This is a genomic window from Rhodohalobacter sp. 8-1, assembly GCF_038150125.1.
Taxonomy (GTDB): Bacteria; Bacteroidota; Rhodothermia; order Balneolales; family Balneolaceae; genus SW132.
This window is the reverse complement of sequence record NZ_JBBVMF010000024.1, coordinates 1-57,291: the sequence shown is the minus strand read 5'-3', so window position 1 is coordinate 57,291 and position 57,291 is coordinate 1. Positions and strand designations below refer to the sequence as shown.

56 protein-coding genes, 1 pseudogene and 1 riboswitch (1 of these 58 only partly in view) are annotated in these 57,291 nt (G+C 43.2%); of the genes and pseudogenes, 30 read left to right on the top strand and 27 right to left on the bottom strand.

All coding sequences use genetic code 11. The features are described 5' to 3' along the window. The 7 genes from AABW11_RS17655 to AABW11_RS17625 all read right to left on the bottom strand — a co-directional run. Window positions 1-234: the start of an NAD(P)H-dependent oxidoreductase gene (locus AABW11_RS17655; protein WP_340106513.1), read on the bottom strand. 357 nt of this gene lie to the left of the window's left edge; the window shows 234 of its 591 coding nt (coding positions 1-234); it begins with the start codon at window positions 232-234; its stop codon lies off the left edge, out of view. Further along, window positions 231-1,316 carry a dimethylsulfone monooxygenase SfnG gene (sfnG, locus tag AABW11_RS17650; protein WP_340106511.1) on the bottom strand — a complete coding sequence of 362 codons (1,086 nt, stop codon included), beginning with the start codon at window positions 1,314-1,316 and terminating at the stop codon, window positions 231-233. Before sfnG ends, AABW11_RS17655 begins: the two co-directional genes overlap by 4 nt. Window positions 1,317-1,728: 412 nt before the next feature. Beyond that, window positions 1,729-3,057: an O-acetylhomoserine aminocarboxypropyltransferase/cysteine synthase family protein gene (locus AABW11_RS17645; RefSeq protein WP_340106509.1), complete on the bottom strand. Its 1,329-nt coding sequence runs from the start codon at window positions 3,055-3,057 to the stop codon at window positions 1,729-1,731. Window positions 3,058-3,271: 214 nt separating this feature from the next. Further along, entirely contained in the window at window positions 3,272-3,754 is a 483-nt protein-coding gene (locus tag AABW11_RS17640) for a CoA-binding protein (RefSeq protein ID WP_340106507.1), read from the bottom strand. Window positions 3,755-4,053: 299 nt separating this feature from the next. Next, window positions 4,054-4,180, bottom strand: a riboswitch (SAM riboswitch). Window positions 4,181-4,551: 371 nt separating this feature from the next. After that, window positions 4,552-5,526, bottom strand: coding sequence for a metallophosphoesterase family protein (locus AABW11_RS17635; RefSeq protein ID WP_340106505.1), 975 nt, complete (start codon window positions 5,524-5,526; stop codon window positions 4,552-4,554). Between the two features lie 104 nt (window positions 5,527-5,630). Further along, entirely contained in the window at window positions 5,631-6,515 is an 885-nt protein-coding gene (gene era / locus AABW11_RS17630; protein ID WP_340106503.1) for a GTPase Era, read from the bottom strand. An 84-nt stretch (window positions 6,516-6,599) separates the two neighbouring features. Further along, a complete protein-coding gene (locus AABW11_RS17625; RefSeq protein WP_340106501.1) occupies window positions 6,600-7,322 on the bottom strand; it encodes a pyridoxine 5'-phosphate synthase in 723 nt (240 codons plus the stop codon). Between the two features lie 43 nt (window positions 7,323-7,365). Between AABW11_RS17625 and AABW11_RS17620 the strand changes: the two genes are divergently transcribed. Together AABW11_RS17620 and AABW11_RS17615 are read left to right on the top strand one after the other, a co-directional pair. Then, window positions 7,366-7,872, top strand: coding sequence for a C40 family peptidase (locus AABW11_RS17620; RefSeq protein ID WP_340106499.1), 507 nt, complete (start codon window positions 7,366-7,368; stop codon window positions 7,870-7,872). Between the two features lie 141 nt (window positions 7,873-8,013). After that, on the top strand, window positions 8,014-8,598 hold the full coding sequence (locus AABW11_RS17615; protein WP_340106497.1) for a hypothetical protein: 585 nt from the start codon (window positions 8,014-8,016) through the stop codon (window positions 8,596-8,598). Between the two features lie 51 nt (window positions 8,599-8,649). Here the strand turns inward: AABW11_RS17615 and AABW11_RS17610 are convergent, their stop codons facing one another. Next, on the bottom strand, window positions 8,650-9,333 hold the full coding sequence (locus AABW11_RS17610; protein WP_340106495.1) for an RluA family pseudouridine synthase: 684 nt from the start codon (window positions 9,331-9,333) through the stop codon (window positions 8,650-8,652). A gap of 261 nt (window positions 9,334-9,594) precedes the next feature. Between AABW11_RS17610 and uvrC the strand changes: the two genes are divergently transcribed. The 9 genes from uvrC to tkt all read left to right on the top strand — a co-directional run bounded on the left by uvrC (window position 9,595) and on the right by tkt (window position 19,478). Beyond that, complete coding sequence (gene uvrC / locus AABW11_RS17605; protein WP_340106493.1) at window positions 9,595-11,445, top strand: excinuclease ABC subunit UvrC; 1,851 nt, start codon at window positions 9,595-9,597, stop codon at window positions 11,443-11,445. Between the two features lie 342 nt (window positions 11,446-11,787). Next, entirely contained in the window at window positions 11,788-12,423 is a 636-nt protein-coding gene (locus AABW11_RS17600) for an RNA polymerase sigma factor (protein ID WP_340106491.1), read from the top strand. Further along, entirely contained in the window at window positions 12,420-12,998 is a 579-nt protein-coding gene (locus tag AABW11_RS17595) for an anti-sigma factor family protein (protein ID WP_340106489.1), read from the top strand. Before AABW11_RS17600 ends, AABW11_RS17595 begins: the two co-directional genes overlap by 4 nt. 134 nt (window positions 12,999-13,132) lie before the next feature. Next, window positions 13,133-13,930 (top strand): ParA family protein, encoded by a 798-nt coding sequence (locus AABW11_RS17590; protein WP_340106487.1) that lies wholly within the window; start codon window positions 13,133-13,135, stop codon window positions 13,928-13,930. Window positions 13,931-13,938: 8 nt separating this feature from the next. After that, window positions 13,939-14,856 (top strand): ParB/RepB/Spo0J family partition protein, encoded by a 918-nt coding sequence (locus AABW11_RS17585; RefSeq protein WP_340106485.1) that lies wholly within the window; start codon window positions 13,939-13,941, stop codon window positions 14,854-14,856. Between the two features lie 88 nt (window positions 14,857-14,944). Beyond that, the gene (locus AABW11_RS17580; protein ID WP_445263798.1) at window positions 14,945-15,469 is read left to right on the top strand and encodes a DUF5683 domain-containing protein; all 525 of its coding nucleotides are present in this window, start codon (window positions 14,945-14,947) and stop codon (window positions 15,467-15,469) included. 35 nt (window positions 15,470-15,504) lie between these two features. Further along, on the top strand, window positions 15,505-16,185 hold the full coding sequence (locus AABW11_RS17575) for an LOG family protein (RefSeq protein WP_445263797.1): 681 nt from the start codon (window positions 15,505-15,507) through the stop codon (window positions 16,183-16,185). Window positions 16,186-16,303: 118 nt separating this feature from the next. Continuing rightward, on the top strand, window positions 16,304-17,335 hold the full coding sequence (locus tag AABW11_RS17570; RefSeq protein WP_340106479.1) for a tetratricopeptide repeat protein: 1,032 nt from the start codon (window positions 16,304-16,306) through the stop codon (window positions 17,333-17,335). Window positions 17,336-17,474: 139 nt separating this feature from the next. Further along, window positions 17,475-19,478 (top strand): transketolase, encoded by a 2,004-nt coding sequence (tkt, locus tag AABW11_RS17565; protein WP_445263796.1) that lies wholly within the window; start codon window positions 17,475-17,477, stop codon window positions 19,476-19,478. A 15-nt stretch (window positions 19,479-19,493) separates the two neighbouring features. Here tkt and AABW11_RS17560 read toward each other — a convergent pair whose 3' ends face one another. The 3 genes from AABW11_RS17560 to AABW11_RS17550 all read right to left on the bottom strand — a co-directional run bounded on the left by AABW11_RS17560 (window position 19,494) and on the right by AABW11_RS17550 (window position 22,352). Continuing rightward, window positions 19,494-20,669, bottom strand: coding sequence for a PP2C family protein-serine/threonine phosphatase (locus tag AABW11_RS17560; RefSeq protein WP_340106475.1), 1,176 nt, complete (start codon window positions 20,667-20,669; stop codon window positions 19,494-19,496). Between the two features lie 92 nt (window positions 20,670-20,761). Continuing rightward, window positions 20,762-21,184 carry a PaaI family thioesterase gene (locus AABW11_RS17555; RefSeq protein ID WP_340106473.1) on the bottom strand — a complete coding sequence of 141 codons (423 nt, stop codon included), beginning with the start codon at window positions 21,182-21,184 and terminating at the stop codon, window positions 20,762-20,764. Further along, window positions 21,177-22,352, bottom strand: a complete 1,176-nt coding sequence (locus AABW11_RS17550) for a 3-hydroxyacyl-CoA dehydrogenase NAD-binding domain-containing protein (RefSeq protein WP_340106471.1) — start codon at window positions 22,350-22,352, stop codon at window positions 21,177-21,179. The genes AABW11_RS17555 and AABW11_RS17550 overlap by 8 nt, the downstream gene beginning before the upstream one ends. 124 nt (window positions 22,353-22,476) lie before the next feature. Here AABW11_RS17550 and AABW11_RS17545 point away from each other — a divergent pair, with 124 nt between their 5' ends. The 3 genes from AABW11_RS17545 (at window position 22,477) to AABW11_RS17535 (ending at window position 24,267) form a co-directional block, all read left to right on the top strand. Then, window positions 22,477-22,713, top strand: coding sequence for a FitA-like ribbon-helix-helix domain-containing protein (locus AABW11_RS17545; RefSeq protein ID WP_340106469.1), 237 nt, complete (start codon window positions 22,477-22,479; stop codon window positions 22,711-22,713). Then, on the top strand, window positions 22,710-23,120 hold the full coding sequence (locus AABW11_RS17540; protein ID WP_340106467.1) for a type II toxin-antitoxin system VapC family toxin: 411 nt from the start codon (window positions 22,710-22,712) through the stop codon (window positions 23,118-23,120). The genes AABW11_RS17545 and AABW11_RS17540 overlap by 4 nt, the downstream gene beginning before the upstream one ends. 106 nt (window positions 23,121-23,226) lie before the next feature. Continuing rightward, entirely contained in the window at window positions 23,227-24,267 is a 1,041-nt protein-coding gene (locus tag AABW11_RS17535) for an aldo/keto reductase (RefSeq protein WP_340106465.1), read from the top strand. A 55-nt stretch (window positions 24,268-24,322) separates the two neighbouring features. On the opposite strand, the gene AABW11_RS17530 is transcribed toward AABW11_RS17535, so the two are convergent. The 5 genes from AABW11_RS17530 to paaA all read right to left on the bottom strand — a co-directional run bounded on the left by AABW11_RS17530 (window position 24,323) and on the right by paaA (window position 27,909). Further along, the gene (locus AABW11_RS17530; RefSeq protein ID WP_340106463.1) at window positions 24,323-25,105 is read right to left on the bottom strand and encodes an enoyl-CoA hydratase-related protein; all 783 of its coding nucleotides are present in this window, start codon (window positions 25,103-25,105) and stop codon (window positions 24,323-24,325) included. A 39-nt stretch (window positions 25,106-25,144) separates the two neighbouring features. Next, window positions 25,145-25,654 (bottom strand): 1,2-phenylacetyl-CoA epoxidase subunit PaaD, encoded by a 510-nt coding sequence (paaD, locus tag AABW11_RS17525; protein ID WP_340106461.1) that lies wholly within the window; start codon window positions 25,652-25,654, stop codon window positions 25,145-25,147. Between the two features lie 73 nt (window positions 25,655-25,727). After that, the gene (gene paaC, locus AABW11_RS17520) at window positions 25,728-26,516 is read right to left on the bottom strand and encodes a 1,2-phenylacetyl-CoA epoxidase subunit PaaC (protein ID WP_340106459.1); all 789 of its coding nucleotides are present in this window, start codon (window positions 26,514-26,516) and stop codon (window positions 25,728-25,730) included. A gap of 79 nt (window positions 26,517-26,595) precedes the next feature. After that, window positions 26,596-26,898 (bottom strand): 1,2-phenylacetyl-CoA epoxidase subunit PaaB, encoded by a 303-nt coding sequence (paaB, locus tag AABW11_RS17515; RefSeq protein ID WP_340106457.1) that lies wholly within the window; start codon window positions 26,896-26,898, stop codon window positions 26,596-26,598. Window positions 26,899-26,964: 66 nt separating this feature from the next. Further along, window positions 26,965-27,909: a 1,2-phenylacetyl-CoA epoxidase subunit PaaA gene (gene paaA / locus AABW11_RS17510; protein WP_340106455.1), complete on the bottom strand. Its 945-nt coding sequence runs from the start codon at window positions 27,907-27,909 to the stop codon at window positions 26,965-26,967. 188 nt (window positions 27,910-28,097) lie between these two features. Between paaA and AABW11_RS17505 the strand changes: the two genes are divergently transcribed. Both AABW11_RS17505 and AABW11_RS17500 read left to right on the top strand, forming a co-directional pair. Then, window positions 28,098-29,090 carry a sugar phosphate isomerase/epimerase family protein gene (locus AABW11_RS17505; RefSeq protein WP_340106453.1) on the top strand — a complete coding sequence of 331 codons (993 nt, stop codon included), beginning with the start codon at window positions 28,098-28,100 and terminating at the stop codon, window positions 29,088-29,090. A 627-nt stretch (window positions 29,091-29,717) separates the two neighbouring features. Beyond that, complete coding sequence (locus tag AABW11_RS17500; protein ID WP_340106451.1) at window positions 29,718-31,166, top strand: BON domain-containing protein; 1,449 nt, start codon at window positions 29,718-29,720, stop codon at window positions 31,164-31,166. Between the two features lie 201 nt (window positions 31,167-31,367). Here AABW11_RS17500 and AABW11_RS17495 read toward each other — a convergent pair whose 3' ends face one another. After that, a complete protein-coding gene (locus AABW11_RS17495; RefSeq protein WP_340106539.1) occupies window positions 31,368-32,261 on the bottom strand; it encodes a DUF2207 family protein in 894 nt (297 codons plus the stop codon). Window positions 32,262-32,417: 156 nt separating this feature from the next. Further along, window positions 32,418-33,140 carry a DUF2207 domain-containing protein gene (locus tag AABW11_RS17490; RefSeq protein WP_340106449.1) on the bottom strand — a complete coding sequence of 241 codons (723 nt, stop codon included), beginning with the start codon at window positions 33,138-33,140 and terminating at the stop codon, window positions 32,418-32,420. A gap of 188 nt (window positions 33,141-33,328) precedes the next feature. Between AABW11_RS17490 and AABW11_RS17485 the strand changes: the two are divergent. The 5 genes and pseudogenes from AABW11_RS17485 to AABW11_RS17465 all read left to right on the top strand — a co-directional run bounded on the left by AABW11_RS17485 (window position 33,329) and on the right by AABW11_RS17465 (window position 39,014). Then, window positions 33,329-35,114, top strand: a pseudogene (locus AABW11_RS17485) (glycoside hydrolase family 9 protein). Between the two features lie 240 nt (window positions 35,115-35,354). Continuing rightward, window positions 35,355-37,175 carry a gamma-glutamyltransferase gene (gene ggt, locus AABW11_RS17480; protein WP_340106445.1) on the top strand — a complete coding sequence of 607 codons (1,821 nt, stop codon included), beginning with the start codon at window positions 35,355-35,357 and terminating at the stop codon, window positions 37,173-37,175. Between the two features lie 50 nt (window positions 37,176-37,225). After that, window positions 37,226-37,507 (top strand): GlsB/YeaQ/YmgE family stress response membrane protein, encoded by a 282-nt coding sequence (locus AABW11_RS17475; protein ID WP_340106443.1) that lies wholly within the window; start codon window positions 37,226-37,228, stop codon window positions 37,505-37,507. A 37-nt stretch (window positions 37,508-37,544) separates the two neighbouring features. Beyond that, a complete protein-coding gene (locus tag AABW11_RS17470; RefSeq protein ID WP_340106441.1) occupies window positions 37,545-37,799 on the top strand; it encodes a DUF3820 family protein in 255 nt (84 codons plus the stop codon). Window positions 37,800-37,826: 27 nt separating this feature from the next. Next, complete coding sequence (locus AABW11_RS17465) at window positions 37,827-39,014, top strand: AI-2E family transporter (RefSeq protein ID WP_340106439.1); 1,188 nt, start codon at window positions 37,827-37,829, stop codon at window positions 39,012-39,014. 68 nt (window positions 39,015-39,082) lie between these two features. Here AABW11_RS17465 and AABW11_RS17460 read toward each other — a convergent pair whose 3' ends face one another. The 3 genes from AABW11_RS17460 to AABW11_RS17450 all read right to left on the bottom strand — a co-directional run bounded on the left by AABW11_RS17460 (window position 39,083) and on the right by AABW11_RS17450 (window position 41,275). Then, a complete protein-coding gene (locus tag AABW11_RS17460) occupies window positions 39,083-39,349 on the bottom strand; it encodes a hypothetical protein (RefSeq protein ID WP_340106437.1) in 267 nt (88 codons plus the stop codon). 135 nt (window positions 39,350-39,484) lie between these two features. Then, a complete protein-coding gene (gene queG / locus AABW11_RS17455; RefSeq protein ID WP_340106436.1) occupies window positions 39,485-40,438 on the bottom strand; it encodes a tRNA epoxyqueuosine(34) reductase QueG in 954 nt (317 codons plus the stop codon). A gap of 120 nt (window positions 40,439-40,558) precedes the next feature. Beyond that, a complete protein-coding gene (locus tag AABW11_RS17450) occupies window positions 40,559-41,275 on the bottom strand; it encodes an FKBP-type peptidyl-prolyl cis-trans isomerase (protein WP_340106434.1) in 717 nt (238 codons plus the stop codon). A 386-nt stretch (window positions 41,276-41,661) separates the two neighbouring features. Here AABW11_RS17450 and AABW11_RS17445 point away from each other — a divergent pair, with 386 nt between their 5' ends. Continuing rightward, a complete protein-coding gene (locus AABW11_RS17445; protein WP_340106433.1) occupies window positions 41,662-43,233 on the top strand; it encodes a DEAD/DEAH box helicase in 1,572 nt (523 codons plus the stop codon). 9 nt (window positions 43,234-43,242) lie between these two features. Then, window positions 43,243-44,004: a lysophospholipid acyltransferase family protein gene (locus tag AABW11_RS17440; protein ID WP_340106432.1), complete on the top strand. Its 762-nt coding sequence runs from the start codon at window positions 43,243-43,245 to the stop codon at window positions 44,002-44,004. Here the strand turns inward: AABW11_RS17440 and AABW11_RS17435 are convergent. After that, on the bottom strand, window positions 43,994-44,464 hold the full coding sequence (locus tag AABW11_RS17435) for a hypothetical protein (RefSeq protein ID WP_340106431.1): 471 nt from the start codon (window positions 44,462-44,464) through the stop codon (window positions 43,994-43,996). The genes AABW11_RS17440 and AABW11_RS17435 overlap by 11 nt on opposite strands. Before the next feature lie 229 nt (window positions 44,465-44,693). Here AABW11_RS17435 and AABW11_RS17430 point away from each other — a divergent pair, with 229 nt between their 5' ends. Then, the gene (locus AABW11_RS17430) at window positions 44,694-45,188 is read left to right on the top strand and encodes a putative metallopeptidase (protein WP_340106430.1); all 495 of its coding nucleotides are present in this window, start codon (window positions 44,694-44,696) and stop codon (window positions 45,186-45,188) included. A 6-nt stretch (window positions 45,189-45,194) separates the two neighbouring features. Here AABW11_RS17430 and AABW11_RS17425 read toward each other — a convergent pair whose 3' ends face one another. After that, complete coding sequence (locus tag AABW11_RS17425; protein WP_340106429.1) at window positions 45,195-45,776, bottom strand: hypothetical protein; 582 nt, start codon at window positions 45,774-45,776, stop codon at window positions 45,195-45,197. A 223-nt stretch (window positions 45,777-45,999) separates the two neighbouring features. Here AABW11_RS17425 and AABW11_RS17420 point away from each other — a divergent pair, with 223 nt between their 5' ends. Then, entirely contained in the window at window positions 46,000-47,328 is a 1,329-nt protein-coding gene (locus tag AABW11_RS17420) for a type II secretion system F family protein (protein WP_340106427.1), read from the top strand. Window positions 47,329-47,469: 141 nt separating this feature from the next. Continuing rightward, window positions 47,470-47,826, top strand: coding sequence for a hypothetical protein (locus AABW11_RS17415; RefSeq protein ID WP_340106426.1), 357 nt, complete (start codon window positions 47,470-47,472; stop codon window positions 47,824-47,826). Here the strand turns inward: AABW11_RS17415 and AABW11_RS17410 are convergent. Together AABW11_RS17410 and pncA are read right to left on the bottom strand one after the other, a co-directional pair. Then, the gene (locus tag AABW11_RS17410; protein WP_340106425.1) at window positions 47,798-48,916 is read right to left on the bottom strand and encodes an NAD(P)/FAD-dependent oxidoreductase; all 1,119 of its coding nucleotides are present in this window, start codon (window positions 48,914-48,916) and stop codon (window positions 47,798-47,800) included. The genes AABW11_RS17415 and AABW11_RS17410 overlap by 29 nt on opposite strands. Beyond that, window positions 48,913-49,527 (bottom strand): bifunctional nicotinamidase/pyrazinamidase, encoded by a 615-nt coding sequence (gene pncA, locus AABW11_RS17405; RefSeq protein WP_340106424.1) that lies wholly within the window; start codon window positions 49,525-49,527, stop codon window positions 48,913-48,915. The genes AABW11_RS17410 and pncA overlap by 4 nt, the downstream gene beginning before the upstream one ends. A gap of 273 nt (window positions 49,528-49,800) precedes the next feature. Here pncA and AABW11_RS17400 point away from each other — a divergent pair, with 273 nt between their 5' ends. From AABW11_RS17400 to rho, 4 genes are all read left to right on the top strand, one after another. Beyond that, window positions 49,801-50,331, top strand: a complete 531-nt coding sequence (locus AABW11_RS17400; RefSeq protein WP_340106423.1) for a TlpA family protein disulfide reductase — start codon at window positions 49,801-49,803, stop codon at window positions 50,329-50,331. A gap of 6 nt (window positions 50,332-50,337) precedes the next feature. Next, entirely contained in the window at window positions 50,338-51,195 is an 858-nt protein-coding gene (locus tag AABW11_RS17395) for an aminotransferase class IV (protein WP_340106422.1), read from the top strand. Next, entirely contained in the window at window positions 51,195-52,454 is a 1,260-nt protein-coding gene (locus AABW11_RS17390; protein ID WP_340106421.1) for a bifunctional folylpolyglutamate synthase/dihydrofolate synthase, read from the top strand. The genes AABW11_RS17395 and AABW11_RS17390 overlap by 1 nt, the downstream gene beginning before the upstream one ends. A gap of 111 nt (window positions 52,455-52,565) precedes the next feature. Then, window positions 52,566-54,065: a transcription termination factor Rho gene (rho, locus tag AABW11_RS17385; protein ID WP_340106419.1), complete on the top strand. Its 1,500-nt coding sequence runs from the start codon at window positions 52,566-52,568 to the stop codon at window positions 54,063-54,065. 441 nt (window positions 54,066-54,506) lie between these two features. On the opposite strand, the gene AABW11_RS17380 is transcribed toward rho, so the two are convergent. After that, window positions 54,507-56,021 carry a S10 family peptidase gene (locus AABW11_RS17380; protein ID WP_340106418.1) on the bottom strand — a complete coding sequence of 505 codons (1,515 nt, stop codon included), beginning with the start codon at window positions 56,019-56,021 and terminating at the stop codon, window positions 54,507-54,509. Between the two features lie 157 nt (window positions 56,022-56,178). Further along, window positions 56,179-56,688 carry a DUF192 domain-containing protein gene (locus AABW11_RS17375; protein WP_340106417.1) on the bottom strand — a complete coding sequence of 170 codons (510 nt, stop codon included), beginning with the start codon at window positions 56,686-56,688 and terminating at the stop codon, window positions 56,179-56,181. Window positions 56,689-57,291: the final 603 nt, after the last annotated feature.

Here is a 57,291-nt window from a genome sequence, read left to right as displayed (position 1 = left end):
GGAACCTACGATAAGGGCATCTGCATCAGCGATTTTATCGAGAGCTGTTCGTGTGTCACCGGTGTAACTGTCAGGATTACGGCCATCACAAAACACAAGATCACTATTTGACAGCGTGATGAGGTCCGTGTGAATTGATTCATCCTGGCCTGATGCAAACTCAAGCGCTTTTTGAATGACCAATTCAGTTTTCGATTGCATGCTCAAACTTCCTGAAATTCCAAGTATGGTCATGCTGCTACTCCTTTTTCTTTCAGCTGTTCTTCTTTTTCACGAACCAGCGGAATGACTTCCTTGCCGAATCGTTCGAGTTCTTCATCATAGTGAAAGAATCCGGTTAGGATTAGATCAACGCCAAGTTGCTTGAGTTCGATTACGCGGTCGGCAACCTGCTCAGGTGTGCCAATGAGACCCGTCTTGAAACCATCGTTATACTGAACAAGGTCTTCAAAGGATGAATCGGCCCACATGCCTTCACCTTCTTTTGATGAGGCACCGGCTTGCTGTACGGCATCACGGAAATCGTTGACCGCATCTTCATTTGCATGACCAATGATTTGTTCAAGCTGGTCGATTGCTTCTTCCTCTGTATCGCGGACAATCACAAACCCGTTCAGGGCAAACTTCACGTCCCGGCCTTCCTTTTCGGCGAGCTGTTTAACGTCATCGATTTGCTCTTTGATGCCACTGTTGGTGTTTCCATTCATAAAGTACCAGTCGGACACCCGTGACGCCATTTTTCGTGCTGCTTTTGAATTTCCGCCCTGGAAGATCGGAATACCGTCTTTCCTGGGTTTGGGTTTGTGAGGAGCATCGCTGATTTGATAGAAATCACCACGATAGTTTGCATTCTCTTTCGTCCAAAGTTCTCTCAGAACTTCAATAAACTCTTCGGATCGTCTGTACCGTTCATCATGCTCCAGCCACGGTTCTCCGAATGAGGTGAATTCACCCTTAAACCAGCCGCTCACTACATTAACGGCTACACGTCCGTTGCTTATATTATCAATGGTAGACAGAATTTTTGCGTAAACAGCCGGATGCCAGAGCCCCGGATGTACAGCCGATATCAGGTTAATCTTATCTGTTACGGCTGCAAGCGCGGATCCGAGGGCAGCTGCTTCAAGCTGGTTATCAGCGCCATAACTGGCGATAAACCGTGTTTGCAGCAAGGCGTACTCAAAACCAACCCGCTCTGCAATTTGAGCGTATTTCTTGTTTGCTTCAAAATCCCAGCTTGTCTTTTGTGGCAGTTTAGACACCACAAGACCTCCGCTGACATTCGGTACCCAGTATGCGAATTTTACGTTACTCATTTGTATATTAGATTTAATCTTGATGCCGACATGTCCCAGCTAAAAGTCACTGTCGGCGTTATGGATGATGACCCGGTCTCGATTTTCGAGGTCGGGTTTTTTTATTAAAAGAATCCCCTCTTGAGAGGGGAAAAGTCCAACTGAACATGCAGAGCAAGATTCAGATGGCCGAGGGGTGTGTTTATAGAGTTGAGGAGTTTGGATGTTACTCCAAACCACATCAAAGCTGTAAAACCCACCTCTGATCAAACTCTGCACGAGCTGTTCTGTCACCTCCGTGGGAGGAGAGATATCTAAATCCCCCCTTGAGAGGGGACCGGATAATCGCGTTTAGCGATTCTCCAGGGGTGTGTAAATAGAGTTGAGAAGTTTGAATGTGACTCCAAACCCCATCAACGCCATTGTCCCCGCTCTAAGATTTTACCTTAATCTTCTTAAATGCCCCTTCGAAATCGGCAATGATATCATCGATATGCTCGATACCAACTGATACTCGTATCAAATCCTGCTTTACACCACCGGATGCCTGCTCTTTTTCAGTGAGCTGCTGATGGGTGGTGGATGCGGGATGAATGACCAGGGTTTTTGCATCGCCAACGTTGGCAAGATGACTCGCAAGCTCTACATTTTCGATAAACTGCAGGGCTGCATCATAACCACCTTTCACGCCAAAGGTTAGCACAGCGCCAAATCGGCCTTCACGCAGGTATTTTTTCCCGTTTTCGTGATGCGGATGATTAGGCAATCCGGTGTAGTTTACCCATGACGTGTGTTCGCTGTCATCGAGCCATTTTGCAAGTTTGAGTGCATTTTCAGCATGACGCTCTGCACGCAGTGACAGGGTTTCAAGTCCCTGAAGCAGCAGAAAACTGTTGAATGGTGATTGTGCAGGTCCCACATCACGCAAACCTTCTACGCGTGCACGGATTGCAAAGGCAATGTTTCCAAACGGTCCATCTTCCCCGAAGACTTCCCAGAAGTTCAGACCGTGATAGGCGGGGGAGGGGTCTGTAAAGAGTGGGTATCGGCCGTTGCCCCAGTCAAAATTACCGGCATCTACAATCACTCCGCCAATACTAGTCCCGTGACCACCGATCCATTTGGTAGCTGATTGTACCACAACGTTAGCACCGTGATCGATCGGCCGGGCAATAGATCCTGCGGCACCAAATGTATTATCTACGACCAGTGCGACTCCATGCTTCTTAGCTACGGCCGAGATGCCATCAAAGTCAGGTACGTTACCTTTAGGATTACCAATACTTTCCACATAGATTGCTTTTGTATCATCATCGATTAATGCTTCGAAACTCTCAGGAGAATCATCTTCTGTGAATTTTACATTGATGCCTAATCGTGGAAAAGTCACCTTAAATTGGTTATATGTTCCGCCATACAGATTTTGGGTTGAAACAATATTATCACCGCTTTGTGCGAGGGTGATAATCGTAAGAAACTGAGCGGACTGACCTGACGCAGTACCAACGGCCGCTGCTCCGCCTTCGAGTGCAGCAATGCGTTTCTCAAACACATCCGTGGTTGGATTCATGATCCGGGTATATATGTTACCAAACTCTTTTAGAGCAAAAAGTGTAGCGGCGTGCTCGGTATCATCAAACTCATACGACGTGGTTTGATAAATAGGTACGGCTCGCGACCCGGTTGTTGGATCTGGTTCCTGGCCAGCGTGGAGCTGCAGGGTTTCATATTTGTAGTTTTTTTCTTGTCCGTTTGTGCTCATGGTAGTTTTGTTTGTTTTTTTGGTATTGGTTCTTTAGAAAATTGTTTTGGCGAGGAGTGTGTTTGAGGAGTTGAGAAGCCTGGATATATATCTAAGCCTAATCAACGTCCCGAAAACCCACCTCAGATCAAAACTCTGAACGAGTTTTGATCTGTCTCCTCCACGGAGGAGAGGTTTAAAAACTCCTCCCCTCGAGAAGGGTTTTATTGGCCATTCACCTGGTCTTATCCCTGTCTCGAATTAGGAACTGGTGATCGACCTTCATACAGCGATTTTGTACCATTAAAACTCCGTTATTTTGTACTTTTTCTATTTCTTCAGGATGTTCACCGACGCCAAGCTGCAGCCAAATGACTTTTGGATTGACTTCAAGCGCCTGATCTACAACTTCAGAGACATATTCCGGCTTAATAAAAATATCTACTGCATCAATCTGTTCAGGGATTGATTTCAAATCCGGATAAGCCTTTTCACCGAGGATCTCATCAGCGCCGGGATTCACCGGAATAATATTATAACCGGCCTTTTGCAGGTAGCGGCCCACAAAATGGCTGTCTTTATGTCTGTTTCTGGATATTCCCACAATGGCAATTGTTTTAATGTTATCAAGCCAGTATTCAATGGTGTCGGTCTCCTCCGATAGTTCAGGAGTTGCCCGCATCTTCTTGTCGTACCAGCCGTTAAATGTGCTTCTCAAAGGTTCGTAATGATTTTACTGTTAATGATAAAATTAAACTTATAAACTTCCCTCTCGGGAGGGCACAGTCACGCCGTCGGCGTGACAGGGGTGGGTTCGTGAGGTTGAGAAGCTTGAATGTAACTCCAAACCCAATCAACGCCCGGTTAACCCACCTCTGCTCAAACTCTGCACGAGTTTTGATCTGTCTCCTCCGTAGAGGAGAGGTCTAACAAAAAAAAGCCTCTTCCAAAAGTCCTGGCCCAATTGTGGGAGAAGGATTTTCAGAAGAGGCTTTTGATTACACTAATGGCCTGATCATCTCATCTTTCCTCCCCCGACATTTGCCGGCGTTGGCAGGATTTAGCACCTAACATAACGACATCGCTGCCGGAACTGGTTGCTAAGGTTTCACAGGGCCTGTCCCTCCACCTTTCTGGATAAGAGTTCAAAAATATAAAAGAACGAATCTCAAAAATATGAACAACAAAAAAGCCCTGCCGGTTTCCCAGAGGGCTTAAAATTCTTTCGAAAAATAATTACACCCTCTGCATCATGTGCGACAACATATACACATCATACAGGGACAAATAATATTTTGGGCTTTTTTATTCACTCCCTAAACATAGGTTAGATTATATATAGAATGCAAGATTTATTTTTTAAAATATATAAACCTAAAAAGAAGGACTGAGATGTACTTGGAACCACTTTTGGTATAAATTCCGGGTATTTATATGATGAAGTCCTTTGTTTATAATGATTTTTTCAGAGAGAGAATTTAAACCAACGGTTATCTGATTAACTAAAATCAGGGATCAATCATCATAATTATATCTTTCAATCCGTCCGTTTATTCCCTCAATTGCAAGCGGGAGCTGGTCAGGAGTAATGACCTTCATATTATCATGCATGTCATAGGTACTAATACTGAAATCACCGGAACCATCATTTTGTTCAAGTAATGTAATAGTTCGTCTTGGAGGACGTTTTGACCCAATTAAAGCACGAGGTCCGCTGCCTTGTGCCCCTGAGTGAATCATTTTCAGGCCATCTTTTACTGCGGGATACCATGCGTGATGATGACCGCTAAAATAATAGTCAACTCCATAATCGGTCATCATTTCAAATAGCTGGTCTGCATCGTTGAGTACTTCACCCGGACGATTACGCCCTTCAGCAATGGCATAAAGCGGCAAGTGGCCAATAATGAGTCTGAGAGCTGCATTTTTGGCTTCCTCCTGCGTTAGTTGTTCTTTAATCCAGTTGATCTCTTCTTTACTGATAAGGTGACCCGACGCATCCCAGCTGATCACGAAAAGATCATCGAATGAAAAACTGTAGTAGAAAGGAAAATTTTCATTGTTGATGTATGTTAGATCAGGCATTCGGGTGCTCCAGTATTCCTTTGCCAATTCTCGCTCATGATCGAAATTCCCGCTTTTAGAACCGTCATGATTACCGAGCGTGAAGGCAAACGGTATGTTCAGATCTCTCAAAGGCCCCCCGATTGTCTCATCAAAACCAGACCACATAGCGCGAATCTCGGTTTCACTAAGCTTGAGGCTTTGACCGGCAATCATATCCCCGGCGAATAGTACAAGATCAGGCTGCCACTTTTCAACGTATGCCATAGTGCTGTCTACAAAACGGCCGTAGTGAGTTGATCCATAACTTTCATTTAAGTCCGACATTAACACAATTCGCAAATCCGGCTTATTGGTGTCAAGTTGAGCTATTAGGTTTGCCTGAAATAAATGAATAGTGAGAAGGCAAAAAAGCAGGACTTTCATGCTGATATACTTGAAATAGCAAGTTAAAATTTGATGATTGATGTAGTACCATTACTATACACAAATTCCGGTAATCTCAGTAATCGGAATCGGTTCCAAAAGTATCAGTAACCAAGATTTCTAACCCAGTTCTCTTTTTCACGCCATTTTTCTCGCACCTTTACGTGTAAATCCAGAAATACTTTTTTGCCAATAAACTCCTCAATAGAGGCGCGGGCAGCAATTCCAAGATTCTTGATTGCCTTGCCGCCTTTACCGATCAGCATGCCTTTTTGTGATTTCCGGTTTACAATTATCTCTGCGCTGATGCGGTCTATGTCAATGTCTTCAGCATAAGAAATAACGTCTACTGTACAAGAGTAAGGGATCTCTTCCTGGAACTGCAAATATACTTGTTCACGGATAAGCTCAGAAACGAAGAACCGTACGGGGTGTTCACTTAAATCTTCTTTTGGATAGTAGGGCGGTCCTGGCATAAACAATGAGCGGATATCATCGATAAGTTCAGAAATTCCTTCACCCTTTAACGCAGAAACATAATGAATGGATTTGAACCGAAGCTGATCTTTAAGTGCGGATACTTTTTTCTCTGCCTTCTCAGTATTGATGACATCAATTTTGTTGACAACCAGGATTATTGGTTTGTTAATTGAGCGAAGAAGCTCAATAACTTCATCCGTTGGATGTGAATCCGTCGGATCAAAAATAAAGAGAATGACATCTGCATCACTTCGGGCCCGCTCAACGGTTTTCATCATTGCCTTTTGAAGCTCATAGGTTGGAGAAATCACTCCGGGGGTGTCGAGGAATATAATCTGAGTATCTTCATCCGAATAAATACCCACCACCTGGTGGCGCGTCGTTTGAGCTTTATGCGTAGTGATGGAAATCTTGCTGCCGAGTATGCGATTCATCAGGGTGGATTTGCCGGCATTGGGCTTTCCTATGATGGCCGCGTAACCTGATTTATGTGGTTGTTTATCTGTCAAATTGCACTGGGTGAGAATGTTTATGATTAAGCTTTCAAAATATCCGGACCTGGCAGTCACTTGATATTCGAATCCTGTAACGAATTAATTTTTCATCAGACTTAAATACTCTTTCACTGTTTTTTCAAGACCCCAGTAAACAGCTTTGGAGATTAATGCATGACCGATACTAATATCTGTAAGGTGGGGCACATGTTCAATCAGCTGCGGAAGATTATCAAGATTTAGCCCGTGCCCGGCATTTACAGTCATGCCGGACTCGTGAATAAGCTGTGCTGCTTTTGCCAGACGCTCAAGTTCATTTTTACGGTCGTCATTGTTAACAGCATTGGCGAAAGTGCCTGTGTGAAGTTCAACGGCATATGCACCTAGTTCGTGGGCAAGTTCAATATCTTTTGGGTTGGGATCGAGAAACAGAGAAATATCAATTTCACTATCTTTTAAAGCGGGAAACACCCGGTTTTTAAAATCATTAAAAACGGTAGTCATGTTGAGGCCGCCTTCAGTTGTGAGTTCTTCGCGCCCCTCGGGTACAAGCGTCACCAGATCCGGCTCTGTCTCAAGACAAATACCAATCATTTCATTTGAAGCCGACATTTCAAAATCCAGGATGCCCGTAACAGATTCTTTAAGCCGCTGAACATCATCATCTTTGATGTGCCTGCGGTCTCCCCTTAGGTGAAATACGATTCCTGCAGCGCCGGCGTTCTCACAAACAATGGCAGCCTCAGCTGGGTCCGGATAACCTTCGCCACGGGCATTACGAAGTGTGGCAATGTGGTCGATATTTACAAGTAATCTCATCATATTTAATAAGTTATTTTTAACAAGATACAAACATCATTTGCCAATGTGCACCCAGGTTATTTTCGATTTTGTAACACCACGCAATGCTTTGCTGTTCGCGCTGTTTTTAATTCTATCATCCTGCGGCGTAGTAAATGAGCAACGTGTTCCGCAACAGGCAACGCGTACAGCGGCCCAAGAAAGTCATGTGTTGGATGCATTAAATCAAGCTCACAATAACTGGAGGGGTACGCCTTATGTATTGGGGGGAGCAGGAATGGGAGGGGTCGATTGCTCGTCATTTACTCAGATTGTTTTTAAGGATTATTTTGGAATTGAATTGCCCCGGAATACAAGACAGCAACTTCAGGAAGGTACCAGTGTGAGGCGGAACTATACCCGCCCCGGCGACCTCGTGTTTTTTAAGACTGGCCGGAATATGTTACATGTCGGGATTATTATGAAAGGTGACAGGTTTCTCCATGCATCGGTGTCCTCAGGAGTGATGATTTCAAATATTGGTCAGAGATATTGGGCAACAAAATACCTCGGAACCCGGCGAATTTTGTAACCGGGTGATCAAACATTAAAGTGCGTGCTGAATTAAATCGAAATATTTTCAATTGAGAATACAAACCTATTGAACTGTAATAACATAACGTTTGTTTAAAAGATAAGTTAGAAGTAAAAATCTAAAGTAATTAACCCCGTTATGAGTAATAAAGATAATAAAAATCTGTCGACGTACACATCTGACCTCCATGCACTTGAACGACATTTTATGAATGCCGTTAAGAAGCAGAAAACATCTGATAAAGTAACTGATGAGAGAGCAGTAGAGTTGCTTAATGAGCTCGATAAAATGGCGTCCTCTCATGTTCAAAAGCTTGAATCAGAGATTGAGCAAATGGGTGGTGAAATGAAGTCTGCAATCAAGTCTAAGATTGCATCTTTTGCTGGATCTATTGCAGGTATGATCGATTCTGTAAGAGATGATGCACTGTCAAAAATGCTGCGTGATGATTATGCGGCACTTTCAATGATAACAATTGGGTACACAATGCTTCACACTCATGCACTTTCTGATGAAAATCAGAAGCTGGCGGAACTCAGTAAGAGTCACCTGGAAGATTGTACAATACTGATTACCGAAATTAGCAAAGTGGTTCCAATTGTAACATCCTATGAAATAAATAGTGATACCGAAAGAGCTGAAGAGATTGGTTCGAAAGCACTTGAAAGTACACAAAGTGCATGGAAGCCCAAGCATGTGAATAGTAAACCTGAAATTGTATAAACTATAGTCACATATTAAGTTTGAGAAAGCCACGCCTGATGCGTGGCTTTTCTATTTAAATTCAGTCCATGGCTTACTATCTGGAAGATCAGCAGTAAAGGTCATTTTCTCATCTAATGTGGGATGCTTAAGTGTAAATCTGTAAGCGTGAAGAGCTATGGATCCGGATGATGTCTGCTTGCCATAACGCTTATCCCCCCAGATGGGTGAACCGATTTCTGCAAATTGTACACGGATTTGATGAGCCCTGCCTGTTTCAAGATTAACATCCACGAGCGAAAGAGAACCTTTTGTTAATAGTGTGTTAAACGAAAGTTTGGCAAGTTTACTTTTTCGGGTAGCCTTGTCTACGATGGTAACCATATTTTTAACGTCATTCTTGACCAGGTGATGTTCAAGTACTCCGTTTGGTGGTGGATTTCCAATGACCACTGTCCGGTACCGTTTGCGGACTTTACGAGCTCTGATCTGCTCACTGATTCGCGATGCAGCTTTTGATGTTTTTGCAAATACCATCACCCCACTAACCGGTCTGTCCAGACGGTGCAGCAATCCCAGGAAAACATTGCCAGGCTTGCTGTACCTTTTTTTAATGTATTCTTTACAAAGTGTAAGTGCATCGGGCCTACCTGTATGATCTTCTTGTGAGAGTAAGCCGGCTGGTTTTTGAATTACAAGCAGATGATTGTCTTCGTAAATGATTGGGATATCGGGTTGGGTTCCGGTGAACTGCATAATTTGTTTCTTTGAGTGGTAATAAAAAAATGTTGGCACTGGTGTGATAGAGACATGGGTTGTTATATAAAATAGTAGATGATGCCTGTATTAATTAACTCTATACAAATATTTTTTGCCGCTATCATCGCAAAGTATAAAAATCAGGTATAGATCTCCGGGATTTTGAATCTATTGGTTGGTTTCCATCAATAGGCTAATATAAATGTTTTTACCCAAGTCGTCTGTTTGCTATTTTTGTGAAAATTGAAAGTTGCTCTTATGTCCATTACTGTTAAGGAAAAAGTTGATCATTTACCCCTCAGTCCGGGCGTCTACCAGTTTAAAGACAGCCGGGGGAACCACCTCTATATAGGTAAAGCAAAAAAGCTGAGAAATCGTGTTCGCTCGTATTTCCAAGAATCTCGTCATCACGATGGCCGCCTGAAAGTGATGATTTCTAAAATTGAAGATGTTGAAGTGATTGTCACGGATTCGGAGTCTGAGGCCCTGATCCTTGAGAATAATTTGATCAAAAAGCATCAGCCCCGGTACAATATCATGTATCGTGATGATAAGTCATATCCATATATTTGCATCACTAACGATTCAAAGCCCCGGGTGTTCCCCACACGAACAGTGGTTCGGGATGGCAGTAAATATTTTGGTCCCTATGACCATGTTGGGCATATGCGCCGGATGCTTGAAACCATCAGAAAAACATTTAATCTCTGCACGTGTGCTGTGTCACCCAAAATGATCGATAAATCACGTGGGGCTCCTAAATGGCATTCCTGTTTTGATGACTACCTTGAGAATTGCTCCGGTGACTGGGATGATGATGAATACCGAGATGCTATGGAGAAGGTGGAGCGTCTGCTGACGGGTAAAACGGAAGACTTGATCAAAGACATCAAAGAAGAGATGCAGATCGCATCAGATGCGCTGGCATTTGAAGAGGCGGCAAAGCTGCGCGACAGTATGGAATCTCTTGAGAAGTATAATAAGAAGATGAAGATCGTGGATAATAAACAGGTCAACCGCGATATTTTTGCGATTGAAGTAGATGAGGAGCTTCAGGAAGCCTGTGGCGTTCTCTTTAAAGTACGCGAAGGGAAACTGATTGGGAAATTCCATCGGTTTTTGAAGAATATCACCGAAACCTCCCGCGATATTATGATTCAATCATTTGTGGAAGATTACTATACCGGACAGTTTGCGGGCGCCATTCCTGATGAAGTCTATATCAGTGAAGAGATGGAAGATTCAGAGCCATTGGCTGAATATCTATGGGAGATGCATCAGAAAAAAGTACCCATCAGAGTGCCAAAAATTGGTGAAAAGAAACACCTGATCAATATGGCGATATCTAATGCAAAACTGAACCTGGGGCAGCGTAAACTCGAGAAGCAAAAATTTGAAAAAGAACGAATTCCTCAGTCAGTCAAAGACCTGAAAGAGTATCTGCACCTTCAGCGGTTGCCTCGCCGAATTGAATGTTTTGATAATTCAAATATCCAAGGTACTGATCCGGTCGCCTCAATGGTTTGCTTTGTGGATTCAAAACCGAGAAAGAGTGAATATAAACGTTTCAAAATAAAAACGGTGACTGGCGCGGATGACTTTGCATCCATGAAAGAGGTTGTGATGCGCCGATACAAACGGGTGAAAAGGGAAAAACTACAGCCGCCTGATTTGATTCTGATTGACGGCGGTAAGGGGCAGTTAAATGCCGCGGTCCAGGGTTTACGCGAGATTGGTTTCGAAGGGGAGTGTGAAATTGCGGGAATCGCCAAGCGCCTTGAGGAGATATTCGTCCCCGGCAAGTCAGCGCCTTACATGATTCCAAAGACGTCGTCAGCATTAAAGTTGCTACAAAGGGCACGGGATGAAGCTCACCGCTTTGCGATTAATTATCACCGTGATAAACGCAGCAAGCGAACGGTAAAAACCGAGCTAACAGAAATTGACGGGATCGGGGAAAAGACAGCAGCTGACCTAATTCGAATATTTGGATCCGTGAAACAGGTGAAAGCCTCAGAAGAAGACCAGTTAAAAGAAGCGATTGGGGAAAAGAAAGGAGAAAGTGTATACAGCTATTTTAATAAGCCTGTTGATTCAGTTTCTGTGTAGAGCAATACTAAGAACTTGACATTTTCTTTGAATTTTCATGCGGATTAAAACTCTGACTATCATACTAAACGTAATGAAATAATAAAGTTAGAAAATGACTCAAGAAACATTTTTACCACTTACCTGTACAAATGATGGATAACGTGCCTGGTGCGTCTGATTTGTTATAATCAGTAACCCATCAAATAACATCAATATGTTATAGACTATTGATGCAGGTTGTCTTTTATTGTATTTGTAGCGGTTTTCGCCATCCGATATACAAATTATATCGTAATCGAATGTAAAAGCCCGGCTATTTGTTAGTTTATACAAGTGAAGGAATATTAAATCACCATTATTATGCGACTGAATAAATCAAAAAATATCCCCGAAAGTTACGATCAAATGAAAGATCGTGAACTTGTACATCTATATCGCGAAAATGAAGATCAGCTCGCTTTTAAAGAACTGATGAATCGCCACCAGGCTAAAGTCTATTCTTATATTTTCAGCATGGTCCATAATCGTGAAGTAACCAATGATATCTTCCAGGAGACCTTTACAAAGGTGATCACCAAAATGGATGACACTTATAACGAGCAAGGTAAATGGATTGCCTGGGTAATGAGAATTGCACATAATGCAACAATTGATCATATTCGAAAACAAAAACGATTTGTAGACGTTAAAGGATCGTATGATGACGATTCTAAAACTGATTTTTATGATCGTTTACCGGATGAAGATGCCGTTGCTCAGGATGAAAAGCTTGAGCTGGACGAGTCAACATCTGAACTCTTAGAACATATTTCGAATTTGCCGGAAGAACAGCGAACCGTTGTGATGCTCCGGCATTATTACGAAATGCCGTTTAAGGAGATCGCAGAATTGACTGATGTATCCATCAACACGGCTCTTGGACGCATGAGATATGCGCTTATTAACTTGAGAAAAATGTTTGATGAAGAGCTTGAGAAAGAACCGAATAGTGTATGAGTAAAGAAGATACAAACAGTATAAAATACATACTCGATGAAATGGATCCCGCTGAAAAAATTGAATTTGAGCGGAACATGGCCACAAATCCCGATCTCAGGATCGAGGTTGAGTCTATCAGGAGAATGAAAAAAAAGTTAAATTCATTGCCTGATTTGTCACCGCCGAAGCATATAACAGATTCTATATTATCATATGCAGCCGGGCAGTCCAACAAAAAATCAGGAATGAGAAGTGGTTATTTTTTATCAGCTGCGGTTGTAATTATAGGTCTCACAACGGGTTCGCTAATCCTAAATAATCCATTCGATGAGAGCCTTCCAGCGTCAAACGCTTCATCCGCTTTTCCATCCTATGGACATGAGTTAATTCAGCAGTCTGAAAACCGCCCTGCAGATTTGAAGCCCTGGATAGATAGGGAGAATGTACTTCATTTAAGCGGATTCGAGTCTGTTTCTAATGCAGCTTTAGGAAATGAATCGGAAAACAGATTCAATAAATTAAGGCCGATAGGTAGATATCCCGATCTTGCACCGTTTAGCCGATCAGTTCAGCTCACCGGCAGCAATCGCTAAAACCTTTTTAACAGGTGCACAAAGGGCAGTTGAATAAAGATATCAACATTCTGATGTGTATAACTTCTTTTGGTAAGGGCTTTATAGTGGCTTATATTCATTTGAATTAATCTTAACCTTGCCTCTATTATTGAATGGGAAAAGTAATTTCGATTGCAAATCAGAAAGGTGGTGTAGGTAAAACCACATCCGCCATAAATTTAGCAGCAAGTCTTGCTGCAATTGAGCACTCAACACTTATTATCGATATTGACCCACAGAATAACACTACAAGTGGCCTGGGTATTGAATCGAAGTCGGTTGAAAACTCAATTTATGAGGTTATGGTTGACGGCGTGAACATGTCTGAGACTATATGTAAAACGGAACTCGATTTTCTCGACCTGGTTCCATCACATATCAACCTTGTTGGAGCCGAAATAGAAATGGTCGACCGTAATCAACGTGAGAGAATTCTCGCTAAAGCTGTAGAAGAGGTCAAAGGTGATTACGATTTCATCATTATAGATTGTCCACCGTCGCTTGGGCTGTTAACCATTAATTCACTTACAGCTTCAGATTCCGTGCTAATCCCTGTTCAATGCGAATATTTTGCGCTTGAAGGACTTGGTCAGCTATTGAATACGATTAAAATTGTTCGACAGCACATGAACCCGGATCTCGATATAGAAGGTGTTTTGTTGACGATGTACGACTCCCGAACACGCCTATCCAATCAGGTAGCTGATGAGGTTAAACGGTATTTTGATGACCGCGTTTTTAAGTCAGTTATTTCACGAAATGTACGGCTTGCCGAGGCACCAAGCTTTGGAAAACCGGCAATACTATATGATGCGTCGAGTGTAGGGGCAAAAAACTATCTCTCTCTTGCACGAGAAATTATACAGCAAAATAAGAAGATGTTTAAAGACAGCCCCGTTGTGGCTGAATAGGAGATTTTATGACAAAAAAAGTGCTTGGACGAGGTCTTGGGGCTTTTTTCCCAGAATACAATGATGATGAGGGAGAAAATGCCAGCCGGGAAAAAATAAAAACTGCTGTCCCTCTCGAGCCATCCGAAAAGGTTAATGTTGTTCTCGATATTCCAGTTGACCATATAAGGGCAAACCCACATCAGCCACGAAAAGATTTCAATCAGGAATCGCTTGATGAACTTGCCGGGTCAATTAAGAAACACGGCCTTATTCAGCCAATTACGGTTCGCTACATTGGCGAAAAACGCTTTGAGCTGATAAGCGGCGAACGGCGACTTCGGGCATCGAAATTAGTTGGTGTTGATGAAATACCTGCCTATGTCCGTGAAGTAAATGATGAGCAAATGATCGCCTTTGCGCTGATCGAAAATATTCAGCGTGAAGAGCTTAATCCACTCGAGGTGGCAATGGGGTATCAGCGCCTGATGGAGGAGTGTAACTATACCCAGGGCGAAGTGGCCGAGCGTGTTGGTAAAAACAGGAGTACGGTCACTAATATGATGAGGCTTCTTCAGTTGCCGGATTTTCTGCAAGCGGCTTTACGTGATGAAAAAATTTCAACCGGACATGCCCGTGCCCTTATAAGTGTCGAAAATGAGTCTGATCAAAAGACAATCCTGAAAAAAATCCTGAAGAAATCATTATCTGTTCGTCAGACAGAAAAAGTGGTGAGATCACTTTCTAAAAAGGATGAGCAGGCCGATCGGGGGAAAACAAAAATAAAGGATTCTCCATTTTTAAATCAGATCGAAAAACGACTCAGAAACAATCTTAGCACGAAAGTAAATATCCGGCAAAAAGGTGATGGGGGAGAGATTCGTATTGAGTATTATTCAAACGATGACCTTGAACGACTTTTACAGATTCTTGATGAAGAGAGTTAGTCTGCTGATGTTTTTTTGCGCTTTCATCTCATCAATTTCAGCTCAGCCTTCTGTTGTCCAGAAAAATTTTTTCTTATTTGAGAACAGGATAGCCGACCGGCCTATAAAGCAAGATACTACTGAGGCGAATAGTGAGAGCCGTGAGTTTCCCAAACCGACATCTGTTATGTATAAATCGTTAATGGTACCCGGTTGGGGACAGATTGTTAACAAACAAGCTTGGAAGGTTCCAATAGTTTATGGATTATATGCCGGCATTGGCTATTACACATACACGGTTCACCAGGATTATAAAGACTACAGAGCAGCTTTTTATAACGCTCAGCGTGGCGAAGATACAGATCTTAAATTTGGACCTACACCTGAGCAGTTGCAGGGGGTTAATCAAAACCAGTTAAGAACCAACCGGAATTCTCTGAGAAACAGGCGTGATTTAATGTTTGTTGTATTGGTACTTGCACACGGGTTAAATGCTGTTGACGCATACGTATTTGCCCATATGAGAAGCTTTGATGTTTCTGATGACTTATCTGCGAGAGCAACAATCTCGCCTGAGCTTCTTGCTTTGTCTACACCCGGAATAAAATTATCATTTAAACTAAATAAAAAATAAGTATGTCAGTGCCTGAGTATTTTTCAAAAGAAAATATGCCGCCGGATCATTTTGAAATGCAGGGGAACGATGATCTTTGGAGTGTTTTCAAGATCATGGGTGAATTTGTAGATGGTTATGATAAGATGATGAAGGTCGGGCCATGTGTATCCGTTTTTGGATCTGCGCGGCTCAAAGAAAACAGTGAGTACTACCAAAAAGCTGTTAAAACGGCTGAATTAATCGCAGAAAATGGATTTGGAGTAATCACAGGAGGTGGCCCCGGTATTATGGAAGCGGGCAATAGAGGAGCCAAAAAAGCGGGAGGTAAGTCGGTTGGTTTAGGTATAGACCTTCCACATGAGCAGGGAACAAATGACTATGTTCATCCAATGTATGAAATCAGTTTTAAGTATTTCTTTGTTCGTAAAGTAATGTTTGTAAAATATGCTCAGGGCTTCATCGTTTTTCCCGGTGGTTTTGGTACTCTTGATGAACTATTTGAGACACTGACGCTTATTCAGACCAATAAAATTGAAAAAATACCTATTGTACTTGTCGGTACAGAGTATTGGGAAGGATTGCATTCCTGGATTGAGAAACAATTGGTTGAAGGGGGATATATTGGGGAAGATGACACATCACTGTTTCATATGACTGATGACCCGCAGGAAGCAGTGAAACATGTCTGCGATTTCTATCAGAAACGCCGGCCAAGACCCAATTTTTCATTTTAAGAAACTTTATGACTCAAAATTAGTTAATGTTATACAGTAGATTGACAAAATTTAATTTGAAAATTTATTAAGTTAAGCTCGTTTTATTCTAAAAATCACAACAAAACACGTATCTATTATGAAATCTTACAGCAAAATATTGCCCGCACTGCTATTATTTGCGATGATTTTGGGCTTCACCCAACAAGTTGCAGCCCAGGAAGAAGCAAGAGGTGAAGCTGTTACCTTGTACAACCAGGCGCAGGAGCTTGCCGGAGCTGGTGAACTTGAAGACGCTATAGCAACCTATCGTGACGCACTTGAAGTAGCGGAAAATAATGAGTTGCAGGATATTTCAGAAAGAATTAGGGCCAATATTGCAAGGGTTTATTATACCCGGGCATCCCGTTCCTTCCAGCAATTTCAGCAACAGAAAAGTTTAGATGCTGTAAATCAGGCCATTGAGTATTTTGAAGACGCTCAAGAAGCTGGCCGGGAGTTTAATGACGATCAGGTTGTTCAACAAACGTCCAGAGCACTCCCACAGCTACACTATTTGAAGTCGACGATACAATTCAGGAATGAAAGCTATGATGCAGCAATGGCGAGTTTGGACACTGCAATTGAATTAAATCCAAATTACCCAACTGCGCATTATCAAAGGGCTATCGTTTACAAGAAGCAAAATCCAAACGATAATGAGAAAACTTTTGAATATTACGACAGGGCAATAGAACTTGCTGAGCAGCTTGGCGACAACCGTACCCTCAATAACGCAAGGACAGGGGCCGCGGAAGAATTGATTTATCGAGCAAATAATCTAAAGGAAAACGATAACTACAGCGAAGCTATAGAACTTTTGAACCGGGTTTCTAAATATGATTCTGACAATTCAGACGCTCATTACAGACTTGCTGAAGTACATAATCTTATGGGAAATTATAATAATGCGATTCAGCATGCTAATCAGGCCCTTGAATATGAAACAGGCGGTGTAACTGCACGGGCAAAAATTTATTTCGAATTGGGTACTGCTTACAAAGGGCTCGACCAGACTGGAAATGCGTGCAGCGCTTTTGAAAATGCAAATTACGGAGAATTTTCCGATCCGGCTTCTCATGAACTCGAGTTTGTGCTGGAGTGTGAAGGCTACTCTTCAAATCGAAGATAACCGATTCTTTTATAGAACAAGATGGTTCAAAAAACCGCGCAAAATTTGCGCGGTTTTTTTATGCAATTTCATTTTTCTGTAGTTAACATCTTGTCTATATTTGTGACTTGACATAAAATTCATACTCTTAATGAAATCTATGAGCACTGCCGAAAATCTCGATCAACTCTGCGTAAATACAATAAGAACTCTTTCCATGGACGCGGTGCAAGCTGCTAATTCCGGCCATCCGGGAATGCCGATGGGAATGGCGGATGTTGCTTACGTACTTTGGACAAAATTTTTAAAACATAATCCAAAGAACCCTCAATGGTTCGACAGAGATCGGTTTGTGCTGTCAGCTGGTCACGGGTCGATGCTGCTTTATTCGCTTCTGCATCTTACCGGTTATGATTTACCTCTTGATGAGATAAAAAATTTCAGGCAGATGGGAAGCATCACACCCGGACACCCTGAATTTGGTATGACCCCCGGCGTTGAAACCACAACGGGCCCGCTGGGACAAGGATTTGGTACCGGTGTTGGTATGGCCATGGCAGAACGTTTTATGGCGTCTAAGTTTAATAAAGACGACAGTACACTTGTAGATCATTATACATACGCAATTGTGAGCGATGGCGATTTGATGGAGGGCATATCACACGAAAGTGCTTCCCTCGCAGGTCACCTAAAACTTCACAAGCTGATTTATCTTTACGACTCCAATAAGATATCTATTGACGGATCAACAGATTTAGCATTTACCGATGATACGAAAAAACGGTTTGAAGCTTACGGCTGGGATGTACAGCAAATTGACGGACACAGCCATGATGAGATTGAACAGGCGATAAAAAAAGCTCAGCAAACTGACACGCCATCTCTCATTGAATGCAAAACTACAATAGGGTTCGGAAGCCCGAATAAAGAGGGTACAGCTGCATCTCATGGCTCTCCGTTAGGTAGAGATGAAATTAAACTTACAAAAGACAGATTAGGCTGGCCGTATGATGAGCCCTTCGTTATACCCGAAGAGGTCAAAAATGAGTTTCGCAAAGCAGTTGAAAAAGGTGAAAAATCTGAAGCTATCTGGGAAGAAAGACTTGATGATTTTAAAGAAAAATACCCGGCCGATGGCGTGCTTTTCAATTCATTTCTAAACAGAGATCTGCCAGAAGATTGGACGGAAGTGATTCCTGAATTTGAAGCAGATGAGGCAGGACTTGCCACCAGGAATGCATCCGGTAAAGTTCTAGACCAGATTTCTGACCACATTTACAATCTTGTCGGCGGGTCAGCAGATTTGACCGGAAGCACAAAAACAGACATGGCCAATAAGGGAATCTACCAGGCTGATAATTACGTGGGCAGAAACTTGCATTACGGGGTTCGTGAGCACGGAATGGCTGCAGCAGTAAATGGATTAGCCTTCCACGGAGGAATTATTCCATTTGGAGCTACCTTCCTCGTGTTTTCTGACTATAATAAACCATCAATACGGATCGCGGCATTATCACACATTCCATCGATATTTGTATTTACGCACGACAGTATTGGCTTGGGAGAAGATGGCCCGACGCATCAGCCTATTGAACATCTCGCAGCACTTCGGGCGACTCCGAATGTAGCGGTTTTTCGCCCGGCTGATGCTAATGAAACCGCATGGTGCTGGAAAGCTGCTATACAGAAAGAGGATGGCCCATCTGTGATGGTACTTACCCGTCAAAATTTGCCAACGCTTGATCGATCTGTGTATGCTTCCGCTTCACATACCGAAAAAGGTGCATACATTTTGAAAGAGGCAGGCAGCGGAACTCCCGAATTGATCCTGATGGCAACCGGCTCAGAAGTTGAAATAATCGTGAAAGCAGCTGAACAACTTGAAGAAAAAGGTGTGGCGACTCGTGTGGTCAGCATGCCATGTATTGATTTGTTTGAAGAGCAGGATGAAGACTACAAAGAATCGGTTCTGCCTTCAGATGTAAGTGCAAGAATCTCTATAGAAGCGTCATCTCCATACGGCTGGCATAAATACACGGGCAGCAATGGTATTGTAATGGGCATTGACCGCTTCGGTGAATCTGCACCATTTGAAGAGGTTTACGAACAACTTGGACTCACAGTGGGAAAAGTTGTTGAAAACGGACTGACTCTCACAAAATAAAAGTAAGTAAACTATTTACTTACCGGCTGAAAGTTTGTCCGAAGGATTTCGATGCACAGTAGCAAATGTTATGTCATCCAAATTCTTTTCGTTACCGATGAACGACTCGAGGGAGGATTGAACCTTCTTCGAGATCGTCTTGGAATGGAGTGATCCGTATATTGACATAATACCGTCTATTCGCTCAATTCCGTATTCCTCTCCAAACTCATTTCGCGCTTCCGTAAGTCCGTCAGTGTAAAACAGTATACTATCCTGCTCGGCGAAACGAAATTTTTTCTCCACTACTCTTTTCTTCAATAACGGCGTGGAGGTCATTCCAAGGGCAAATCCTTCTGTTCTGAGTTTAAATGTTGAATCGTGGCTTTTACTGTAAAGAATTGGTGGGTTATGCCCGGCTCTGGCATATGTAAAAGAAAGATCATCATCAGGAAAGAAAGCGACACACCCTGTAACAAATGTCTTATCTGATTTATTTGATTTGATGTAGTCATTTAGTTCAAGCAGAAGCTGCTTGGGTGATGGATGATCTTTTTCAATTAAGAGATGAACAAGTGCCTGAATTCTCACCATGTAAAGTGCGGCCATCATACCTTTACCGGATACATCAGCTATTATAACGTACGTTCCTTTATCCGTTTTCATTACGTCAACATAATCGCCACCAACCTCTCGTGCGGTAGCTGCAAATGAATAGATTTCAAGCGAATCATTTTTAATAGTGGAGGGAGGGAGCAGGCTGAGTTGTATATCCCTTGCTACGTTAAGCTCTTGCTGCACATCAGATTTTTCGAGCAGTTCTATTAGAAGAATGACCAGAACTGATACGAATGAAAGAGGTAGCAAAATTGGCCGTAAGCTGCTTAATATAAATATGTTAACAAATTCAAAAATTGTCAGGACAAAATAGACCAGGAAGAATACCAGCGATACACCAAATACTAATCTTCGAACCGGATTCAGGCGTTTGGTGAGGGATGAAAGTAAACTAAGCAGGCGCTGAAAAAACGGAATTTTTTCCGGTTCAACATGTGGGTTATTTTCTTTTAGTGCATCTCGATAGAGTTTTTTCAGGCGTTCAGAATCAGACTGAAATTCTTTGCCAAGTTGCCGGGAATTCATCCCGGAAACGTATTCTCTATAAAAGGCCTTTGTATCGTAAATGGATTTCGCTTCGTTTTCTAATCCCATATTTCATTTTAAAATCTGATGTTCGGACTATTCTACGTGTATGTATAATAAAAGTTATGAGGTAAGGACACGCTTTTTGAATCTCAGTTCAATCATAAAACGTCTTTAGTTCTGTACACGGTTCCTTTCATAACTGCGATAATGTCGGAAGCCTGATTTGTGACTTTGATATCAAAAAGTCCTGTTCGATGTGTCATATTAATGGCTTCAGAACGGGCCGTAAGTGTGTCACCAAGCCGTGCCTTTTTTGTATATGAGATCGAATTATTTAGTGCGAGGGCTACGCGCCCGCCGGTGGCCGCTGAAAAAGCAAGAGCTGAATCAGCCAGTGAATAAATAATACCTCCGTGAGTCACCCCAAATCCATTGATCATGTCTTCCCTGACCCTACACCGTGCGGTACAGAACCCTTCATATACCTCAATGATTTCAATTTTCATCCAGTTGCTGAATGGATCCTGGCTGAGGAGTTTATCTACAATGTCTTTATATTGCGTTGAATGAGTATTATTCATAAAAGAACTCCCCGTTTCTTACTTTTCGCTTGAGTAAAGGATTTGGGCGATAACGGTCTTCGCGATATTCTACCTGTAGCGCGCTCATCCAGTCTAAAATGGTAGATGGCCCGATATCATCAGCCCACTTTAACAGGCCTTTAGGATAATTAACGCCGTGGGTCATCGCAAGGTCTACATCTTCAACTGTGGCTACATTCATGAAAACAGCATCACAAGCTTCGTTGATGAGCATGGCCAATATTCGATAAAGTATTTTTTGGCCCAGGTCTTGATTTTTTACCGGGTCTGGATTCTCTGCATTTTCTCCATATTCATAAAACCCGATACCAGATTTTCTCCCAAGGCGTCCGGCTTCCACTAAACGTTTTTGTGCAAACGAGGGTTTAAACCGTGGATCATAAAAAAATTCTTTAAACACAGTTTCGGTTACTTTATAGTTGATGTCATGTCCAATAAGATCCATCAGCTCAAAGGGTCCCATACGAAATTCACCCAGCTCCTTCATTGCCCAATCGATTGTGGCGGGTTCCGCAATACCTTCTTCATACATGCGCAGTGCTTCACCATAAAATGGACGTGCCACCCGGTTGACAATAAATCCGGGGGTATCTGTTGCCAGAACCGTAGTTTTTTCCCAACCGTCAATAAATGCTCGAACGTCATCAAGAACACGTTTGTCAGTAGAGATACCGGGAATAATTTCGACAAGTTTCATAAGCGGGGCGGGATTGAAAAAATGAACGCCCAACAATCTCTCAGGCTTCTCCAGACTTGATGAGATTGATGCAATTGACAGGGAAGAGGTGTTGGTTGCCAAAACACAGTCTCTTGACACAATGGCTTCCAAGCGGGCAAACTGATCTTTTTTGGCCTCTAAGTCTTCAACGATTGCCTCAAAAACAATACCGCATGTCTCAAAAGCATTCATGTGTTCTACAAAGTGAATTCGGGACAAAATACCATCGACTTCGTCCCGGCTCATCCGTTCTTTTTCAACCTGACGGCTCAGAATTTTAATAAGTCCTTCTTCAGCATCTTTCAATTGCTCCCCGAATGCATCAAAAAGAAAAACGTCATGACCGTGAGTGGCTGCAATTTGGGCAATTCCACTCCCCATCGTTCCGGCTCCAACAACTCCAACTGTGGTATTTTTATCTAAGCTCATAGTTAATTTTTATTCTATAATTACCTGTTGAAAATAAGCAATCAGCCGTCAAAACCAAGGTGTTGACAAACCGTTTAAAAAAATGATATCATAATGATAACAATAGAATGAAACGGGAAAACCTATGGCAGACGTACTTATCAGAAATATAGACAAGGAAACACTAAAACAGTTAAAAGAGAGGGCGAAGAGCAATAACAGGTCGCTTCAAGAAGAATTGAAGGAGCTTGTAGATAGTTATGCAAAACCTGATATTGATGAAACCCGGAAGAGGGTCAATGATATACTTACAAAATATAAAGCATCCGGTAAGTCCTTTCCTGATAGTGGCGAAGAACTCTCTGAAGACAGGAATCGATGAATATTCCGGTTATTGATGCTTGTGTTGCCATTAAATGGTTTTTACCAGAAAATAATTATCAAAAAGCGGTTGACATTCTTTCCAGCTACAACCGACTTTATGCACCTGATTTGTTTCAATTTGAAATGGATTCCATTATTACAAAAAAGGTCCGCCAGCACTTAATTGAACCGGATGATGCATATAATATCTATGAAGAAATCCGCAATATTCCGATCCAGATTATTCCTTATTCGCTGATAGGAAAACTGGCGTTTGATTTATCAGTTGCGCTTCCCATCACACAATACGAGGCTTGTTACCTTGCCGTGGCCATTGAGTATGGAGAGAAAGTGATCAGCGCGGATATGCGATTTGTAAGAGGCATGAGGGGAACGCCTTTTGCAAACTACGTGAATGCACTTTAATTGTTTGATGTAAAGGAATACAAACATGACTCATATCGGAACTGTCTCCTTTTAGTATTTATTTATATTTTTTTTGTAAACGTTAACCTAAAAACAATCTTTCCCAATGGACTACAAACTTTTAGGAAATACCGGACTATTTGTGTCAGAACTCAGTTTTGGAACCATGTCTTTTGGCGGCGAAGGGATGTGGAAATCGGTCGGTCAGCAGCAGCAAGATGAAGCTGACGAACTTATACAAATGGCAGTGGATGCCGGCATCAACTTTATTGACACGGCCAATGTGTACTCGTTTGGTCAGTCAGAGGAGATTCTCGGAAACAGCATAGATAATCTTGATCTCAACCTGAATGAGCTCGTTATTTCCACAAAAGTCCGCGGAGCCATGGGTGAGGGGCCGAACGATCAGGGGCTGTCGCGTTATCATATATTTAACTCCGCTGAGGATAGCCTGACCCGTTTAAATGTAGATCAGATTGATCTTTTATACGTGCATGGTGTGGATAGCGTGATGCCGATTGAGGAGATCATGCACAGCCTCAACGATCTTGTTGATACAGGCTATGTGCGATATCTGGGGGTTTCAAACTGGCCGACGTGGATGGTGGCCAAAGCAAATGAGATTGCCCGGTCAAAAGGCTGGCATCAATTTAAAGCAATGCAGTATTATTATTCGCTCTCAGGCCGGGATGCTGAGGATGCTCTGATACCGTATGCGGAATCCGAGAATCTTGCATTTGTACCATGGAGCCCACTTGCCGGTGGTTTTTTGACTGGCAAATATACCCGTGAAAAAGAAGAATCCGGAGAAAATGCTCGCCGCGACGAATTTGACTTTCCCCCAATCGACAAAGAAAAAGCGTACGCCATTGTGGATCTGCTCAGAGAAATTGCTGACAGCTATGATGTGTCAATCGCAGAAACAGCGCTTGCTTGGGTTCGCCATAAGCCCGGAGTGACTAGTACTCTTATCGGAGCAAAAAGCACTGATCAGCTTGAATCAAATCTGCGCTCAGCGGAGATTGAACTTACAGATGAGGATCTGCAGGCGCTGGATGAGATTTCTGCCATTCCTAAACGGTATCCCTTCTGGATGGCAGAATTTCAAAATCAAAACCGGTATCCGGGAGAAGAGAGGGAAATGTAAATTATTTGACACTCCCATAATTTAAAAGCAGGGCAGCCGCTATAGGAAGCTCTTTTTATTTACCTTTAAATCTTGGTTGTCTCTTTTCCAGAAAGGCATTGACCCCTTCACTGTAATCGTCAGTTTTTCCAGCCAGTGCCTGGTACTCGGCCTCGAGGTCAAGCTGTTGGCTCAACGTATTTTCAAATGATTGATTAACCGCCTTTTTATAGAGTCCAAACCCCTTAGTTGGCAAAGAGGCAAGTTTCTCTGATAAAGCTTTTGTCTCCTCCTTAAGGTTGTTATGATTAACCGACTTATAAATAAGCCCGGCGCTTACAGCATCTTCTGCCTTTAATGGTTCATCAAGCAGGTACATCGCATTTGTCCTGGCGGGTCCAATCAGGCGGGGCAGGAAAAAGGTGCCGCCACTGTCCGGAATGAGGCCGATTTTACTAAATGCCTGCACAAATTTGACTTCATGTGACGCTATCACAATATCGCAGGAAAATGCCAGGTTTGCTCCGGCGCCCGCAGCCATTCCCTGAACCGCGCAAACCACCGGTTTATTGAGATTTCGGATTGATCTTATAATAGGGTTGTAGGTGGTACGAACTGTATCGGCGAGCGTGTAATCATTATCGCGGGCTCTTTCAACAACTTCAGGCAAATCCTGGCCGGCACAAAACGCTTTTCCATTTGCATTAATAATAACACATCTGATCTCATCGGCTTCAGCATCTTTCAAAGCTTTCTGCATATCCAGAGCCATAGGTTCTGTGAAGCTATTGTACTTTTCAGGGCGGTTCAGGGTTATAGTTAGTATGCTGTTTTCTGTGGAAGAGAGTATTAGAGACATGATATTAAGATCCGTAGGAGGCTATAGATGTAGTATTATTCAAATACATTTAAAGTGTTCAAACGGCTGATTACAATTGTTGCAGTAATATTGCGATTTGCACGCCGTAGATCCAAATTCGCTTTGCAGAACTGTATCGAGTGAATCACAATAAGGGCACGGTACAACTTTTTGTGAGCCTTTCAATGTGGTTAAAAAGTCATCATTGGTTTCAGTATCCTCCGGAGGTGCGATACCGTAATCTTTTAGTTTTTTTCGGGCGTGATCTGTCATCCAGTCGGTCGTCCAGCTCTCTTTGAAATCTGTGCGTATCTCAAAATCCGAGATGCCCTCCTCTTGTAATTTTTTCCTAATCTCCATTTCTATGGCATTCATTGCCGGGCAGCCGGAGTAAGTTGGCGTGATGGATATGATCACCGACTCCCCATCAATCATGACATCCCTCACAATTCCCATTTCAACCACATTCAAAACAGGAATCTCCGGGTCGATGACTTCTTCAAGCAATTTCCAGATCTGGTCTTTTGATATGGGTTCTGTTATTTTCATTGAGTCATTAGAATTGAGTCGTGAGTCGTATGTCATGAATTTATCAAATATCATGACTCATGACCCAAATCTATTATTTCCATTCCGCATCCGGGTAAGATCGCCTCAGAAACTGCATTTGAGCCAGCAGCGGACCCAGATGTTCAGTGTGTCGTCCCTGCCTGGAGCCCGAGAACATATATTGCTCTTCATCCGGCACGGTGATCGTTGCCTCTTCAAGTGTTTCTGTAACCAGTTTTTTCCAATCCGGTTTTATTGAGGTAACGTCAACAAAGAGGTTATGTTTGATAGCAAAATCATCAGACTCATCCATTTCAAACAGCTCGCCGGTGTACATCCAGAGGTCGTTAAAGGCTTCCTGAATTCGCCTGTGGCTTTCTTCAGTGCCGTCACCAAGCCTCAATACCCACTCACGACTGTGGCGCAGGTGGTATTTAATCTCCTTGAAATGTTTCTGAAGCATCCCATTGAACTGCTCGTTATCCACCGTCTCAATCAAATCTTTGTAAAGAAAATAACTGAACGTACTGAACAGAAACTGACGAGCAATCGTAAATGCAAAATCGCCGCGCGGTAGTTCAACAAGAGCTACGTTTTTAAAATCAATATCATCGCGGAAGTAAGCGTAATAATCTTCGTCCTCTTTTTCTTCGAGCTCTGCGGCGTATTTATAAAGGGAAGCTGCGTGGCCAATCATATCGAGAGCAACATTTGCAAGTGCAAGGTCCTCTTCCAGCTCCGGGCCGTGACCGGTCCATTCAGATAATCGGTGTCCGTGAATCAGGCGGTCGTCGGCAAGCCGGAGAAGAGTTTCTACCAGTGCGTCTTGTTTCGTTTGTGGTATTGTATCGAATGTGCTCATATGTGTAGTCTTGAGTCTTGAGTCGTGAGTATTGAGTCTTGAGATCTCATATCTCAAGACTCAGGGCTCAAATCCAGGATTATTTTCTCTTTTTTACGACTCTTGGTACGCTGTAAAATTGTGGATGTCGATAGGGCTTGTCGTTTGCCGGATCAAAAAAAGGTCCCTGGTCTTCGGGAGTTGATGCCGTGATCTGATCTGATGGAACGACCCAGATGCTGATTCCTTCATTCCGTCTCGCGTATGTATCACGAGCATTTTGCAGGGCCATTTCTGCATCGGGAGCATGCACATTACCAGCATGTTCAAACGGTTTTCCATCTTTAGGTTGATAAAAAACTTCCCAAAGCGGCCACTCTGTATTGGATTGTTTATTACTCATAAATTCTTTCTGAATTCAGTATAGTCAGCTATTTTAATATGAAATTCTCTTTGAAAAATCAGCCAATCAGGATGCTTTTTCGTCTTTTAGCTTCTTTTTTCGGGCATATTCCATGGCGGCTTCCCGAACCCATTCGCCTTCTTCATAGGCTTTTTTTCGGGCTTTTATGCGCTCACGGTTCATCGGGCCGTCACCTTTTACCACGCTCCAGAACTCGTCCCATGGAATTTCCCCAAACTCCCAGTGACCGGTTTCTTCATTATAAGTAAGATCCGGATCCGGCAGTTTAAGGCCAATCGCTTCTGCTTCCATAACTGAGCGGTCTACAAAACTCTGGCGAAGTTCATCATTTGTCTTGGTTTTTACACCCCACTTGATCAATTCGGCACTGTTTGGGGAGTCGGTGTCGTGCGGGCCGAACATCATCAGCGTAGGCCACCACCATCGGTTGACAGCGTCCTGGGCCATTTTCCTTTGTTCTGCTGAACCGTCCGCCATTTTCGCCAGCATTTCGTACCCTTGTTTCTTGTGAAAACTTTCTTCTTTACAAATCCTCAGGTTTGCCCGGGCATAAGGTCCGTAAGAACTTTTAGCCAGCATGGTTTGATTGATAATTGCGGCGCCGTCCACCAGCCACCCGATCACACAAATATCAGCATAGGTAAGGGTAGGGTAATTGAAAATGCTTGAATATTTTGCATTTCCGTAGATGTAATCTTCAATTAACTCCTGCCGCTTAACTCCAAGTGTTTCCGTTCCACTGTAAAGGTAGAGCCCATGACCAGCTTCATCCTGTACTTTTGCTAAAAGAACCATTTTTCTTTTTAGGGAAGGGGCCCGTGTAATCCAGTTGCCCTCGGGAAGCATACCTACAATTTCGGAATGGCCGTGCTGGCTCATCATACGGATCAGCTGTTTTCGATACCGTTCAGGCATCCAGTCTTTCGGTTCAATCGTTTCACCATTATCGATACGTTGCTGAAATTTATCGAGCTTTTCCTGAGTTTCCATAAAAGCGCTTTTTTATTTAAATAACGTCAGTGTACACTGTTTAATATAACTTGAATATAACGATTTCAGTTCGGAAAAAATGTTACGATTTCAGGTGGTGATCATGAAGACATCAGCCTTCTGTTTCCCTTTACAATTATTCTCTTATTTTAATGTAATCCTTATCAACCCTTTAAAGACACAACATTATGAACCGTAAAACATTTCTTTCTCGAATGGGATATTCCGCACTGGGCGGTGCAGCCCTTTTTTCAGCTCCATTAGGATTTACCGGTTGTGCATCAAGCCAATCAAATGAACTTTTCTTTGATATCTCACTTGCCCAGTGGTCACTTCACAGAACATTTTTTGGAGATGCGCTGGAGCAGGGCTGGGAGTTTTTTGGCAATGCTTTACAAAACAACCCGGAAGATGTTCTTCGTGGTGATGCAGATCCGCTTAATTTTGCAAAAATGGCCCGTCAGCAATTTGATATAGGTGCGGTAGAATATGTGAACACCTTCTATTTTGATAAAGCCGAAAATGAATCCTATCTGAATGAACTCAAAAACGTGGCAGATAATGAAGGTGTTGAAAGCGTGCTGATTATGGTGGATGCAGAGGGAAATCTTGGTGATCCTGATGAAAGTGCCAGACAGCAGGCTGTTGAAAACCACTATAAATGGGTACATATGGCCAAGTTTTTGGGATGTCACACCATTCGTGTAAACGCCGCGAGTTCAGGAAGCTATGAAGAACAGATGCAGCGCAGTGCTGATGGACTTCGAAATCTGAGTGAGTATGCAGCAGGAGAGGAGATCAATGTGGTAGTTGAAAACCATGGTGGGCTTTCCAGCAATGGCGAATGGCTCGCAAATACTATTGAAATGGTGGATATGTCTAACTGTGGTACGCTTCCCGATTTCGGTAATTTTACAATAGGTAACGGTGAAACATATGACAATTATAAAGGTGTTGAAGAACTGATGCCGTATGCGAAAGGAGTGAGTGCCAAAACACACGCTTTCGATGATAGCGGACGCGAATCTAATCTCGACTATACTCGATTACTTCAAATTGTAAAGGATGCCGGATACACCGGCCATGTTGGGATTGAATATGAAGGGTCGGGGTTAAGCGAAACTGAAGGCATCATTGCCACCAAAGAGTTGCTGTTAAAAGTTGGTAGAGAGCTTACTTGATTTAGAGGATATCGTATTCAATTAATAGCGCAATGTTGCCGGAAGCTTTTTGTAAGAGCTAAGAAATCAGACAACTGCAGCTATTTATGAAAGTCTGTAAACAGAGCGTTGGGATTAATCGATTTCCTGACACCCTTCAATCTGTTCAAAAAAGCAGATGAGGCTTATCTGCATTGATCCGGGCAAAGTTTGGCGACTTAAAGAAGGCTTTGTTTCGAAGGCATGCCGTTGGCGAAAGCTGAAATGGCCTGCTCAAGGTCCGTCAGCCGCCGGACGTTTTTGCGGCCATGTTACTTTGCTTTCCGAAGAAAAAATTCCTTGGTGAAAAATTCAGGTTGGCTAACTTAGTTTTTCCAGATCCCTTGAACATTAATATAGATTGCTCAAAATGGATGAGCAATTAGACAAATCGAATCAAATAATCTCAATAATATTTGGTAGCTATATAGCACCAAACAGGAAGAGAGCTGATTTTTTAACTTTTTCAGCTATGAACTCTGAACGATCTTCTGTTGAGATTTATTTTTTTAGTGAGAGAGGATAGAGATAAGAATAATTCAGCACAGAATTTTCTTCAATATCCAATCAAGAAAAGGAGAATAGAATAACAATTCAAAAGAGGAACTTATGCCAACATCAAGAATTAATCCAACAGCAACAGCAGAAATCGAAACAAGAAGATCAACTCGGGCAGATGCTCTGATCAGGGAAGATATAGAAAACCAGCTAAGAGCAGATACCAGGGTTTCCAACTACGATGTTAACGTGATTGTGGATGATGGAGTTGTAACATTGACAGGAGATGTAACTTCATATCGCGCAAAAAACGCTGCAAGTGGTAATGCCTGGACAGTACCGGGAGTCGTTCATGTGATTAATAATCTATCCGTTCGCTATGAGCCTGTAGAAGAAATAGTGCCATCGGATGTGGATATCGCTGCAAATATTGAAAGTTCTCTGTCGTGGGATCCGGATGTGGATGCAGCAGACGTCAACGTAACAGTTGACAAGGGGAGCGTTACACTAGAGGGAACGGTAGATTCTCTTTGGAAAAAACAGATGGCTGAAGATAAGTCCTGGAGCCAGACGGGAGTCGTTGATGTGAAAAACAAGCTGGCGGTCACTCCAACAGAAGACATTTCCGATGAAGCCGCCGCCCGAAATATTGTTGAAAGCATAGATCGGAACAGAAATGTGGATATCGGTAATATTGACGTTGAAGTAACTAACGGAGTTGCGACACTAACCGGCAGTGTATTTGATGTTGACGCATGGCGTTTTGCGTATGATGCAGCTTTTTATACCAGTGGTATAAAGAGTATTGAAGACAATCTGTCAATTGAAACGGCTACAGAGGAATTAGAACCCGAAACAGGAGCTACAACCTCCACTATTCCTGAATCGGAAACAGAGACAAGAACAGATGCTCTTATCAGGGAAGATGTTGAAAATGAATTAATTTCCGATAGCCGAGTCTCCAGTTATGATATAAGCGTTGCGGTTAACGATGGAGTGGTAACCTTGACAGGGGAAGTACCTTCCCGGCGGGCAAAAAATGCCGCAAGTGACAATGCATGGAACGTACCGGGAGTTATGGATGTGGTTAACAGCCTCTCCATTCGCCATAAAACAGCGGAAGCAACGGTACCTTCTGACCTCGATATTACTTCTAATGTTGAAAACTCACTTTCTTGGGATCCGGACGTGGATGAGTCGGAAATTAACGTTTCCGTTGAAAATGGGGTCGTTAGCCTTGAAGGTACTGTAGACTCGCTATGGAAGAAACATATTGCTGAGGAAATTGCATGGAATCACCTGGGGGTAGTGGATGTGATTAGCAAACTTGCTGTTGCATCACCGGAAGACATTACTGATCAGGCAGTTGCACAAAACATTATTGACAGCATTGACCGGAATGTGAATGTAGATGTGAATGATGTAGATGTTGAAGTGCACGATGGGGAAGCCGTATTGAACGGTGTTGTAAGTAATATGAGAGCCTGGCGAGCTGCCTATGATGCCGCATTATACACAAGCGGGGTCATACGGGTAAAAGACAATCTCTCGATTGTTTAATAATACTTACCCTTAGAGGCACATTATTACGATTCTTAAAAAACCGTCGGTAAACCGGCGGTTTTTTTATTACTAAACTAAAATTCGGGTTAACAACAGTACTGTATTGCGGAAATCGGAATGTGACCGTTAAATGTTGAAGTGAGTTTAGTGACGAAGAGAACAGGATATTAAATTTACGCCCAGTCGCCGAGCTTTTCTTTAGCCTGCTCCACCGGAAGCGCCTCCGCCAGCAGTTCCTACCGTAGCCCCGGTGCCACCTGCCGTGGACCCTGTAAAAGAAGAGGTTCCACTTGCAGCAAGAGTTGAAATTGATGAAGCGACCGATGCAGCATTTGCGGTAGATCCATGCGTGAGAATAATCCACGGGATTACCATGTTGGCAGGCTCAGTGGTGGAATCGAGCAGCGTTTCGATCTGATTTTTACTAAGATGGAGTGCCGTGGCATAGATAAAATGCCTGTCGAGCATCTCCATTCTGATGGTGCGTTTGTCTGCATTCTTCAAGCCATCGGCATAAGCCTTCCATTTGGAATAAATTTCTTCACCTTCACGCGTCCGCCGGATGATGAATAATGAGCTGATGTTTGCAAGTACCGTGAAGGACAATGCAATGAGTGCTACGGGTGACCCATTCACCAGGAGTACAACGGATGCGATAAGGAGAATGCATTGGAATAAAAAGTTAATTATCACACCGGTATAGCTGCTCTTGTCGATCCAGTTCTTATCTTCAAACTCCTGTTTTACCTGTTTTACCCATTTTCTATACCACTTTGAAACGTCGCTATCAGTCCCTTTAAATAGCTCATCAAATGTATCGTTGCCTTCAGATATTCGCTGTTTTGAAAAATCAATTACCATCTCTTCATGTTTTTTCAAGGTGTCACCAGGTTCTTTTTCCCGATCCGGCATCTCCACTCTGTATTTGGTTTCTTCAGATGAAAACCAACCTTCCTTATCTGACTTTTCTTCTGTGATCGTGAACCATCCCCGGCGTGATAAGTTGAACAAAGTTGCTATCAGATGATTAGATGATGTTTGCCGGGCTGTCATCAGGCGGCCGATTATAGCCGGAGGCTGCTGACCCGGAATGACGAGGGTTTCCCTTGTAGAGAGTGAAGAGGTGGAATATCTCTTACCAAATTTTCGATATAAGGTTACAAAGACGAGCAGGCTAAGCAGGCATAAAATTATCGTGGCAGCCGGTGTGATGGATTCGGCATAGGCATCCCACTCTGCCTGTTTTCTTCAAGCTTCACGATAGGCTTCTTCATCTGCTAGAACCGATTCGAGCTGAAGATTAGGGTGGGTTATGCTAACGCTCTCTGCATCAAACAAAGAAGTGGGAAACAGAGTGCGTATACGGGCTGATTGACGTCTTGAAATGGACTCACCTGATATATCATACCCGTTTGAGATGTAGGTAAAGTCAAAATTGTCTGCCTCACTTCGGGTAAAAGTATATAGAGAGTCCTGTGAAAGAGTTCCTGGAAGGCGAAAGGCCAGGTTAAATGTGTCGGTTGATTTTTCCCTGCTCGCTGAAAGGTAATTCCAGAAAAACTCACTCCAATCCGGCCCTATCGCAACCGCCCCGTTTAATGTGTAAGAAAGAGTGAATGTGCGGGTTGTATCAGACGCGTCATAGTTCCATTTAATGATAAACGCATTATCACTTTCAGAAACCGAAAAGGTGCCGGTTTCGTCTGTATTTTGGTTGATGTAGGCAGTGCCATTTTCAGAAACTGATATCGATTCTATCTCTGTAAACCCATCTTTTGGAAGACTGTAATCTGCCCAGCTAAAGTCTCCGTTAAATACATATGTGCGATGCTCTGTGATCTGTACACGTCCGTCGTCAGTGACCCTGACGTCTACATCGATTGTGGGAATTGTGTACTCATTCGCAAACAGCAGGGAGGGCAGGGCAAATATAATGAGCAAGAATATGCCGGTTCGTATCGCAGATGTCATGTCTAAATATTTTAAGTTATTCATCCTGACACAGTACGTATAATATTGAAATATGTTAAGATAAAGCTTGCAGGCTGCAGGAATATTGGGAGTGATCAATGATTAATAAACCAAATTGAATAAATGATCCATCAGGCCTATACTATCTTAACTTTCATGGTAATGATTGAGTAACAACCGAATAACATATGAAATTAAAATTATTCAGGCAGAAAACGATGAGAACAGCCGCAGCTTTTTTAATTGTACTACTTGGCATTTCCAATGGACTCAGTCAGCATTTATCGGAATCCATTCATTTGAACCAGGTTGGTTATTATCCACACAGCCCGAAACAAGCTGTTGTGACGGAAGGAGAGCCGGATCTGTTTTATGTACTCACTCCCGATTTTTCAGACACGCTATACTCCGGCCAGCTGAGTCCGATTCGTGATTCTCCAAACTCAGGTGAGCGTGTTCGTATTGCCGATTTTTCAGATTTCAGTGAAACGGGAACATATATTGTCTGGATTACGAAACTGGGCTACTCTTATCAATTTACAGTTTCGCCAAATATTTACGAAGATGCTGCCAAAGCCGGGCTGAAGGGATATTATCATCAGCGTGCATCAACTGGGATTCCTTACGAGTTCGGTGGTAAGTGGGCGAGGCCGGCAGGTCATCCGGATAGGCTGGTTGTTGTTCATCCGTCTGCGGCTACATCAGAACGGCCAGCAAATTCTGTGATATCTGCTCCAAGAGGCTGGTATGATGCGGGCGACTATAATAAGTATTCGGTGAATTCGGGAATTTCTATGGCAACTCTTTTTTCCCTTTATGAAGATTATCCGGAATATATATCAGGGTTTAATGTCAATATCCCGGAATCGGGCAATGGGCTACCTGATGTGCTGAATGAAAACCTTTGGAATCTAAGGTGGTTTCTCAATATGCAGGATCCGGCTGACGGCGGTGTCTATCACAAACTGACAACGGCTAATTTCTCAGGCAAAATCATGCCGGTTGAGGCAAAAGAAACACGCTATGTTATTCAAAAAAGCGTAACAGCCACAGTGAATTTTGCGGCGGTCATGGCACAGGCATCCAGGATTTTATCTGAGTTTGATGATGTAGTACCCGGGCTAGCAGATTCCACACTGGTAGCATCAAAAATGGCGTGGCAATGGGCGCTTGAGAATCCTGATCAGCTATACGATCAAAACGCTATGAACGAGCGGTTCGATCCTGATATTCTAACGGGTGCCTATGGAGATGGCGATGCCTCCGATGAATTTATCTGGGCGGCGGCGGAGCTTTATGCCACCACAAAAGATCGTCAGTATTTGGATCAGGTAGATCTGTTTCCTTCGGACGAAACCTCCGTTCCAAACTGGGGAAATGTTCAAACCCTGGCTTACTATACACTGAGTCGTTTGGGGGAATCATTGCCGGAAGATGCGTCAGATAATGTAGAAAAGGCAAACCAGTTGATTTTAGATATGGCTGACAGATTGATAGAGAATGTTTCTGAGACGGGCTATGGAACCGTGATGGACCGCGATGCAGGCAACTATCACTGGGGAAGTTCGGGCCATGCAGGTAACCAGGCGATCGCGCTTTTGTACGCCTATCAATTGACCGGTGACACACAACACCTTCATTATGCACATACAAATCTCGATTATCTGCTGGGGCGCAATGCCACCGGCTATTCGTTTTTGACTGGTTACGGATCAAAACCACCGCTCAATATTCACCATCGGCCGTCGGAGGGGGGGACTTCGCGAACCTGTTCCCGGTTTGATTGCAGGTGGCCCGAACCGAGGGCAACAAGACGAGTGCATCTATCCATCAGACCAGCCGGCGCTTTCCTATATTGACGACTGGTGTTCCTACGCTTCAAATGAAATCACCATCAACTGGAATGCGCCGTTTGTGTACCTCGCGGCCGCGATGGAGGCACTGCAGGATGAGGCGGGTTATGTGGGTGAATAATTAGACCTAACGACGGATGATCACAGATATTAAGGCTGGCTTTGGAGTGCGCGTACGGGGTAGATGTGTAGTTTGATGAGAGTTAAAAAAGAATAAAAAATACTATGACAAACAGAGTCTGATCATGTATTTTCAGAGGAGTCATGAAAAGTCCTGGTGTATAAATAGCTTGAGATCAGTGATTTACTGTGAGTTAAATTCCGGGAAATATTTTAATTATTTACTCTTTCATTGCCAAAAATGCACAAAAAACATTTTCTCTTCTTAGCTGCCCTATTCATCGTACTGCTGATTTTATTTACAGGCTGCGAAGAACGCACGCCATCAGCAGTAGACTATGCCATTCCACAACAACCGGAACTTTCGACAGGCTATACCGAAAAGCCTGGATGGCAAACATCGGAATTCGCGGTGGCGGCCGCGAATCCGCTCGCCACAGATGCAGGGTATCAAATTATAAAAGCTGGTGGCTCAGCTGTTGATGCGGCTATTGCCGTGCAGATGGTCCTGACGCTGGTGGAGCCGCAGTCGAGCGGCATCGGTGGCGGCGCATTTTTACTCACATATGATGACGGTGAGAAATTTGCCTACAACGGTCGCGAGCAGGCACCAGCCGGAGCTGATGGAAAAATGTTTTTTAGAGAAGATGGTGAGCTTCTATCGTTCGCTGAATCTGTAAGAAGCGGAATGGCGGTGGGCATTCCGGGAACAATTGCCATGCTTGACGAGGCACATAAAAATCATGGACGCCTTGATTGGAGTGATCTTTTTACGCCGGCGATCACCCTGGCAGAGGAGGGTTTTAACATCAGCCCGAGACTTCACGGACTACTGGAGGCCGACCAATCGCTGCGTGACGACCCTATCGCACGAGATATTTATTATGATGAAAATGGCGACGCGCTTTCTGTCGGAACAACACTGCGAAACCCTGCTTTGGCTGAGATCCTTAGAAATGTTGCAGATCAGGGGGCGGATGGATTTTATAACAGTAATGTTGCTCAGGATATAGCCAATAGAGTACAATCTCATGAGCGTCCGGGAACGATGACTGTCGAAGATATCATGAACTACCCAGATCAATCTTTTACGGTTCAGATGATGTGTAATGATTGGAAATCGTACACAATTTGCGGAATGCCGCCGCCATCATCAGGCCATATCGCCGTGATGCAAATTCTGGGAATTATAGAGCAATATGAGGTCGACCATAACTTCATGGCTTTCAGCGATTCGCTGCCCACAACTGACTGGATGCACACCTATTTTGAGTCATCAAAACTGACCTTTGCCGACAGGGCACTCTACATCGGCGATCCTGAATTTGTGGATCCGCCCGCAAACAGCTGGCAAAGTCTGCTGGACTCAAGTTACCTTGCAAAACGGTCGGAGCTGATAACCGATATGAGTATGGGAGAAGCAACTGCCGGTGATCCGGGTGAAGGAACAGCTTTTTGGGGAATTCATCCCGAGCAGCCCGAAAAAGGAACATCGCATATTAGTATTGTTGATCCATACGGCCAGGCAGTTTCCATGACCACAACTATTGAACAGGGATTTGGCAGCCGGATCATGTCAGACGGGGGCACCGGGCTGCCAGGTGGTTTTCATTTAAACAATGAACTGACCGATTTCTCTCGTACACCGTTGGATGATGAAGGGCGCCCGATTGCCAACAGGGTAGAACCTAATAAACAACCACGATCAAGCATGAGTCCATCACTTATTTTTGATGCTGAAACCGGCGATTTTGTGGCCAGTGTTGGGTCTCCCGGTGGGGCGGCAATCATTCACTACACAGCCAAGGCAATTACAGGAATGCTGGACTGGAATTTAAATGCACAGGAGGCAATAAATTTACCCAATTTTGCTGCTTACAACGGCCCGGTGATTATTGAAGACAATCGTTTTCCGCAAGAGTTGATCGAAGCTCTCAAGGCAATGGGGCACGACATAACGGTTAGTGAACTTACAAGTGGTTTACAGGCCATCCAAAAAATCGAAAACGGCTACTTTGGCGGAGCAGATCCGCGAAGAGAAGGTGTGGTGATGGGAGATTAAATACGTAAGTGACTCAAAAATTAATTATTCACATATAAATTGTTAGAGATATGACATTACTTGAATTTCTTTTATTGCTTTTTATCGCTGGAATATGCGGCTCTATCGGACAATCAATTGCAGGATACAGTCGAGGCGGCTGTATTGTATCAATCGTTTTAGGATTTGTGGGTGCGATGTTTGGGTCATGGATTAGTGTACAGCTGAACATGCCGGAGCTGTTTAGCGTAGAGATTGGAGGAAGTGAATTTCCGGTCATCTGGTCGATCATTGGATCTGTAATTTTTGTCACGATTGTTGGACTGCTTACACCAAAAAGGAAAAATATCTGAAAAATTATTAAATATCATTTTATGATGGTGTACTTCAATGAATGATTATAAATCTCATGATGGATTTGACCGGAATTTTTTAATTCAGATGGTACAGTTCAAAATGCCGTTCGGACAGTACGTAGGACGGTATGTTACTGACCTTCCGGTGCACTACCTTGAGTGGTTTCAGCGGCAAGGCTTTCCATCCGGTAAACTGGGGCAGTATCTCGCAACAATGTACGAGATTAAAACAAATGGCCTGGACGATGTTTTGAAACCAATAAAATACAAATACCAGCGCCGTTTTTGATACTACCGGCGTTACCCCATTATAACTATGAATAAAAATCAATCGTGGGTTGCTACATACACCTATATTTTAGCAGCAATAATGTTGACGGTGTATGCAATGATCGTGGCAAAATCATTGATTCAGCCGCTGCTCTTTTCACTATTTTTCTCAATTCTTCTCTCGCCGTTTTGCGGCTTAATGGAGCGGTATAAAATCCCGCGATATTTATCGGTACCGATTGCTATCATCAGCGGCCTACTGGTTCTATTTGGGATCGGCTTCTTTTTCTACTCGCAGCTTACAGATTTTGCAGGTGACACAGACATTTTTCGAGAACGGTTTGAAGAGATTGCCGGCAATGTTCAGGCATTCCTTGAATCCTGGTTTGGTATAGAGCAAATCATAGATTTTCAAATGATTCTCGATTCTATTCAGAACATCATTAGAGAGAATACCTCAACGCTGACCAGCGGTTTAGCCGGTGCTGCTTCGGCGTTAACATCTATCTTTCTTGTACCCGTATTAATGTTTTTTATGCTACTTTACAGAGATTTTCTGAAGCAGTTTTTTATGAGATTATTTGGGAGCAGAGGTGAAGTTGAATCCGGTACAACAAAACTAATCATTGATAAAGTAAAAATAGTTGTTCAGGGATATCTGACCGGAATTATTGCCGTAATTTTTATTCTTGCCGTTCTAAACTCAACTATGCTTTTGATAATCGGTATTGAACATGCGGTCTTTTTTGGAACGTTTGCTGCAATGCTCAATGTCATCCCGTTTGTGGGCCCGCTGTTTGGAGCTGTTTTGCCAGTGCTGTACTCACTGTTTACGATGGATTCTCTGCTCATTCCGGTCATAATTATGGCAGGCTTTTATGTGATCCAAATGATGGAAGGGAATATCTTTACACCGATTATTGTAGGTAATAAGGTGAGTATCAATGCATTTATTGCACTATTGTTGCTATTTATAGGGGCTCAAATCTGGGGAATTATTGGTATGATTTTGATCATACCAATGGGGGCCATTTTAAAAGTGATTTTTGATGAGGTGGACTCATTGAAACCTATTGGCTTTCTGATGGGAACTGTACCAGATGAATATAAATCGAGGAAAAGCGTTCTTGCTGAAAAAATGAGTGATTTTTCCGAACGGGTGGGTAATGAGAAGGACGGTAAAAAGAAAAAAGCAGATGGTATTAACTCTGAAGATACTGGTGAAGATACATGACAAACATAAAAAAACCTTTGGCTGCACCGCAGCCAAAGGCTTATTGAGACAATAAAGTATATTTATGCTTATTTTTTACCTAACTCATTCATTTTTGTCTCAAGGCGTTTAATAATGCGCTCAACATCTTTGTCATGGCCCATTTCTTTGAGTTTAAAAAGAATGGTGGCAAGAGCGAAAAATGTCTGTGGCCAGAGACCGATAAAAATACCGGTTCTCTCAGCATGAGCATTTTCTTCCTCATCTTCAGTTTTTTCTGTATACCACGCAGCAATGCTGGCTGCAATTGATGTAAATCCAAGCCCTGCCGCTAAATAACCTAATTTGTCAAGCATCGTTATCCTCTTTATATTAATTGAAGTTCAGTTATACAACTGTTTTGCAGGTGGATGCGTTTCGACTGATACAGCTTGTTATTGCGACGAGTTTACGACCATAGAAATGAATAGTTTGCCTACATATCTGTAGGTTTAATCTTTTACACGAATATTTTTTTCAGCAATTTCGGCATTACGTGTAAACCATTTATGCGTGGCACGGCGAACCGCAGAACCTTCAAAGAGATCATCAAACAGATCCTGGTCAATATTACTCCATGATTTTTGATCTGGCGGTGAAATTATTTGAGGGCGTGGTTTAAAATCCTCAATTGAGCTATAGGCGGCTTTGCGGTTCCAAGGGCACACATCCTGGCATATATCACAGCCAAATGCCCACTCCCCGAGATCCTTTTTCAATTCGTCAGGTATTCTGTCTTTCAGCTCTATGGTAAGGTAGGAGATGCACTTTTCAGCGTCAATTTTATAGGGCTCGTAAATTGCATTCGTAGGGCATGCATCCAGGCAGCGCGTGCAGGACCCGCAATGATCACTCACCGGTGTATCGTATACAAACGGGATATCCACAATCATTTCGCCGATTAAGAACCACGAGCCAAGCTCCTTGTTCAGCATGTTTCCGTTCTTTCCCATCCAGCCCAAGCCCGACCGCTCCACCCAGGCTTTATCCATTACCGGTGCAGAGTCAACGAAAAACCGTCCGTTGATGCCGCCGTTGATCTCTTTCGTGAAGTTGAAAAGTTTTTTTAGCATCCCCTTAAACGTTTTATGGTAATCGCGTCCGCGGGCATACTTAGCAATTTTTGGATGATCAGCTTTTCTGTCTGCCAATTCGTTTTCTTCATAACGATAGCTTGCAATTACGCTAACCACACTTTTTGAACCGGGGACTAACTTGGTGGGATCGATTCGTTTGTCAAAATTTCTCTCCATCCAGCCCATAGTTCCGTGGCGCCCTTCATTCAGCCACTGCTCAAGCCGGCGCGCTTCAGCATCCAGCTGTTGGGCACGTGAAAAGCCACAGGCGTAAAACCCAAGTTCCCTGGCTTTCTGCCGAACTTTCATTGTGAGGGCAAGTGTATCCATATCGGTTTAACATAAAAAAATCGCCCGGCAATCTCTCGCAGGGCGATTTATAAATTTCAAAAGGTATAAATAAAATCAAAAATCACTCATCAAATATGTGATGCAGGTGACCTTGAGCTTTTACTCTTTAACGTCTATGAGTTCAACTTCAAAAATAAGCACAGCTCCGGGCTCAATAATACTTCCCGGTGGCGGGTTATTTCCATAAGCAAGATCCGCAGGAACATAAAATTCATATGTTGCCCCTTCGCTCATTAGCTGAAGACCTTCTGTCCAGCCCGGAATTACCCGATTCAGAGGAAACGTTGCTGTTTCGCCTCTGCTGTAAGAACTATCGAATTCCTCTCCGGATATAAGCGTGCCGCGATAGTGTACTTCAACTTCATCTTCTGCCGTTGGACTTTCGCCGGTGCCTTCTTCAATGACGCGATACTGCAGACCGGATTCTGTTACCATTACATCTTCCTTTTGAGCATTCTCTTCAAGAAACTCTTGACCTTCCGCAATATTCTCACTGGCTGCTTCTTGTTGACGTGCCTGTTGGCTTTGTCTGATATCCTGCTGAAATTGCTGCATCAGGGCCTGCATGGCTACTTGGTCAATGATAGAACTATCTTCTTCCAAAGCTTGGTTTAAACCGGCAATGAATTGACCATTCTGTAAAGAATCAACGCCTTCCGAAGCAAGGCTTTGGCCGTAGAAAAATCCGAGACTATAGCTAACAGAATCCATTCTGGATTCAAGCGATGCATCCGCGGTTCCCCGGGGAGATTCGCAGCCATTAATAATAAGAATAAAAAGTAGTGCAGTTAACACCGAATAAATTGATACTTTCATATTGGTAATAAGGGATTGATTTTTTTCGTATTTCAATTGAGCAAGTTATATAGCGAAACATGCCAGTCGCTTCATCTGTTTGCTAACGTTCGATTGGTTAAGAGCCCAAAGGGCTCAGAAACGCAGAGAACACAGCCTTAAAAGGTACCGTTTTTTGCCAGCGAACCAAAGAAGAGTGAACAGATTTCTAACTATTCATACTTTGCGGTTAAAATGATATATTTAGCGGTGTTGCAGAAACATATACGTGAATACTTGCCGTTGTGTATAATATCTGCGAATACCTTTCGGTTGATGGCACATAAAAGATTGCCGCCCGTTAAGTTTACTTTTACGAATATACCTGCAGTTTATTACCATTAAATTTTATTGAAAAAAGGAATCATTTGAAGTTTACCGATTTTAATTTATCCGACGAGATAATCGCCGGCCTAAACGACCTTCAGTTTAAAGAGCCAACTCCTGTACAAGAACAAGCCATTCCAATCGTAGCTGAAGGGAAAGACCTGATTGCTGCTGCCCAAACCGGTACTGGGAAGACCGGAGCGTTTGTTATTCCAATCATGGAGCGTGTTCTAAAGAGTGATAGAAAAGGAATTAAAGCTCTTATTCTTAGCCCCACGCGTGAGCTTGCAACGCAAATTGACGAACAGATTTTTGCAATAGGTTATCACGCCGGAATCACCTCTGCCACCGTTATTGGCGGCAGCGATTTTTCCCAGCAGGCGAAAGCGCTAAAAGCCGGTGTGGATATTATTGTAGCTACGCCCGGTCGATTAATCGATCAAACCAAAGTATTAGGGGTGGATTTTTCCTCTCTTGAATACTTTGTACTGGACGAGGCAGACAGAATGCTGGATATGGGATTCCTGCCGGATATGAAGAAAATAATATCATGGATTCCGGAGAAACGGCAAACTCTTCTGTTCTCAGCAACAATGCCGAACGAAATTAAAAAACTGGCCGGGTCTATCATGAATAATCCGGAGCTTGTGGAGATTGAGAGATCCAAACCGAGCCAGTCTGTTGAACAACGGGCGTACAAGCTTCGAAGTAAGCAAAAGGTAGATCTCGTCAAAAAGATTTTTGATGACATTAAATGGGACTCCTGCATTATATTTACCTCTACTAAGAAAGGGACTGATGAACTCCAGCGTCTATTAAAGCGAGAGGGGATAAAAGCTGTAAGTATTCATGGAGACAGGACACAGGATGAGCGAAATAAAGCTCTCCAAGCGTTTAAAAACGGCCAGGTACCGGTTATTGTGGCAACTGACGTCCTGGCCAGGGGGATCGATATTAAGGAAGTATCAATGATTATCAACTATGATGTACCCAATAACACCGATGATTATGTACACCGAATAGGCCGAACGGGACGGTACGACAAATCAGGAATTGCCGTTACGTTCGTGAGTAAGCGAGACAGCCGCACATTCTCACAGATTGAGCGAATAAAAGGAAACAAGATCAAGACATTAGAACTGCCTCAAAATTTCGGTGAATCTTCTGACTTTTCCTGGGACGACGACTTTAAAAAAAGCAAACAGAGCAAGAAAAGTAAAACCAGCAGTTCTGATCAATCAGATCAGAAAAGACAGCGCCCGTCATCAACCAATGGCCAGGAAGAGGCCACCAAACAGAGTGAAGATGACTCAGGTAAAAAGAGTAAAAAATCGACTGCAAAATCAAACGGTCAACCAACTACCTCTTCAGACAAAAAAGATCGGTCTGGGAAAGGAAAAGATAACCGGCATAAAAAAGATACTCCCAGTAAACCAGATAAAGCTCAAGAAGATCGGTTACGAAAAGAGCAGGCTCAAAAAGAGAAAATTGCCGAACTTGAAAAAGTTGCTATTCCACCTTCCATTTCAAAAGCAGCCGAACGGAATAAAAACAGCTTAAAGCCCGCGAAGGGAGTATGGGGAATCATCAAAAGTTTTATTCCGAAACTATAGTATTGCGTTATGCGTGAAAAACTTTTTTCCGTGCTTATATGGACGGGAATATCCCTGCTGGTGATCGTTTGGCTGCCGATGGTTGCGGCTGTTCGATTGTTTGACCGAGACCCGGCGCGCTACCGCACCGGACGTTTTTTTCGAAAACTTGGCAATGCTATTTCCCGCATCAACCCAAACTGGAAGATTACCATAGAAGGGTGGAAACAGATTGATGATCGTAATCCCTACATTATTGTTTGTAATCACCTGTCTAATGCGGACATACCGCTGATATCGAATTTGCCGTGGGAAATGAAATGGGTGGCAAAAAAAGAATTGTTCGATGTTCCGCTGCTGGGATGGATGATGAAAATGGCCCAGGACATTTCAGTTGACAGATCATCCAGTACGAAACGTATCGGTGTTTTTAAACAGTGTACATACTATTTGAAACATAATTGTTCAGTTATGTTCTTTCCTGAAGGCACAAGGTCTCGGGATGGCCGCATGAAAAAATTCTCACTGGGTGCGTTTGACCTGGCCATCAAGAAAAATATCCCGATTCTTCCCCTCGTCATTGACGGCACCCAGGACTGCCTTCCCAAAAAAACCTGGGTGTTCACATCGGAAGCTTATGTAAACTTGAAGGTCATGAAACCTATCCCCACTGATAATCTCAGCCAGGATGACAGCATTGAACTGATGAAACGGGTGCGCAGCGATATGTTGGCTCAGCTTTCTGAGTGGAGAAATCAGCCGGTAACTTCTATCGACGCCACTATTCGTTAGCGTTAGGTGAATGATGTTTTTTATGCTGAGAGTGAGGTTCTGTATCAGCTACGGGACCGGATGGTTCAGCTATGGGTGTAGTTTTCTTTTTTGACAGGAAGAATCGCCATACCAGGACAACTGCCAATAATGAAAATACCAGGGCAACTATTGGAAGCAGCAGCTCAACATCCATCGCGTAGTGAATTTGACCATAGCGAAGGGCCATCAGCCAGACGCCATACATTATCAGTGCCGGTCGTTTCTTTATGTCGGCATAGGTAACCGAAAAAAAGCCCCCAAGAAAGCTGGTGACCAGTGTGAGAGCGCATATAAGCAGACTCCAGGTAAATCCATAATTTTCATAAAGGAAAAGATCGACCGGTATGTTCAGACTTATGGAAACAATAACCCTGATAATTGTATCTGCCGCTACAACAATGGCAACTCCGATAAGACTACCTATAAAACCTTTTTTCATGATACAGTTGGTTTGAACTTTTATAAATCAAAAAAACTAGTGCAAAACAGGTAAACAAACAGATTTGATGCTCAAATAATTGAGCAACACCCATGTAGATAATATAAGAAATTTCCCCCTTCGTGCTACAGATTTAACTCTTCAAAAGATGCAAAGATTCTTTAATGCCGGGTTTAACTTTGTTATCTTAGACATCACAAATTTTTCATAATATTTGAATTGAGAAGGAATGCCAGAAAACGATTATTTGAAGCCGGAAGGCGAAATAAAATTATCTGATAAACAGCTGATGGAATCTCCGGAAATGGAGAAAATCGCGGCTGATGTCATCAAGCAAAATAAAATTGAGCTGGGGCCTGCTGAGGTAGGATACCTGCTCATTTACCCGAATATTTCCAAGCAGAGAGCCGCGAAATGCATGAAAGCTACTCGTGAAGTGAAACACTATTCAGGAAATGATTACCTGGTTGAAATATCCGGGGAGCTGTGGGATATGCTGGATACTGATACCAAGAAAATGCTGTTGTATCATCAGCTTCTGCATATCGACCCGGTGTTCAAAGCGAAAAACCAGGAGTGGAAAATGAAAATAAGAAAACCGGATTTTTCTGATTTCTACGAAATTAACGACAACTTCGGTAATGAATGGTACAAAACCATTCAGGCAACGGTATCGTCGCTCTATGATCTGGATCCCCGCCAGGAGAGTAAGGTTACCATGTAGCCACGTTTACAAATCGGTAGAAGATGGGGTTACGGCTTGACGGTTGCTTGAAAATGAGCTGCCGTTGAGTGTAATCTGTTTGAGCCTGCCTAAGAGTGACTCAGGGTAGTCGAAAGTAATGAGTGTTTGAGTATGACGGCGAAGGAAGTTCGTAACGGTGTGCCGGTCTTGCAGTGAAAGGAAATAAATTTTTTCTGTAGATGTGATATGCCTGATAAGGTATTTTTCCTGTGGTGTTGCGTATCGTCGCACAGATGACGAGAAACCTGTGTAAACACCATCCAGTTCATCTCCATGATTTATCCACACATACTTTTTCTCGCCAAGGTTGGCGATCATTTCGTCAATTTTTTTATAGCTTTCCTCTTCGACTGTGCTAACGACCGTGCGTAAATCAATGACCTTAAGCTGGTCGCCAAATTTCTGCTTCACTTTTTTGAAGAATGAGTCTTTGGCCGACTGGTTTTCTCCTGCCAGAACTGTTAAATAGTAGCTTGAATCTACATTCAGCTTTTCAACATTTTGTAAAAACGTATCGGTTTCTTTATCAGAATGCTTGAATGTTTGAGGAGATTCGTCGGAGGCCATGTGAGTTATTTATTTGAAATTAATACTATTCTTAAAGTTACACAGAGCTGATGAATTAAAACAGTTTTCTTTTACAGCTATTGGGCTGACTGGTTTTTGTTTGAAGCAGTTATCCCCGGGCATATGGGTGCTGGATTATTGCAATACTGCATTTATGTTTTGCAATAATTGGTACGATAATACAGGTTGAAGAATCCTCATTTCGTAAATAAACCGATGTGTTATGCCCAAATTTCGACTTAAAGCTACATCTAAGGCCGGTAAATCCATTAAAACCGAGTTTGAGGCGGGGACCAAAAAAGACGCTAAGTCTAAAGTTGATAAGCTCGTTCAGAAAAACGGGATCAGCGTTCAGGCACTTGAAAAAAAAGAAATTTACGAATACAAGGTCCAGAAACCCGGTAAAAAGAAGATTGTAGGGGAAAAGGAGGCCTATAACAAGGAAGAGCTCGAACGGGCACTTACAAAGCTTGGCTATAAAGTTCACCGCATCAATAAGAAGTGGTTTGATTTTAAAGGCGGTGTGCCCACTAATGAAATTGTAACTTTTGTCAGCCTGTCTGCCGATCTTCTGCGTCAGCAGCTGTCATACGACGAGATTCTTGACCTTCTGTATGAGGATACAGAAAACAAGAAAATGAAGGATGTCATCAAAGAGATTCAGAAGGATCTTAAGGATGGTAAAGAGGGCAGTGAGGTGTATGGCAAGCACGAAGACGTGTTTGGAAAGTTTGCCGCCTACATGCTTAGTGTGGCGTCTACCTCAGGTAACATGGCACTTGTATTTGAGAGTACTGCCAAATTTCTTGAACGGGATGCGGAATTTAAAAAGAACCTTCGGCGCTCACTGTTAATGCCAACCGTAACCGTGCTGGCAGTTGTTGCGACGGTCCTGTTCTATGTAGGATACATTTTTCCGGCAACGGCAGAACTGTTTCTCGAGTTTGATATTGCCCTGCCGCCCATGACCGCGGCTACACTTGAAATAAGTTACTGGCTTCAGGACAATTGGATATTGCTGACACTTGCGCACATTGTACCCATCTCTGTATTTATCTGGTGGGTGAAAACACCAAAAGGGAAGCTCATGCTGGATCAGTATATCATCAAAATACCGGTGATAGGGGATTTACTGCACAAAACAAGCATCGAAATATTTTCACGCGTATTCTATACGCTGTATAGCGGTTCGGGGCAAAATATTGATGTGATTCGAGTGGCAGCCGAGGCGTGCCGGAATACATACATGGAGAAGCGAATTAAAGAAGTTGCCATCAAAATGATGCTGAAAGATGGTGCCGGACTTGTAGAGTCGATGGAGGCCACCGGTGTGTTTTCCAATACGGCAATCAGCCGGTTCCGGCTTGGTGCCGAATCAGGAGCTCTCCGTGAAAATGCGAAACAGCTGGCTGAATACTACGAAATACAGACCACTTACAAGATGGAATCGGTCATTGATACGATAAACCTATTTATTAATCTCTTTATAATGATTGCCCTGATTGCAATAACGGTAGTTTCATCTGAGGCAGCTATTATTCAGCCTAACTAAAGCCAAGTAGCAGAATTTTATGAGTTGCCGGCATCTTGATAACATCATGATCACTATTCAAATAGAATAGTCGACAGGTGCAAACCATCTTGAGGGATGCATCTGGCCGAATGAACAAGGTTGGAAATAAGTTGTCGTAGTATGACTAACTACGCAATATTCGAACTTGTAGCGGTTATTTTGGCTGTACCATTCAGCTACTTGATGGCAAAGCTTGTAAAATATTACTCGCGTCCAAACTATCGTAATGAGGTTGATACCGATTTTCAAAAAGAATGGAACGGCAAACCTGAAGATGAGTATGAGGCGTGGCTTCGACTGCGGCGAAAGTATTTACGCCAGGATGTGCCGGGCAAATACCTGGACCATATCCGAATGAGAATGTCATCTTTGAATAAAAGAGAGCACCTGTCAAATTTGTCGGTCAGTGAAAATGGTGAGTTGTATACTGGCGGCGATAAAGACTCACCTAAGAGTTCTGAAACCGGTTTAAGTTAAATTCACTGTCAATTGGGCTCCCATTAAGAATTGAATTGGCGAGCTGTTTTGCCAGGTACCTTCCATGTATCATGCCTTTTGATCCCAGCGCACCAAACAAATGAAAATTCTTTTTTTCAGGGTGTTCACCTATAGCCGGTTTATGATCTTTCATACTGACTCGCTCACCGCTCCACATTACAAAAGTATGGGGTAAATCGGACAGGCCGGGTAATGTCCGGTCTAGTTTATCATACAGATACTCCCTGCCGGAGTCGTCGGTTTGCAGATTATCGTACGAATGTTCATAGGTACTTCCTACGACCAGGCGATTTGGAGTGGATGGTAAGAAAGCAAAATACCCCATACTTGAGATAGATTCACGCAGAGGGAGTGGCGATTTGAACGTTAAATCAAGAAGCTGGCCTTTTGTTGTTTTAAACGGCAGAAATTGCCAAGAGGGATTATGTTTGATAGATGACCCCGCAGCATGAATCACATGTTCAGTGTGGAATGAACCTCCATCGGCAAGATTAACGAAGTACCTGTTATCCTCGGTTTTGCTTATTGCTGCTTCCGTTTCAAACCGGGTATGCAATCCTTTTGATTTTAGATACCCTGTTAATAACTCTAAATAAAGCGGAGCGTTTACCGTGTAACCCGGCTCTAAGACCAGGCCGCCAAAGTTTTCACCGAAATAGTTGTAGGTTGATGAAAACTCTTCCTTATCCAGCCACTGAATCCACGAGGAATCCGGCCAGTCGTATTTTTTTGGTGAACGATGAAAATCTTTCGCGAGATCTTCATCAAGGGCAGGACGCAATACTCCATTCTGTTCATAAAATTGTTGCCCGCTAAATGCTTTAACCCTCGACAGTAGATCTGATATGGACTCAAGACTCTCTTTTGCCCGGTGAACCTTTTTTGCACGTCTGCCGGTGGCCGGATTGATGAGCACTAGCGGAGCTCCGGATGACCCGCTCCCGGGACGCGCTTTATCAATAATTGTAACGGATTTATTGCGCTGCAGAAGTTCATCTGCAACAGATAACCCCGCGATTCCGGCGCCCAATATCGTAAAGTCTATAGATTCGGGATCTTGTTGGCTCACTTCAGTATGGAATCTGATTGAAGGACATCGACTCCTTTTGACTTCATTTCATCCCAGGCGGCGTCGAGCGAACCTTCGAGATCAATACCTTTAACGGCATCTTCAATAATGTGCATTTTAAAGCCTTCGTCAATACCGTCAACGACCGACCACTTCACGCAAAAATCTGTTGCAAGGCCTACCGTGTAGAGATCGGTAATACCGCGGGTCTTTAGATAGCCGGTAAGCCCGGTTTTGGTTTGATGGTCGTTCTCATAAAAAGCTGAGTAGGAGTCGATTTCCGGACGAAACCCTTTACGAATAATAACCTGGCTCTTTTTTGTTCTCAGATCGGGATGGAATTCTGCTCCCTCAGATCCCTGAACGCAATGATCGGGCCAAAGAACTTGTGTTCCATAATCCATTTCAATCGTATCATTAGGTTCTTTATCATCATGTGAGGATGCAAACGAAGCATGCCCCGAGGGGTGCCAGTCTTGTGTTTGTATGATGGCGTCAAAAGAATCAATGAGCTTATTTACGACCGGAACGATTGAACTCCCATTCGGGACTTCAAGTGCTCCGCCTTCACAAAAGTCATTTTGGAGATCTACAATTAGCAGTGCTTTCATAATTGTCTGTCATTTAATGTTGTCTGCAATTTTATCACACGCTCTTTTAAAAATTATTGATCAAACATATCGCATGCGGTTACCGTCAAAACATTTATGCTTGTCGAAGAGTTTAATGAATCTCCGGCTGTGATACTCACAAAGATCAGTCGCGGCGTAAACAGTTTTACTTGCGTCGCTATCATCCAAAAGACAGCAAAGAAGGGCGATTAAGTTTTCGAATAACATTTGTATCTTGATTGACATATAGATTTGAGACGTTCAAACCGGCAAATGAGATTAGATCAAAAATATTTTATACCTTTTTTACTGATCTGTGCAGCTCTTACAGCTATTGTCATTTTTTTGAGCTCTCTGAACTACGCTTCAAACCAGCGGGAGACGTTCAGGGAGGAGATTGAAGAGGCGAGCATAAGCGAATGGAAGCTGTATCACTACGCATCCGGAGATTCACTGTCATTTTCACAGTTTAAAGGATCTACTGTAATTGTCCACTTTTGGTCTACCTGGTCTGATTTGTCACTTGAGCTTAACAGCGTCATGAGCCAGCTTCAGTCGGAGTTTTCGGGTATTGTAATTGTAGCTGCCGCTGCCAGAGATGCAGAAAATCTTGTTGAAGAACACATTCAAACCACAGATTTCGATTTTGTATACGTTGATGGTACGCCACTGTACCAGGAATTAATGGTACCGGGACTCCCCTCGCAGCTGTTCATTAATCGACAAGGAACCATTGTTGACCAGAATGTGGGTAAAGATGTTGAGGCGATACGACAAAAGGCAAGAGAATTGGTAAACCGGTGACATTCTATGAAAGTATCATTAAATGGTTCCATCATTGAAAATGAAGAAGCCGCAATTCGCGCAGAAACCGACGGACTATTTTATGGTGCCGGATGTTTTGAAACGTTCAAAAGTTACAGAGGCAAATTTCTTCATCTTGATCGCCATCTGCATCGTCTTAACGATGCGGTGAGTTATCTGACAGGCCAGAAAGCAGGCTTTTTCACTGAAGAGCAGGTAAGATTGGAGATAACTGAACTACTGAAAGCGAACCAGTTGTCAGAGGACCATGCCAGGATCCGTATCCAGGTATCGCTTGGTGAACGCGGTGGTTATTCACTGCCAGATGCTAATGAACCGTCATTTATTACGCTTATCACTTCTGATGAAGTAGCTCTGAAAGCAGCCGGACCGCTGCGCCTTGTTTCAGTTAATACAACGGTAGTTCCATCGTCCTGCCGGCCAACCCAACTGAAGCTAAGCAACATGATGCACTACCGGCAAGCCGCCATCGAGGCGAAAGCAAAAGGAGCCGATGACGCACTTATGCTAACTGTGCGCGATGAAGTGGCTGAAACGTCTATCGCTAATATATTTTGGGAGAAGAACGGAACAATATTTACACCCTCGGCTACTTGCGACATCCTGCCGGGCATCACCCGGTCCATACTTATACAGATGGGTAGCGAAAGCGGGAATAGAATCAAAGAAGGAGCATTTTCAGGATCTGACATTGAACAGGCATCTCAGATTTGGATCTGCAACAGTTTGAAAGAACTGGTTTGGGTGTCATCACTGAACGGCCGACCGTATCCTACAGATACTCCGCTAAGGCATGACCTATTGCAGAAGTTTGAGGGATATAAAAAGGAGAAAATGGCTTGATGACTCGTTATAAAACGATTGAGGCTGTTTATGAGACGCTGAACACCATTCCAATGTTTGGTGATAGAGGGCGGTCAGCCGCAAATTTTTCACTGGACACGATCCGTGAGTTTTGTGGTGAGATAGGTAATCCTCAGGCCGATTTTAGATCCATTCATGTCGCCGGAACAAATGGTAAAGGGACCACCTGCCGGATGCTTGCATCTGTGTATCAGTCGGCCGGCTATAAAACCGGCCTTTTTACGTCGCCGCACCTGATAGATTTCAGAGAACGGATAACAATTGACAGTGAATGGATAACCGAACAGCACCTTCTGACATTTTTTCAAAAATATGAGCGGTTAATTGAGAAATTCTCCCTTACCTATTTTGAATTGGCTACTGCTATAGGGTTTTGGTATTTCAGTGAAAAGAGTATAGACGTTGCAATTATTGAAACCGGTTTGGGGGGAAGGCTCGACGCAACGAACATCATTCTGCCGGAAGCTGCTGCCATCACGTCTGTCGGAATGGATCATACCGATATACTTGGAAATACAATTGAGGAGATTGCGCGCGAAAAAGCGGGAATTATCAAGCCAAATACACCGGTGGTGGTAGGTGATCTTCCAAATGCTGCTATGTCAGAAATAGAAAACCATGCAGATTCACTTAACGCACCCGTCATAAACTCGGCTGCCCCGGATTATTCTTTGGACCCGGTAATGGAAGATAATTCTGAAGCCAAACAGCTCACGCTGGCAGCCCGGTTAAACGCACAAATAGTACGTTGTATATTGGATTGTGTAACTGAGCAAATCCCCGTATCATCCTATGCTGTTGCTGACGGACTTTTAAAGTGGAGTGAACGATATCCTGCCGGGGCATCATTTCGGCGGATTCATCCGGACTATCAATGGTATTTTGATGGTGCACACAATCCTGAAGCAGTAAAACTGATGAAACGGCAGCTTACTGAATTATCACCCCTCAGCGACTGGAGACTGGTATTTAGCATAATGAGGGATAAATTAACTCCCGGACTAATTTCTGAACTATTGGAAATCGGTACCGTGTATTACCATCCGCTTAAGTTAGGCAGGGCGGCTACCGAAAAGGAAGTAAAAGAGCTGGTGCCTGATATTGAGATACTAAACGCTGATGATTCTCTGCCTGAATCGTGGGTTCAAAAGAATAAATCAGAATTAGTAATTTTTGGAGGAAGTTTTTACTTTTACAAAACATTGAAGCAATGGATGGGAAACATTGCTGATCACTAAGAGGTTACACTCTTTTCTATACCATTCAGAATAGTTCTTATCTCAAGCGCACTTCTGCATAAGGTTGCGCGCTTTTCTACATGAACATATTTCAAGAACAAAACAAACCATATGTCGGAGAATCACACCGATACACCATCATCTACTGATTTGGAATCACTACGCAAAAAATCCGTTAAAGAGTTAAAAGAGATCGCTAAATCCATTGGATTGAAAGGCGTCTCTGCATTACGTAAAGAGAGCCTTATTGAAAGGATTTCAAATCACAGGGGAAGCGGTCCGCGAGATACAGGCGTCCCTAATATTGAATACGGACAGGAATCCCACATACAATCATACGATTCTAAAAAAGAACGCGGCGGAAATGACCGCCAGAAAGATCGCGGCAAAAAACGCGGACAGTACAAGAAAAATAAAAAGCATGTAAGCAATGTACTGCCTGAATCTGATGCTCCAACTCTTGACGAACGACTTGAAGAAATAATTCCGAAGCTTGGAAAATTTCTGATTAACGAAGGTACGCTGGAGATTTTACCCGATGGCTACGGATTCCTTCGCTCTGTAAATTATAACTACAAGGCGAGCCCGGACGATATATACGTTTCTCCTTCCCAGATCAAACGGTTCAGGCTGCGACAGGGTGATTGCGTGATTGGAATCATTCGTCCGCCCAAAGTTGGCGAGCGATATTTTGCGCTTCTCAGGGTAGAGGGAGTCAACGGTCAGATTCCAACCGATATGGATAACCGGGGCGATTTTGAAGATCTGATGCCTGTATATCCAGATATGCGCTACAAGCTGGAAAACCATTTTTCTGAATATACGACTCGCTTGATTGACCTTTTCTCACCGATAGGAAAGGGGCAGCGCGGTTTGATAGTCGCTCAGCCAAAGACCGGCAAGACGACCATCATGCGTAACATTGCAAATGCCGTCAACAAAAATAACCCGGAAACCAAGGTTATTATTCTGCTTGTTGATGAGCGGCCTGAGGAGGTTACTGAGATGCAGCGATCAGTGAAAGATGCTGAAGTGGTGGCATCCACATTTGATGAGAAGCCCGAAAATCATATTGGGCTATCGGAAATAGTTTTTGAAAAAGCGAAACGCCTGGTTGAAAGCGGCCATGATGTATTATTGTTGATGGATTCTATTACCCGGCTTGGGCGCGCTTATAACGTCGCTGGCAGCAATTCAGGACGAACAATGTCAGGTGGTATTGACTCTGAGGCACTAAAAGCCCCACGACAACTGTTTAGCTCCGCCAGGAATATAGAAGATGGCGGCAGCCTCACTATCATTGCGACCGCACTGGTTGACACCGGCTCGCGAATGGATGATGTGATTTTTGAGGAATTTAAGGGCACCGGTAATATGGAGCTTGTGCTTGATCGCCGGCTGGCTGAACGACGAATATTCCCGGCAATTGACGTATTTAAGAGCGGCACACGTCGCGAAGAGCTCATTGTACCGGACGATGAAAGAGAGAAAGTTGTGCTATTGCGTCGCTATCTGAACCAGCATAATGCATTTGAAGCAATGGAATTCCTTCTTGAGAAGATGAAGGGAACACGATCCAATGAAGAGTTTCTTATCTCAATGAATAAGTAAGTTAGGTATCATTTAGGTGTCATGCCGCACCGCGATGCGGCATCTCCCATTCTCGTTCAGACTGTAAGTTCCCCCGCAACTCATGTTCTCATTTGCAAAGATGGGAGATCGCGGATCGAAGTCCGCGATGACTGTTGTAATAAGAACCTAAGTTTATAAAGAGCGTCATGCCGCACCGCGATGCGGCATCTCCCATTCTCGTTCAGACTGTAATTTCCCTGCAACCCATTTTCTCATTTGCAAAGATGGGAGATCGCGGATCAAGTCAGCGTTGATGATTTTTTATCATCATGAGTTTATTAAAAGCGTCATGCCGCACATCGATGCGGCATCTCAAAACCTCGTTCAGACGACAACTCTTCCTAAGCAGTTCACTTTCTCACTTGCAATGATGGGAGATCGCGGATCGCAGTCCGCGATGATTTAAGGAAATTTATATAATCAGTATCTAGCCGGTGTTTCTCCATCGGTGAGGGAGTTGCGAATAAATTCTCTGATATGTTCGTTGCTTGTGGCCAAATCTTCCTGCCGAAGATACATCATATGGCCGCTTTCATATCCTTCAAACCGAAGCCTGTCGCTTACCTTACCGCTTCTGTCCATGTTCCACATCACATATTTGGCAGAGAAATAATCTGTAGCACCATCATAATAGCCCGATTGTACCATCACATGCAGGAACGGATTTTCGCCCATGGCACGGCGCAAGTCCTCGGCCGTTGAGTTGCCACTGCGATCCCATGGATGAACGGGTCCGAAAATGTTGTACTTAAGATCGGTTTCAAAACCAAGATCTTCCCGCAGGTAGTGGTTGATGGCGGGTGTAAATGCATGATTCCATGCTGTAAGAGCCGGGTCATGGTCATAGCTGTCACCTGCATCCATTCGATCAATTCCCCGGTAGCGGGAGTCGAGCCGGCCGATTGTCATCCCTTGATCCCGCATCAGCTCTTTCCAGTAGAATGAGGTGGGGAATGTTAGATTGTAGTTGAGTACATGTTGCTTGTCAATTCCGGAATATTCAGAGACTTGAGTGGCAATCTCATCCCGCCGTGACTCGCTGATTGTGCTGCCCAGTGCAATGGCCGGCAAATACGATTCTATGGTAAACTCTTCCACTTCAGATAGCAGATCCTGAAGCTCCATCTGCTGAAGATCACTCCTAAGTGCGTCATGATACCATGCCGTGGCGGCATAATATGGAAGTTTCAGGATTTCAGACCGTGGTGTCATCGCCGGTGGTTCCAGGCCCATTCCTGTAGGAGATACTAAAATGACGCCGTTCAAAAATACCCAGTTCCTGTTTTGAAGGCTGCGGGCTAGACCGGCTACGCGGGTAGTGCCATAACTTTCTCCGATTAAATATTTTGGAGACGCCCACCGACCTGTTCGCGAAATAAATGTATTGATCCAATCAGAGAGGTAGGCGATGTCTTCATTCACTCCAAAAAAATTGGATCGTTCGACGTCTTCATTCAAAATCCGCGAAAAGCCGGTATTTACAGGGTCAATATAAACGATATCGGCTACATCCAGTATGGAATGATCATTTTCGATGACGCCATACGGCTGGACCGGATATCCCTCGTCATCAATTCGCAGGAAACGCGGGCCGGTGTATCCAATATGCATCCAGACAGATGCAGAGCCCGGGCCGCCGTTGAACGAAATAACGAGCGGACGAGTGGATTTGTCATCTACATCACTTCGTTCGTAATACACATAAAACAGGGATGCATCCACGTTGCCATCATCATTCCAGACCGGCTGGGTTCCAGTAGTGGCTGTATAGGGGATTGATCTGCCATTAATTGTTACAGATGATTCCGTCGTAACAGTAGTGTCTGCAGGAAGCTGCCGCTGCTGCGCCTCTGATGAAACTGTAATAGTGAAAGAAATCAGAAACAGAAGGAGTAAAGTGCCGGGTATTTTTTGATCTGAGCTTGATGGATTCATAAAACGAGTGAGATGTAAGGAGAATTAAAATTGTATGATTTTATCACTGGTAAAAGAATTAATATAGGCTGACACGAATATGGTAGCAACTGACCGTGCGAAAAAATTGAGTGACTAATTATGGGAATTAACGGATAGGTTTTTTGTAAAATGTCCCTCACTCAAGTATGGCAATGGAAGCCCCTTCATTAATATCGTGCTCGAGCGTGTAGCCGGCATTTACCTCTACGACATACTTCGCAGGTTCTTCAGAAGAAATACTGTCTTGTGAGTAGGGAGATGCATTTCTATGAATGCGAACGATTTCAAAATCTTCATTCGCAAAAATAAGATCTAGTGAAAGTGGCGTGCTGGCCATCCAGAAACTTCTGGGCTGATTTTCTTCAAAAATAAATAACATCCCGGCATTTTCAGGCATTGAATTCACGTTCATTAAACCTTGTGTTCTGGATTCCTGGTCATCAGCCACAGCAACTTCAATGGTGGATAAGGTATCGCCAGCATTGGAAATAAAAGCAACCTTGGCTTCATAGTTAAGAGTCCGCTGGTCTTGCGGGGCCTGTTGCTGTGCCTGCCGATCTGCCCCGGAACAGTTCATCAAAATAACTGATGTTATAAACATGAACAGGCAGCCTATCTTGGATTTAAGATAATTTTTAGAAATCATAAAAAGCTTAGGATTGGGATGGTTGAAAAATTTCTTCAATATAATCAAACATATTTAATTTGATATACAGCCTTAGTCCAGTGCAATAGACTAGTGTCGTGTCAGTGATGAAATACGGTATAGTCAACGGATGCAACTGAACGTCATTCTCAGTTATTCATTACTTTTATTGCGAAGTCTGTGCTGTAAAGTTATTGGACCGCACACCGTACTTAGTGATGTAAAATTATATTAATCATCTAAGAATGTGAACAGGTCGACCCCCTTTATGCGGGATAGATTTTTTCATTTTAATACATCGATTATAAGATGCCGGTTGAGTATGAATGGATACTAAGCTGTGCATTGATTTTAAAGTTTGCCAAATTGGAAATCATTATCAGTGAATTAGATCCATCTATTTATTTTCGAATGCTTTACCCGGATTTATCACCAAGAGATTTTTCTCTCAGCAAGGCGAAGGTGAAATGGCGACGGAAACGTACTTAATTACGTTGAGTAAGCCATTTTTGCTTCCGCCGAAGGCATGCCCTGGGCAAACGAAGCCAAGGAAAAAATATCGCCGAAAAACACCCTGTTATTCTTTACAACCTCTAAATATTG

What these genes read in the sequence shown, in the direction of transcription:
- sfnG (WP_340106511.1), bottom strand. Translation starts at nt 1,316, where the DNA reads ATGAGTAACGTAAAATTCGCATACTGGGTACCGAATGTCAGCGGAGGT.
- AABW11_RS17645 (WP_340106509.1), bottom strand. Translation starts at nt 3,057, where the DNA reads ATGAGCACAAACGGACAAGAAAAAAACTACAAATATGAAACCCTGCAG.
- AABW11_RS17635 (WP_340106505.1), bottom strand. Translation starts at nt 5,526, where the DNA reads ATGAAAGTCCTGCTTTTTTGCCTTCTCACTATTCATTTATTTCAGGCA.
- AABW11_RS17625 (WP_340106501.1), bottom strand. Translation starts at nt 7,322, where the DNA reads ATGATGAGATTACTTGTAAATATCGACCACATTGCCACACTTCGTAAT.
- AABW11_RS17620 (WP_340106499.1), top strand. Translation starts at nt 7,366, where the DNA reads ATGTGCACCCAGGTTATTTTCGATTTTGTAACACCACGCAATGCTTTG.
- AABW11_RS17615 (WP_340106497.1), top strand. Translation starts at nt 8,014, where the DNA reads ATGAGTAATAAAGATAATAAAAATCTGTCGACGTACACATCTGACCTC.
- AABW11_RS17610 (WP_340106495.1), bottom strand. Translation starts at nt 9,333, where the DNA reads ATGCAGTTCACCGGAACCCAACCCGATATCCCAATCATTTACGAAGAC.
- uvrC (WP_340106493.1), top strand. Translation starts at nt 9,595, where the DNA reads ATGTCCATTACTGTTAAGGAAAAAGTTGATCATTTACCCCTCAGTCCG.
- AABW11_RS17600 (WP_340106491.1), top strand. Translation starts at nt 11,788, where the DNA reads ATGCGACTGAATAAATCAAAAAATATCCCCGAAAGTTACGATCAAATG.
- AABW11_RS17595 (WP_340106489.1), top strand. Translation starts at nt 12,420, where the DNA reads ATGAGTAAAGAAGATACAAACAGTATAAAATACATACTCGATGAAATG.
- AABW11_RS17590 (WP_340106487.1), top strand. Translation starts at nt 13,133, where the DNA reads ATGGGAAAAGTAATTTCGATTGCAAATCAGAAAGGTGGTGTAGGTAAA.
- AABW11_RS17585 (WP_340106485.1), top strand. Translation starts at nt 13,939, where the DNA reads ATGACAAAAAAAGTGCTTGGACGAGGTCTTGGGGCTTTTTTCCCAGAA.
- AABW11_RS17575 (WP_445263797.1), top strand. Translation starts at nt 15,505, where the DNA reads ATGCCGCCGGATCATTTTGAAATGCAGGGGAACGATGATCTTTGGAGT.
- AABW11_RS17570 (WP_340106479.1), top strand. Translation starts at nt 16,304, where the DNA reads ATGAAATCTTACAGCAAAATATTGCCCGCACTGCTATTATTTGCGATG.
- tkt (WP_445263796.1), top strand. Translation starts at nt 17,475, where the DNA reads ATGAGCACTGCCGAAAATCTCGATCAACTCTGCGTAAATACAATAAGA.
- AABW11_RS17560 (WP_340106475.1), bottom strand. Translation starts at nt 20,669, where the DNA reads ATGGGATTAGAAAACGAAGCGAAATCCATTTACGATACAAAGGCCTTT.
- AABW11_RS17555 (WP_340106473.1), bottom strand. Translation starts at nt 21,184, where the DNA reads ATGAATAATACTCATTCAACGCAATATAAAGACATTGTAGATAAACTC.
- AABW11_RS17550 (WP_340106471.1), bottom strand. Translation starts at nt 22,352, where the DNA reads ATGAGCTTAGATAAAAATACCACAGTTGGAGTTGTTGGAGCCGGAACG.
- AABW11_RS17545 (WP_340106469.1), top strand. Translation starts at nt 22,477, where the DNA reads ATGGCAGACGTACTTATCAGAAATATAGACAAGGAAACACTAAAACAG.
- AABW11_RS17540 (WP_340106467.1), top strand. Translation starts at nt 22,710, where the DNA reads ATGAATATTCCGGTTATTGATGCTTGTGTTGCCATTAAATGGTTTTTA.
- AABW11_RS17535 (WP_340106465.1), top strand. Translation starts at nt 23,227, where the DNA reads ATGGACTACAAACTTTTAGGAAATACCGGACTATTTGTGTCAGAACTC.
- AABW11_RS17530 (WP_340106463.1), bottom strand. Translation starts at nt 25,105, where the DNA reads ATGTCTCTAATACTCTCTTCCACAGAAAACAGCATACTAACTATAACC.
- paaD (WP_340106461.1), bottom strand. Translation starts at nt 25,654, where the DNA reads ATGAAAATAACAGAACCCATATCAAAAGACCAGATCTGGAAATTGCTT.
- paaC (WP_340106459.1), bottom strand. Translation starts at nt 26,516, where the DNA reads ATGAGCACATTCGATACAATACCACAAACGAAACAAGACGCACTGGTA.
- paaB (WP_340106457.1), bottom strand. Translation starts at nt 26,898, where the DNA reads ATGAGTAATAAACAATCCAATACAGAGTGGCCGCTTTGGGAAGTTTTT.
- paaA (WP_340106455.1), bottom strand. Translation starts at nt 27,909, where the DNA reads ATGGAAACTCAGGAAAAGCTCGATAAATTTCAGCAACGTATCGATAAT.
- AABW11_RS17505 (WP_340106453.1), top strand. Translation starts at nt 28,098, where the DNA reads ATGAACCGTAAAACATTTCTTTCTCGAATGGGATATTCCGCACTGGGC.
- AABW11_RS17500 (WP_340106451.1), top strand. Translation starts at nt 29,718, where the DNA reads ATGCCAACATCAAGAATTAATCCAACAGCAACAGCAGAAATCGAAACA.
- AABW11_RS17490 (WP_340106449.1), bottom strand. Translation starts at nt 33,140, where the DNA reads ATGACATCTGCGATACGAACCGGCATATTCTTGCTCATTATATTTGCC.
- ggt (WP_340106445.1), top strand. Translation starts at nt 35,355, where the DNA reads ATGCACAAAAAACATTTTCTCTTCTTAGCTGCCCTATTCATCGTACTG.
- AABW11_RS17475 (WP_340106443.1), top strand. Translation starts at nt 37,226, where the DNA reads ATGACATTACTTGAATTTCTTTTATTGCTTTTTATCGCTGGAATATGC.
- AABW11_RS17470 (WP_340106441.1), top strand. Translation starts at nt 37,545, where the DNA reads ATGAATGATTATAAATCTCATGATGGATTTGACCGGAATTTTTTAATT.
- AABW11_RS17465 (WP_340106439.1), top strand. Translation starts at nt 37,827, where the DNA reads ATGAATAAAAATCAATCGTGGGTTGCTACATACACCTATATTTTAGCA.
- AABW11_RS17460 (WP_340106437.1), bottom strand. Translation starts at nt 39,349, where the DNA reads ATGCTTGACAAATTAGGTTATTTAGCGGCAGGGCTTGGATTTACATCA.
- queG (WP_340106436.1), bottom strand. Translation starts at nt 40,438, where the DNA reads ATGGATACACTTGCCCTCACAATGAAAGTTCGGCAGAAAGCCAGGGAA.
- AABW11_RS17450 (WP_340106434.1), bottom strand. Translation starts at nt 41,275, where the DNA reads ATGAAAGTATCAATTTATTCGGTGTTAACTGCACTACTTTTTATTCTT.
- AABW11_RS17440 (WP_340106432.1), top strand. Translation starts at nt 43,243, where the DNA reads ATGCGTGAAAAACTTTTTTCCGTGCTTATATGGACGGGAATATCCCTG.
- AABW11_RS17435 (WP_340106431.1), bottom strand. Translation starts at nt 44,464, where the DNA reads ATGAAAAAAGGTTTTATAGGTAGTCTTATCGGAGTTGCCATTGTTGTA.
- AABW11_RS17430 (WP_340106430.1), top strand. Translation starts at nt 44,694, where the DNA reads ATGCCAGAAAACGATTATTTGAAGCCGGAAGGCGAAATAAAATTATCT.
- AABW11_RS17425 (WP_340106429.1), bottom strand. Translation starts at nt 45,776, where the DNA reads ATGGCCTCCGACGAATCTCCTCAAACATTCAAGCATTCTGATAAAGAA.
- AABW11_RS17420 (WP_340106427.1), top strand. Translation starts at nt 46,000, where the DNA reads ATGCCCAAATTTCGACTTAAAGCTACATCTAAGGCCGGTAAATCCATT.
- AABW11_RS17415 (WP_340106426.1), top strand. Translation starts at nt 47,470, where the DNA reads ATGACTAACTACGCAATATTCGAACTTGTAGCGGTTATTTTGGCTGTA.
- pncA (WP_340106424.1), bottom strand. Translation starts at nt 49,527, where the DNA reads ATGAAAGCACTGCTAATTGTAGATCTCCAAAATGACTTTTGTGAAGGC.
- AABW11_RS17400 (WP_340106423.1), top strand. Translation starts at nt 49,801, where the DNA reads ATGAGATTAGATCAAAAATATTTTATACCTTTTTTACTGATCTGTGCA.
- AABW11_RS17395 (WP_340106422.1), top strand. Translation starts at nt 50,338, where the DNA reads ATGAAAGTATCATTAAATGGTTCCATCATTGAAAATGAAGAAGCCGCA.
- AABW11_RS17390 (WP_340106421.1), top strand. Translation starts at nt 51,195, where the DNA reads ATGACTCGTTATAAAACGATTGAGGCTGTTTATGAGACGCTGAACACC.
- rho (WP_340106419.1), top strand. Translation starts at nt 52,566, where the DNA reads ATGTCGGAGAATCACACCGATACACCATCATCTACTGATTTGGAATCA.
- AABW11_RS17380 (WP_340106418.1), bottom strand. Translation starts at nt 56,021, where the DNA reads ATGAATCCATCAAGCTCAGATCAAAAAATACCCGGCACTTTACTCCTT.
- AABW11_RS17375 (WP_340106417.1), bottom strand. Translation starts at nt 56,688, where the DNA reads ATGATTTCTAAAAATTATCTTAAATCCAAGATAGGCTGCCTGTTCATG.